The organism is Massilia sp. MS-15, from assembly GCF_020176695.1.
GTDB lineage: Bacteria > Pseudomonadota > Gammaproteobacteria > Burkholderiales > Burkholderiaceae_D > Telluria > Telluria hydrophila.
On record NZ_JAIWIA010000001.1, the window covers coordinates 1 to 55,636 of the forward strand.

General features: G+C 66.6%; 52 protein-coding genes (1 of these 52 cut by a window edge). 30 read left to right on the forward strand and 22 right to left on the reverse strand.

Going from position 1 to position 55,636, the window contains the following annotated elements:
- Positions 1–157 precede the first annotated feature (157 nt).
- From gltX to apbC, 4 genes are all read right to left on the reverse strand, one after another.
- Entirely contained in the window at positions 158–1,549 is a 1,392-nt protein-coding gene (gltX, locus tag LCI23_RS00005; protein ID WP_224942135.1) for a glutamate--tRNA ligase, read from the reverse strand.
- 83 nt (positions 1,550–1,632) lie between these two features.
- Positions 1,633–4,221: a diguanylate cyclase gene (locus LCI23_RS00010; RefSeq protein ID WP_224942137.1), complete on the reverse strand. Its 2,589-nt coding sequence runs from the start codon at positions 4,219–4,221 to the stop codon at positions 1,633–1,635.
- Positions 4,222–4,311: 90 nt separating this feature from the next.
- Positions 4,312–5,337 (reverse strand): RNA methyltransferase, encoded by a 1,026-nt coding sequence (locus tag LCI23_RS00015; RefSeq protein ID WP_224942139.1) that lies wholly within the window; start codon positions 5,335–5,337, stop codon positions 4,312–4,314.
- Between the two features lie 39 nt (positions 5,338–5,376).
- Positions 5,377–6,465, reverse strand: coding sequence for an iron-sulfur cluster carrier protein ApbC (apbC, locus tag LCI23_RS00020; RefSeq protein WP_224942141.1), 1,089 nt, complete (start codon positions 6,463–6,465; stop codon positions 5,377–5,379).
- Positions 6,466–6,639: 174 nt separating this feature from the next.
- Here apbC and metG point away from each other — a divergent pair, with 174 nt between their 5' ends.
- The 5 genes from metG to panC all read left to right on the forward strand — a co-directional run bounded on the left by metG (position 6,640) and on the right by panC (position 12,317).
- Complete coding sequence (metG, locus tag LCI23_RS00025) at positions 6,640–8,787, forward strand: methionine--tRNA ligase (RefSeq protein WP_224942150.1); 2,148 nt, start codon at positions 6,640–6,642, stop codon at positions 8,785–8,787.
- 166 nt (positions 8,788–8,953) lie between these two features.
- Positions 8,954–10,276, forward strand: a complete 1,323-nt coding sequence (locus LCI23_RS00030) for a hypothetical protein (protein WP_224942152.1) — start codon at positions 8,954–8,956, stop codon at positions 10,274–10,276.
- A 58-nt stretch (positions 10,277–10,334) separates the two neighbouring features.
- On the forward strand, positions 10,335–10,544 hold the full coding sequence (locus LCI23_RS00035) for a DUF3460 family protein (RefSeq protein ID WP_224942154.1): 210 nt from the start codon (positions 10,335–10,337) through the stop codon (positions 10,542–10,544).
- An 18-nt stretch (positions 10,545–10,562) separates the two neighbouring features.
- Positions 10,563–11,450: a ScpA family protein gene (locus tag LCI23_RS00040; RefSeq protein WP_224942156.1), complete on the forward strand. Its 888-nt coding sequence runs from the start codon at positions 10,563–10,565 to the stop codon at positions 11,448–11,450.
- Between the two features lie 27 nt (positions 11,451–11,477).
- Positions 11,478–12,317 (forward strand): pantoate--beta-alanine ligase, encoded by an 840-nt coding sequence (gene panC, locus LCI23_RS00045; protein ID WP_224942158.1) that lies wholly within the window; start codon positions 11,478–11,480, stop codon positions 12,315–12,317.
- Between the two features lie 168 nt (positions 12,318–12,485).
- Here panC and LCI23_RS00050 read toward each other — a convergent pair whose 3' ends face one another.
- From LCI23_RS00050 to flhD, 15 genes are all read right to left on the reverse strand, one after another.
- Positions 12,486–13,691, reverse strand: coding sequence for an EAL and HDOD domain-containing protein (locus LCI23_RS00050; RefSeq protein WP_224942166.1), 1,206 nt, complete (start codon positions 13,689–13,691; stop codon positions 12,486–12,488).
- A 47-nt stretch (positions 13,692–13,738) separates the two neighbouring features.
- Complete coding sequence (cheZ, locus tag LCI23_RS00055; RefSeq protein ID WP_224942168.1) at positions 13,739–14,401, reverse strand: protein phosphatase CheZ; 663 nt, start codon at positions 14,399–14,401, stop codon at positions 13,739–13,741.
- A 1-nt stretch (position 14,402) separates the two neighbouring features.
- Positions 14,403–14,801, reverse strand: a complete 399-nt coding sequence (cheY, locus tag LCI23_RS00060; RefSeq protein ID WP_005666673.1) for a chemotaxis response regulator CheY — start codon at positions 14,799–14,801, stop codon at positions 14,403–14,405.
- A 121-nt stretch (positions 14,802–14,922) separates the two neighbouring features.
- Entirely contained in the window at positions 14,923–15,984 is a 1,062-nt protein-coding gene (locus tag LCI23_RS00065; RefSeq protein WP_224942170.1) for a chemotaxis response regulator protein-glutamate methylesterase, read from the reverse strand.
- A gap of 32 nt (positions 15,985–16,016) precedes the next feature.
- Entirely contained in the window at positions 16,017–16,613 is a 597-nt protein-coding gene (gene cheD / locus LCI23_RS00070; RefSeq protein ID WP_224942180.1) for a chemoreceptor glutamine deamidase CheD, read from the reverse strand.
- A gap of 38 nt (positions 16,614–16,651) precedes the next feature.
- Positions 16,652–17,509 (reverse strand): CheR family methyltransferase, encoded by an 858-nt coding sequence (locus tag LCI23_RS00075; protein WP_224942183.1) that lies wholly within the window; start codon positions 17,507–17,509, stop codon positions 16,652–16,654.
- A 58-nt stretch (positions 17,510–17,567) separates the two neighbouring features.
- Positions 17,568–18,068 (reverse strand): chemotaxis protein CheW, encoded by a 501-nt coding sequence (locus LCI23_RS00080; protein ID WP_224942194.1) that lies wholly within the window; start codon positions 18,066–18,068, stop codon positions 17,568–17,570.
- Between the two features lie 36 nt (positions 18,069–18,104).
- Positions 18,105–20,288, reverse strand: coding sequence for a chemotaxis protein CheA (gene cheA, locus LCI23_RS00085; RefSeq protein WP_224942196.1), 2,184 nt, complete (start codon positions 20,286–20,288; stop codon positions 18,105–18,107).
- A gap of 36 nt (positions 20,289–20,324) precedes the next feature.
- Positions 20,325–20,690 carry a response regulator gene (locus LCI23_RS00090; RefSeq protein ID WP_224942198.1) on the reverse strand — a complete coding sequence of 122 codons (366 nt, stop codon included), beginning with the start codon at positions 20,688–20,690 and terminating at the stop codon, positions 20,325–20,327.
- Positions 20,691–20,770: 80 nt separating this feature from the next.
- Positions 20,771–21,319, reverse strand: a complete 549-nt coding sequence (locus tag LCI23_RS00095) for a chemotaxis protein (RefSeq protein ID WP_224942200.1) — start codon at positions 21,317–21,319, stop codon at positions 20,771–20,773.
- 19 nt (positions 21,320–21,338) lie between these two features.
- On the reverse strand, positions 21,339–22,295 hold the full coding sequence (gene motB / locus LCI23_RS00100) for a flagellar motor protein MotB (protein WP_224942202.1): 957 nt from the start codon (positions 22,293–22,295) through the stop codon (positions 21,339–21,341).
- Between the two features lie 43 nt (positions 22,296–22,338).
- A complete protein-coding gene (gene motA / locus LCI23_RS00105; RefSeq protein ID WP_224942204.1) occupies positions 22,339–23,193 on the reverse strand; it encodes a flagellar motor stator protein MotA in 855 nt (284 codons plus the stop codon).
- A 162-nt stretch (positions 23,194–23,355) separates the two neighbouring features.
- Positions 23,356–24,099 (reverse strand): class I SAM-dependent methyltransferase, encoded by a 744-nt coding sequence (locus LCI23_RS00110; RefSeq protein WP_224942213.1) that lies wholly within the window; start codon positions 24,097–24,099, stop codon positions 23,356–23,358.
- A gap of 8 nt (positions 24,100–24,107) precedes the next feature.
- Positions 24,108–24,692, reverse strand: coding sequence for a flagellar transcriptional regulator FlhC (flhC, locus tag LCI23_RS00115; protein ID WP_224942215.1), 585 nt, complete (start codon positions 24,690–24,692; stop codon positions 24,108–24,110).
- A gap of 64 nt (positions 24,693–24,756) precedes the next feature.
- On the reverse strand, positions 24,757–25,074 hold the full coding sequence (flhD, locus tag LCI23_RS00120) for a flagellar transcriptional regulator FlhD (protein ID WP_224942217.1): 318 nt from the start codon (positions 25,072–25,074) through the stop codon (positions 24,757–24,759).
- Between the two features lie 585 nt (positions 25,075–25,659).
- Here flhD and kynB point away from each other — a divergent pair.
- From kynB to LCI23_RS00155, 6 genes are all read left to right on the forward strand, one after another.
- Positions 25,660–26,319: an arylformamidase gene (kynB, locus tag LCI23_RS00125; RefSeq protein WP_224942219.1), complete on the forward strand. Its 660-nt coding sequence runs from the start codon at positions 25,660–25,662 to the stop codon at positions 26,317–26,319.
- A complete protein-coding gene (kynU, locus tag LCI23_RS00130; protein ID WP_224942221.1) occupies positions 26,316–27,587 on the forward strand; it encodes a kynureninase in 1,272 nt (423 codons plus the stop codon). The genes kynB and kynU overlap by 4 nt, the downstream gene beginning before the upstream one ends.
- Positions 27,588–27,605: 18 nt before the next feature.
- Positions 27,606–28,448 carry a tryptophan 2,3-dioxygenase gene (gene kynA / locus LCI23_RS00135; protein WP_224942223.1) on the forward strand — a complete coding sequence of 281 codons (843 nt, stop codon included), beginning with the start codon at positions 27,606–27,608 and terminating at the stop codon, positions 28,446–28,448.
- 48 nt (positions 28,449–28,496) lie between these two features.
- Positions 28,497–29,630, forward strand: coding sequence for an acyltransferase (locus tag LCI23_RS00140; protein WP_224942225.1), 1,134 nt, complete (start codon positions 28,497–28,499; stop codon positions 29,628–29,630).
- 253 nt (positions 29,631–29,883) lie between these two features.
- Positions 29,884–30,423: a GNAT family N-acetyltransferase gene (locus LCI23_RS00150; protein ID WP_224942229.1), complete on the forward strand. Its 540-nt coding sequence runs from the start codon at positions 29,884–29,886 to the stop codon at positions 30,421–30,423.
- A 210-nt stretch (positions 30,424–30,633) separates the two neighbouring features.
- Positions 30,634–31,032 carry a GFA family protein gene (locus tag LCI23_RS00155; RefSeq protein WP_224942231.1) on the forward strand — a complete coding sequence of 133 codons (399 nt, stop codon included), beginning with the start codon at positions 30,634–30,636 and terminating at the stop codon, positions 31,030–31,032.
- A 275-nt stretch (positions 31,033–31,307) separates the two neighbouring features.
- On the opposite strand, the gene htpG is transcribed toward LCI23_RS00155, so the two are convergent.
- The gene (htpG, locus tag LCI23_RS00160; protein ID WP_224942233.1) at positions 31,308–33,224 is read right to left on the reverse strand and encodes a molecular chaperone HtpG; all 1,917 of its coding nucleotides are present in this window, start codon (positions 33,222–33,224) and stop codon (positions 31,308–31,310) included.
- Positions 33,225–33,334: 110 nt separating this feature from the next.
- On the opposite strand from htpG, the gene LCI23_RS00165 reads away from it, so the two are divergent.
- The 4 genes from LCI23_RS00165 to LCI23_RS00180 all read left to right on the forward strand — a co-directional run bounded on the left by LCI23_RS00165 (position 33,335) and on the right by LCI23_RS00180 (position 37,366).
- Entirely contained in the window at positions 33,335–33,892 is a 558-nt protein-coding gene (locus LCI23_RS00165) for a TIGR01244 family sulfur transferase (RefSeq protein WP_224942235.1), read from the forward strand.
- Positions 33,893–33,982: 90 nt separating this feature from the next.
- Entirely contained in the window at positions 33,983–34,444 is a 462-nt protein-coding gene (locus LCI23_RS00170; RefSeq protein ID WP_224942237.1) for a RidA family protein, read from the forward strand.
- A 129-nt stretch (positions 34,445–34,573) separates the two neighbouring features.
- Complete coding sequence (locus LCI23_RS00175; RefSeq protein WP_224942239.1) at positions 34,574–35,767, forward strand: PLP-dependent aminotransferase family protein; 1,194 nt, start codon at positions 34,574–34,576, stop codon at positions 35,765–35,767.
- Positions 35,768–35,905: 138 nt separating this feature from the next.
- Positions 35,906–37,366 (forward strand): diguanylate cyclase, encoded by a 1,461-nt coding sequence (locus LCI23_RS00180; RefSeq protein ID WP_224942241.1) that lies wholly within the window; start codon positions 35,906–35,908, stop codon positions 37,364–37,366.
- Positions 37,367–37,379: 13 nt separating this feature from the next.
- Here LCI23_RS00180 and LCI23_RS00185 read toward each other — a convergent pair whose 3' ends face one another.
- Complete coding sequence (locus tag LCI23_RS00185; RefSeq protein WP_224942243.1) at positions 37,380–38,942, reverse strand: FGGY-family carbohydrate kinase; 1,563 nt, start codon at positions 38,940–38,942, stop codon at positions 37,380–37,382.
- A 183-nt stretch (positions 38,943–39,125) separates the two neighbouring features.
- On the opposite strand from LCI23_RS00185, the gene LCI23_RS00190 reads away from it, so the two are divergent.
- The 4 genes from LCI23_RS00190 to LCI23_RS00205 all read left to right on the forward strand — a co-directional run bounded on the left by LCI23_RS00190 (position 39,126) and on the right by LCI23_RS00205 (position 42,283).
- Entirely contained in the window at positions 39,126–39,776 is a 651-nt protein-coding gene (locus LCI23_RS00190; protein ID WP_224942245.1) for a Vat family streptogramin A O-acetyltransferase, read from the forward strand.
- A gap of 110 nt (positions 39,777–39,886) precedes the next feature.
- Positions 39,887–40,573 (forward strand): phospholipid-binding protein MlaC, encoded by a 687-nt coding sequence (locus LCI23_RS00195; RefSeq protein ID WP_224942247.1) that lies wholly within the window; start codon positions 39,887–39,889, stop codon positions 40,571–40,573.
- Positions 40,574–41,185: 612 nt separating this feature from the next.
- A complete protein-coding gene (locus tag LCI23_RS00200) occupies positions 41,186–42,067 on the forward strand; it encodes an SPFH domain-containing protein (RefSeq protein ID WP_224942249.1) in 882 nt (293 codons plus the stop codon).
- 9 nt (positions 42,068–42,076) lie between these two features.
- Positions 42,077–42,283 (forward strand): hypothetical protein, encoded by a 207-nt coding sequence (locus tag LCI23_RS00205; RefSeq protein WP_224942251.1) that lies wholly within the window; start codon positions 42,077–42,079, stop codon positions 42,281–42,283.
- Here the strand turns inward: LCI23_RS00205 and LCI23_RS00210 are convergent.
- Positions 42,280–44,121 carry an ABC transporter ATP-binding protein/permease gene (locus LCI23_RS00210; RefSeq protein WP_224942253.1) on the reverse strand — a complete coding sequence of 614 codons (1,842 nt, stop codon included), beginning with the start codon at positions 44,119–44,121 and terminating at the stop codon, positions 42,280–42,282. The genes LCI23_RS00205 and LCI23_RS00210 overlap by 4 nt on opposite strands.
- A 199-nt stretch (positions 44,122–44,320) precedes the next feature.
- Here LCI23_RS00210 and dapC point away from each other — a divergent pair, with 199 nt between their 5' ends.
- The 11 genes from dapC to LCI23_RS00265 form a co-directional block, all read left to right on the forward strand.
- A complete protein-coding gene (gene dapC, locus LCI23_RS00215; protein ID WP_224942255.1) occupies positions 44,321–45,532 on the forward strand; it encodes a succinyldiaminopimelate transaminase in 1,212 nt (403 codons plus the stop codon).
- 38 nt (positions 45,533–45,570) lie between these two features.
- Positions 45,571–46,395 carry a 2,3,4,5-tetrahydropyridine-2,6-dicarboxylate N-succinyltransferase gene (gene dapD, locus LCI23_RS00220; protein ID WP_224942257.1) on the forward strand — a complete coding sequence of 275 codons (825 nt, stop codon included), beginning with the start codon at positions 45,571–45,573 and terminating at the stop codon, positions 46,393–46,395.
- Positions 46,396–46,630: 235 nt separating this feature from the next.
- Entirely contained in the window at positions 46,631–47,017 is a 387-nt protein-coding gene (gene pyp / locus LCI23_RS00225) for a photoactive yellow protein (protein ID WP_224942260.1), read from the forward strand.
- 10 nt (positions 47,018–47,027) lie between these two features.
- Positions 47,028–48,254 (forward strand): hypothetical protein, encoded by a 1,227-nt coding sequence (locus tag LCI23_RS00230; protein ID WP_224942262.1) that lies wholly within the window; start codon positions 47,028–47,030, stop codon positions 48,252–48,254.
- Positions 48,251–49,177, forward strand: coding sequence for a MerR family transcriptional regulator (locus LCI23_RS00235; protein WP_224942264.1), 927 nt, complete (start codon positions 48,251–48,253; stop codon positions 49,175–49,177). Before LCI23_RS00230 ends, LCI23_RS00235 begins: the two co-directional genes overlap by 4 nt.
- Positions 49,178–49,232: 55 nt before the next feature.
- Entirely contained in the window at positions 49,233–50,381 is a 1,149-nt protein-coding gene (locus LCI23_RS00240; RefSeq protein WP_224942273.1) for a PilT/PilU family type 4a pilus ATPase, read from the forward strand.
- A 147-nt stretch (positions 50,382–50,528) separates the two neighbouring features.
- The gene (locus LCI23_RS00245; RefSeq protein WP_224942275.1) at positions 50,529–51,623 is read left to right on the forward strand and encodes a hypothetical protein; all 1,095 of its coding nucleotides are present in this window, start codon (positions 50,529–50,531) and stop codon (positions 51,621–51,623) included.
- 225 nt (positions 51,624–51,848) lie between these two features.
- Positions 51,849–52,223, forward strand: coding sequence for an ArsC family reductase (locus tag LCI23_RS00250; RefSeq protein ID WP_224942284.1), 375 nt, complete (start codon positions 51,849–51,851; stop codon positions 52,221–52,223).
- Positions 52,220–53,365, forward strand: a complete 1,146-nt coding sequence (gene dapE, locus LCI23_RS00255) for a succinyl-diaminopimelate desuccinylase (protein ID WP_224942286.1) — start codon at positions 52,220–52,222, stop codon at positions 53,363–53,365. The genes LCI23_RS00250 and dapE overlap by 4 nt, the downstream gene beginning before the upstream one ends.
- A gap of 27 nt (positions 53,366–53,392) precedes the next feature.
- Positions 53,393–54,283, forward strand: a complete 891-nt coding sequence (prmB, locus tag LCI23_RS00260; protein WP_224942294.1) for a 50S ribosomal protein L3 N(5)-glutamine methyltransferase — start codon at positions 53,393–53,395, stop codon at positions 54,281–54,283.
- A gap of 142 nt (positions 54,284–54,425) precedes the next feature.
- Positions 54,426–55,636, forward strand: partial view of an ATP-binding cassette domain-containing protein gene (locus tag LCI23_RS00265; protein ID WP_224942296.1) — the 5' portion only. 769 nt of this gene lie beyond the right edge of the window; 1,211 of the gene's 1,980 nt are visible here — the first part of the coding sequence; its start codon is at positions 54,426–54,428; its stop codon lies beyond the right edge, outside the window.

Below are 55,636 nucleotides of genomic sequence, written 5' to 3' on the forward strand. Positions count from 1 at the left end.
GCCGCCATGCGCTCAGTTCGAGCACATCAAGGCGCCTTTAGCCTTGGCTCCTGCTTCATGACCCCAGGGGACATTTCTACTTTGCAGAACAGGGGACATTTCTATTTAGCGTTGACAATACCTGTTTTGAGAAAATGCGCACTCCGCAAAAAAGAACTTACAGGGACGTTGCCATGCGCGCCAGGACGGTCTCGCGGCCAAACAATTCCAGCACCGCGTCGATGGCCGGGGTCTGCAGCTGGCCGGTCACGATCAGGCGCAGCGGCATGGCGATCTGCGGCATCTTGAGGCCATGGGCAGCCAGTACTTCCTTGAGCAGGGCGGCGATCGCGGCCTTGTTCCACTCGACCGTCTTGCAGCGCTCGGCAAAGGCGGCCAGCGCCGGGCGCACGGCGTCGGTCAGGTGCTGGGCCAGTAGCGCGGCATCGGGCCTGGGCGCGCGGTAGAACAGCATGGCGGTATCGGCCAGTTCGTTGATGGTATTGGTGCGGTCCTTCACCAGGGCGAACACGGTCGGCAGGGCCGGAGCGCCTTCGAACTGCGCGCCTTCGCGTTCGAGCACCGGGCGTGCCAGCGCAGCCAGGCGCTCGTTGTCGGCCTGCTTGATGTAGTGGTTGTTCAGCCAGGCCAGCTTCTCCGGGTTGAACTGGGCCGCCGACGCCGTCAGGTGATCGAGGTTGAACCACTCGGTGAACTGCTCCATCGAGAAGATCTCGTCATCGCCGTGGCTCCAGCCCAGGCGCGCCAGGTAGTTCAGCATCGCTTCCGGCAGGTAGCCCTGTTCCGGGTACTGCATCACGCTGACCGCGCCGTGGCGCTTGGACAGCTTCTGGCCATCGGCGCCCAGGATCATCGGCAGGTGGCCGTACTGCGGCAGCTCGGCGCCGAGCGCGCGCAGGATGTTGATCTGGCGCGGCGTGTTGTTCACGTGGTCGTCGCCGCGCAGCACGTGGGTGATCTTCATGTCCCAGTCGTCGACCGAGACGCAGAAGTTGTAGGTCGGGGTGCCGTCCGGGCGCGCGATGACCAGGTCGTCGAGTTCCTTGTTGGCGATGGTGATCGGGCCCTTGACCACGTCGTTCCAGGTCACTTCGCCATCCAGCGGGTTCCTGAAGCGCACCACGGGCTTCACGCCTTCCGGCCGAGGGGGCAGGGTCTTGCCCGGTTCCGGGCGCCAGGTGCCGTCGTAGCGCGGCTTTTCGCCGGCCGCCCGCATGCGCTCGCGCATCGCCTCGACTTCTTCCGGCGAGCAGTAGCACAGGTAGGCCGTGCCCTGCTCCAGCATCGAGGCGACCACCTCGCGATAGCGGTCCATGCGCTGCATCTGGTAGAACGGGCCTTCGTCGTGCGACAGGCCGAGCCACTGCATGCCGTCCAGGATCGCCTGCACGGCTTCCGGCGTCGAGCGTTCCAGATCGGTGTCTTCGATGCGCAGGATGAAGCTGCCGCCGAAGTGGCGGGCGTAGGCCCAGGAATACAGCGCGGTGCGGGCGCCGCCCAGGTGGAGGTAGCCGGTCGGGCTGGGAGCAAAGCGGGTGCGGACGGTCATGTCTGGATGCGGAAAAGGTAAAGGGCCTATTCTACCCCGCCACCGGGCGCCGCGGAACGCGCCAGGGAAGGCGCCGGCCCGCCTTAATGCAGCACCAGCGGCGCGATCCCCGCGTCCGCCCCCGTCCCCAGTTCGATCCCGCCCTGGCGCGCCAGCATGGCGGCCACCCCCGCTGGCGGCAGCGGCCGAGCGAACAGGTAGCCCTGGGCGACGTCGCAGCCCATCGCGCACAAATCGGCCAGCTGCTCGGGCGTCTCGACCGCCTCGGCGATCACGTTCAGGCCCAGCCGGTGCGCCATCGCCACGATCGCCTCGGCCAGCGCGTACGAGCGGCCATCCCTGGATCCGCCGTCCGCGCCTGCGCCCGCGCGCGCCGCCAGCCGGCGCACGAACAGGCCGTCCATCTTGAGAATGTCCACCGGTAGCTCGGACAGGTAGTTCAGGCTCGAGTAGCCGGTGCCGAAATCGTCGATCGATACCAGCACCCCGGCCTGGCGCAACTGGTTCATCAGCGCGCAGTTGGCGTCCAGGTCCTCGATCAGCATGCCCTCGGTGATCTCGAGGTCGAGGCAGCGCGCCGGCATGCCGGTCTCGCGCAGGATGGCGAGCACGCGCGCCAGCAAGGCCGGCTCCTTCAGCTGGCGCGCCGACAGGTTGACCGCGGTCTTGATTTCCGGGAGCCCGGCCGCGCGCCAGGCGCGGTTCTGCAGGCAGGCGGTGCGCAGCGCCCAGTCGCCGATCGGGACGATCATCCCGGTTTCCTCGGCCAGCGGGATGAAGCGTCCGGGCGCCACCAGGCCATATTCCGGATGCTGCCAGCGCAGCAGCGCCTCGACCCCGACCACGCGCCTGGTGGCCAGGTCGACCTGCGGCTGGTATTCGAGGAACAGCTGGCCCTGGGCCAGGGCGTCGCGCAGGCCGTTCTTGAGGGCCATGCGCTCGCTCTGTGGCTGGGCCCAGTCGCCCGAATACACCTGCACGCTGTTTTCGCCCATGCGCTTGGCGCTGCGCATGGCGCTGTCGGCACGCCGCAGCAGCGCATCGAGGTCGCAGTCGGCCGCCGGGTACAGGGCCACGCCCACCGCCAGCGTCACGAAGCACTCGCGCCCGCCGACCACCAGCGGCAGGCCGAAGCGGTCCAGGATCTTCTCGGCCACCGCCTGGGCGTCGGAAGCGAACACCAGGTCTTCCAGCAGCGCGATGAACTCGTCGCCGCTCCAGCGTCCCACGGAATCGGTGGCGCGCAGGCATTGGCGGATCGCCTGGCCCGCCTGGCTCAGCAGGGCGTCGCCCGCCTCGCAGCCGAGGGCATGGTTGATCTCCTTGAAGCCGTTGATATTGAGCAGCAGCAGGGCCACCAGGCGGCGGTTGCGGCTGGCGCGCCGCATGGCGTCGCGCAGGCGCTCGCGCAGCAGCTTGCGGCTGAGCAGGCCGGTGAGCTGGTCGCAGCCGGTGCCGCCTTCGGCGCCGGGGCGGCTGTCCGGCACCAGCGCCGGCAGCTGCTCGTCGGCCTCGTGGCATTGCACCCGGTTGCGGCCGAGCGCTTTGGCCAGGTAGAGCGCCTCGTCCGCGCGCGCGATGGTGTGCGCGCTCGGCTCCCCCGGACGGTAGGCGGCCACGCCGACCGACACGGTGAGGGTGATGAGCTCGGCGTCGCCCCCGCCGCCGCCCCCGGTGCCCGTCTCGGTCGCGCAGCGCAGGCCGGCGGTGGCGATCCGGACGCGCTCGGCCAGCACCAGCGCGTCCGGCACCGGGGTCTCGGGCAGCATCAGCAGGAACTCCTCGCCGCCATAGCGGCCGAACGCATCGCTGGCGCGGATCTCGCCCTTGACCGCCTGGGCGAAGCAGCGCAGCACCTGGTCGCCCGCACCATGTCCGTAGGTGTCGTTGATACGCTTGAAGAAGTCGATGTCGAACAGGCACAGGCAGAATGGCCGTGCACTGCGGTCGCTGCGTTCCTTTTCCCGCTCGACCAGGCCGAGCAGGAAACGGCGGTTGTGGCAGCCCGTGAGTTCGTCGCGGATCGCCAGTTCATGGATGGTCGCCATCGCGCTTTGCAGCCGGACGAAGCCCTCGGTCTTGGTCAGCTCGAACAGCAGCACGAAGCCCAGCACCACCACGAACAGGCCGAGGTCGCACGCCAGGTAGAGCAGCGGCATGTCCAGCATCGGCCCCTCCGGCAGGGGCGGCGCAAGGAGGCCGAAGGCAGGCAGGCCCCACAGCGCGGCCGCGGCGGCGCAGCTCATCGCCAGCCACGCCAGGGCGCAGGCTGGCCCGCCGAGGAACATCGCCACTACCGGCGCCGTCAACAGCCAGCTGGCGGTGGGCGAACGGATGCCGCCCAGGAACCAGCTGAGCCAGACCATGTTGAAGAACAGCGCGCTCAGGTAAAGGTCGCGCGCCAGCGCGATGCTGCCGCTCAGGCGCAGTACCGGAGGCGCCAGCAGCATCACCAGAGAAGCGGCGAGGATTTCGAGCGCCGCCAGTTCCTGGCCCAGCATCCAGTAGACCAGGGCGTAGGCCGGTCCGGCGATGGCCGCCAGCAGCGACGCATTGATGACGTTTTCGGCGCGCGCGAGCACGGCGACATCCTGCCGCAGGTCGGCCGGTATGAACCGGTGGGCGACGTCGAGGTAATATCCACGCCACCCTTTTGTGCTGCTGTCGCTCATCGGAATCCCATGCGCCACACACGAAGCTTCGAGTGTAGGGAAGAAATTTCCTCTGATCTTTAATTTCAAACAGGAGTTTCTCGAAAGCGTTCACCCCTGCCGCAGCGGGATGCGGCGCGCCGGCAGCGCCCGCGCGCGCAGCTGCCCGCAGCCGCCATCAACCTCCTGTCCGGCCGAATCGCGCAGCGTGGTCAAGACCCCGCGCGCCCTCAACCCGGCCGCGATGTCCCGCGCCCGTTCCCAGCTGGGACGGCGGTAGGCCAGTTCCGGCACCGTGTTATAAGGGATCATGTTGAGGATGGCGTATTTGCCGCGCAACAGTTCGACGATGCCGTCCAGCTCTTCCGGCCCATCGTTGACGCCTTCGAGCAGGGTCCACTGGTACTGGACCGGATAGCCGGACAGGCGCGCATAGCGCTCGCCATGTTCGGCCAGGTCGCGCGGTTCCAGTTGCGGCGCGCGCGGCAGCAACTCGGCGCGCAGCGCGGCGCGGGTACTGTGCAGCGACAGCGCCAGCGCCGGCCTGACCCGTGCCGCGGCCAGGCGCTCGAAGGCGCGCAGGTCGCCCACCGTCGAGAACACCAGGTTCTTGTGCGCGATGCCGGCCTCGGTGCCGAGCAGCTCGATCGCTTCCATCACGTTGTCGAGGTTATGCGAAGGCTCGCCCATGCCCATGAACACCACTTTCTTCACGGGGCGGCGGGCGCGCGCCAGCACCACCTGGGCCACGATCTCGCCGCTCGTCACCTGGCGCAGCAAGCCGTCGCGGCCGGTCATGCAGAAGCGGCAGCCGACCGCGCAGCCGACCTGGCTCGACACGCACACCCCGTCGCGCGGCAACAGCACGGTCTCGACCGTCTGGCCATCGCCCAGGGCGAGCAGGAGCCGCTCGGAACCGTCGTGCGCCGGATGGCAGGACACCAGCCGCACCAGCGCCGCCAGCTCCGCGTCCAGCGCCGGCAGCGCCGCGCGCACCGGTTTCGGCAGGAAGTCGGAAGCGGGACGGCGCCCGCGCTCGTGGGCCGCGCCCTGCACCCAGTCGCGCAGCACGCGCTCCTGGTGCAGCGGCAGCGCGCCGAGCGCCGCCAGGCGGGCGCGGATGGCGGAAATGCGCATTGCCTAGTGAAGCCGGAATTTGACCAACTGGTAAAAAACTCAGTCGTTCCTGACCACGATGCTCGGGAACTTGCTGCTCATGTCCTTCGCCTTCTCGGCCACCTTGACCGCCACCTTGCGCGCGATCGCCTTGTAGATGGTGGCCACCGGGCCTTCCGGATCGGCGACCACGGTCGGGCGGCCGGAATCGGTCTGCTCGCGGATCGACAGGTTCAGCGGCAGCTTGCCGAGGAAGTCGACGCCGAAGTCGCGGCACATCTTCTCGCCGCCGCCGGCCCCGAAGATCTCCTCGTGGTGGCCGCAATTGGAACAGATATGGGTGCTCATGTTCTCGACCACGCCGATGATCGGGATGCCGACCTTCTCGAACATCTTGAGGCCCTTGCGCGCGTCGAGCAGGGCGATGTCCTGCGGGGTGGTGACGATCACGGCGCCGGTGACCGGCACCTTCTGCGACAGGGTCAGCTGGATGTCGCCGGTGCCCGGGGGCATGTCGACGATCAGGTAATCGAGGTCGCGCCAGTTGGTCTGCTCGAGCAGCTGCTGCAGGGCGCCGGTGACCATCGGGCCGCGCCACACCATCGGCTCGTCCGGGTCGATCATGAAGCCGATCGACGACACCTGCACGCCATGGTTTTCCAGCGGCTCCATGGTCTTGCCGTCGCGGCTCTCGGGGCGACCATTGATCCCCAACATCATCGGCTGCGAAGGGCCGTAGATGTCGGCGTCCAGGATGCCGACGCTGGCGCCCTCGGCGCTCAGGGCCAGCGCCAGGTTGACTGCGGTGGTCGACTTGCCGACCCCGCCCTTGCCCGAGGCCACTGCAATGATGTTCTTCACGTTCGGCATCAGCTTCAGGCCGCGCTGGACCGCGTGCGACAGCACCTTGGTATACACCTTCGCGCTCACCTTGCCCACGCCCGGCAGCGTCCTTGCGCCGGCCTCGACGCGCTCGCGGATGCTGGCCAGCTGGCTGGCCGCCGGATAGCCCAGTTCCACGTCGAACGCGAGGTCGGCGCCCGAGATCTGGATATTCTTGATGGACCTGGAAGAAACGAAATCCTTCCCGGTATTCGGATCGATAACCGCCGACAGGACCGCCTTGACGTCGTTCTCAGTGATGCTCATGTAGTTCTCCATGGTGAGGGCCGCAGTGTAGCGCAAAATGCCACATTGTTCGTACTGCCCCCGCGGACAGGCGCGTGGCGCACCGGAAAGCGGCGGCGGCGCTTGCAGCGTCCTGCGCATGGGGGCCTTACGCTGTTAAAATGCATCTTTTCCCAAACTCATAGCGCTTCGACCATGACCCGCAAGCTGTTCGTCACCACCGCCCTGCCCTACGCCAACGCTGCCTTCCACATCGGCCACATGATGGAATACATCCAGGCCGACATCTGGGTCCGGTTCCAGCGCATGCAGCGCGACGCCGACGGCCAGCCGCGCCAGGTGCATTTCGTCTGCGCCGACGACACCCACGGCACCCCGATCATGATCGCGGCGGAAAAGGAAGGCATCACCCCGCAGGAATTCGTGGCCAAGATCGCCGCCGGCCGCCCGCAATACCTGGACGGTTTCCACATCGCCTTCGATAACTGGTATTCCACCGATTCGCCGGAAAACGTCGCGCTGTCGCAGGGCATCTACCGCAAGCTGCGCGACGCAGGCCTGATCGTCACCAGGACCGTGGACCGCTTCTACGATCCGGTCAAGGGCATGTTCCTGGCCGACCGCAACATCAAGGGCGAATGCCCGACCTGCCACGCCAAGGACCAGTACGGCGACAACTGCGAAGTCTGCGGCGCCGCCTACCAGCCGACCGAACTGGTCAACCCGTTCTCGGTCTTCACCGGCTCGACCCCGATCCTGAAGCCTTCGGAACAGTATTTCTTCAAGCTGTCCGACCCGCGCTGCTTCGCTTTTCTCAAGGAATGGCTGAACACCCCGGGCCGCCTGCAGCCGGAAATGGTGAACAAGGTCTCGGAATGGCTGGGCGAAACCGGCGAAAAGCTGGCCGACTGGGACATCTCGCGGGACGCGCCCTATTTCGGCATTCCGATTCCTGACGCGCCAGGCAAGTTTTTCTATGTGTGGCTGGACGCGCCGGTCGGCTACCTGGCTTCGCTGAAGAACTATTTTTCAAAGACGGGCATCGATTACGAGGCCTTCCTGAACGACCCGGCCGCCGAACAGGTCCACTTCATCGGCAAGGACATCGTGTCCTTCCACCTGCTGTTCTGGCCGGCGATGCTGAATTTCTCGCAGCACCCGATCATCGACAAGCTGAAGGTGGCGGTGCACGGCCACCTCACCGTCAACAATGAAAAGATGTCGAAGTCGCGCGGCACCGGCATCTCGCCGCTGCGCTACCTGGAACTGGGCATGAACCCGGAATGGCTGCGCTATTACCTGGCGTTCAAGTTGAATGCGAAAGTCGAAGACCTGGATTTCAACGGCGAGGATTTCGTCGCCCGCGTCAACAGCGACCTGATCGGCAAGTACATCAACATCGCCAGCCGCTGCGCGGGCTTCATCGCCAAGCGTTTCGACGGTAAGCTGGCCGACAGCCTGTCGGCATCGGCCAAGGCCTGGATCTGCAAGGCCCTGATGGTCGACGGCGCCGAGCGCCAGGTCAGCATCGCCGCCGCGTTCGAAGCGCGCGAATACGGCCGCGCGATGCGCGAGATCATGGAGATCGCCGACATCGTCAACCAGTACGTGGATGAGAACAAGCCCTGGCTGCTGGCCAAGGACGACAGCAAGCTGGCCGAACTGCACGACGTCTGCACCACCGCCCTGATCCTGTTCCGCCAGCTGTCGATCATGCTGTCGCCGGTGCTGCCGCAGGTGGCCGCGCGCGTGGCCGGGTTCCTCGGCGACGAAGCCCTGGCCTGGAGCGACACCCATGGCGCCGCCGTCTATGAAAGCATGCTGGGCCGCGCGATCGGCGCCTACAGCCACCTGATGCAGCGCGTCGATGCCAAGATGGTCGAGAACCTGTTCGACAAGCCGGCCGCCCCTGCCGTGGCCACGGCCCCGGCCGCCCCGGCCGCTTCGTCGGCAGCGCCTGCGGTCGATGCGCCGGCAGCCGAGGCCATCGAGGAACTGGCGCCGGAAATCTCGATCGACGACTTCCTGAAGGTCGACCTGCGGGTGGCCAGGATCGTCAATTGCGAACACGTCGAGGGCGCCGGCAAGCTGCTGCGCCTGACCCTGGACGTGGGCGAAGGCCGCTACCGCAATGTGTTCTCGGGCATCAAGTCGGCCTACCAGCCGGAACAACTGGTCGGCAAGCTGACCGTGATGGTGGCCAACCTGGCGCCGCGCAAGATGAAGTTCGGCGTCTCCGAAGGCATGGTGCTGTGCGCCTCCGCCGCGGACGAGAAGGCCAACCCGGGCCTGTACCTGCTCGATCCGATGCCGGGCGCAACGCCGGGCATGCGCATCCGCTGAGCCGGCAAAGCCCGTCCGTGGTGCCCTGGAGGCGCCGCCGCGGGCGGCCGCCGAAATCAATCCGGGGTCCTGTTGCAGCGTTATAATGGCGCGTTTCTCTGAACCTCGCGCCCCTACGGCCACGCCGGCAGGCCCTTTTCAGACTCACGACAAGGTAGATAACAAGATGACCGAATTCACCCCTCTCCGCCATATCCCGCAAGCCAACGTGTTCCGCAAGGGCGACGTCTTCGTCCTGTTCGGTGAACTGTTCGGCCGCGGCTATGTCAATGGCCTGATCGACGAGGCGCGCCAGGCCGGCATGACGATCGTCGGCATCACCGTCGGCCGCCGCGACGAGGGCGGCGCCCTGCGCGCGCTTACCGCCGAAGAGCTGCTTGAGGCGGAAGAGAAGCTCGGCGGCAGGATCATCAACCTGCCGCTGATGGCCGGTTTCGACATGGATGCGCCGGAGGGCGAGCAGAACCCGACCGAGATGCTGTCCGGGATCACCCTCAAGAGCTGGCAGGAAGACAAGCTGGACTGGGAAAAGATCGAGCGCTGCCGCGAGGCCGGCGTGCGCCGCTTCACCACCACGGCCGCGACCGTGATGGCGGAAATCGACAAGCTGGTGCCGGACGGCGCGAACGTGTTCTTCGCCCACACCATGGCCGGCGGCATCCCCAAGATCAAGGCCTTCCTGGCCATTGCCAACCGCATCTACAAGGGCCGCGGCGAACGCTTCATGTCCTCGCGCGCCCTGCTCGACAGCGACCTGGGCAAGCTGATCCTGATGAACTTCGACGAAGTCACGGCCAACACCCTGAAGTACCTGATCGATGCGTCCAGCGCGATCCGCGAGCGCGTGACGGGGGCCGGCGGCGAGGTGCGCTACACCGCCTACGGTTACCACGGCACAGAAATCCTGATCGGTGGCCAGTACGTGTGGCAGACCTATTCCAACTACACCCAGGGCTATGCCAAGATGCGCCTGGAATCGATCGCCGAGGCCGCCTGGAATGCGGGCGTGCATGCGACCGTGTTCAACTGCCCGGAAATCCGCACCAATTCCTCCGACATCTTCGTGGGCGTCGAACTGTCGCTGTTCCCCCTGCTCACCGCGCTGAAGAAGGAAGGCGGCGGCGCCTGGGCCGAGCAGCAGTGGCAGATCTGCCAGGACCTGCTGGGCGAAGGCGTGTCGCTGCAGTCGCTGCTCGACACCATCGAACGCTACAACAACGACGCCACCAGCGCCGAGTTCCGCAACTTCGCCGCCTGGCCGATGGACAACACCCCGGCCCTGGCCGAGGTCATGATCGGCACCTCGGAACAGGTCACCGCCCTGCACAAGGACCGCAAGGCCCTGATCACCGATCACCTGTCGAGCCTGGTGCTGGAAGGCGCCGGCCCCCTGATGTTCCATGGTGCTTCGGAAAAGATCGCGCCGGTACTGTGGCTCAGCCACGACATCATCGCGCGTCAGCTGAACGAACTGCACCGCCAGGCTTGACGCAGCCATGCCGGGACGGAAGAATCTGCCCCGGCCACTTTATTTCTCTCTAAAAACCATGTTCTTCAAGAAACAACATTCGCTGTACGAGTCCGAGCACACCAAGTTCATCAAGGAACTGAAAGCCAAGCACCCGGGCATGGACGCGCGCCAGGTCGAAGGCCGCGCCCTGCTGTGGGACAAGGCGCCGCTGTCGCTGGACGAGCAGGAGCGCATCCAGCAGTCGCGCCTGCGCCAGCAGGCCTACCCGTACCAGACCAAGGTCTGAGGCCGGGGAAGCGCTCCCATGCTGCCAGTGCAGGCCGCGCCCGGTGCGCCGGCCGATTCCGGGCTGGTGGCGGAGCACGATCCCGCGAGCCATGATGCCGGCCTGAACGCGGCCGCCGACGCGGCCGAGGCCAGCATCGCGCGCCTGTACGGCGAGCCCCTGCTGCGCCTGCCAAGCGACCTGTACATTCCGCCGGACGCGCTCGAGGTCTTCCTCGATGCCTTCGAAGGACCGCTCGACCTGCTGCTGTACCTGATCCGCAAGCAGAACTTCAACATCCTCGACATCCCGATGGCGCAGGTGACCCTGCAATACCTGGAGTACGTCGAGCAGATCCGCCAGCGCAACCTGGAACTGGCCGCCGAGTACCTGCTCATGGCGGCCATGCTGATCGAGATCAAGTCGAGGATGCTGCTGCCCAAGCGCCAGGATGACCTGGTCGAGGACGCCGGCGACCCGCGCGCGGAACTGGTGCGGCGCCTGCTCGACTACGAGCAGATCAAGGCGGCGGCGCTGGCGCTCGGCGCCCTGCCCCAGGAAGGCCGCGATTTCGTGCGCCCCCAGCTGTTCGTGGAACAGGGCCTGGCGCCCAGCCTGCCGGACGTCGATCCCTGGGACCTGCAGCGCGCCTGGCTCGAGGTGCTGCGCCGCGCCAAGCTGACCCAGCACCACCGGATCGGGCGCCAGGAACTGTCCGTGCGCGAGCACATGTCGGCCATCCTGCGCACGCTGCAGGCGCAGCGCTTCGTCGAATTTTCCGAACTCTTCGCCGGCCAGGGCACGGTGCCGATCGTGGTTGTACACTTTGTCGCCATGCTCGAACTGGCGAAGGAAACCCTGATCGAGATCACCCAGGCCGAACCGTTCGCCCCCATCTACGTGCGCCTGGCCTATTCGCCGGCCTGAGCCGTAACACTTACCGCTTCCGATACCATGAAAATCATTTCCTCCATCGACGAACTGCGCGACCAGCTGCGCGGCCAGCTGCGCACCGCCTTCGTGCCGACGATGGGCAACCTGCACGAAGGCCACCTGTCCCTGATGCGCCTGGCGCGCCGCCATGGCGACCCGGTGGTCGCCTCGATCTTCGTCAACCGCCTGCAGTTCGGCCCGAACGAGGACTTCGACAAATACCCGCGCACCTTCCAGGCCGACGTGGAAAAGCTGGAAAAGGAAGGCGTCTACGTGCTGTTCGCGCCGACCGAGAAGGACATGTACCCGGAGCCGCAGGAATACCGCGTGCGCCCGCCGGAAGGCCTGGGCAATACGCTGGAAGGCGAGTTCCGCCCCGGCTTCTTCGACGGCGTGTGCACCGTGGTGACCAAGCTGTTCTCCTGCGTCCAGCCGCGCGTGGCCGTGTTCGGCAAGAAGGATTACCAGCAGCTGATGATCGTGCGTAACATGGCGCGCCAGTTCGCGTTGCCCACCGAGATCATCGGCGCCGAGACCTTCCGCGCCGAGGACGGCCTGGCGCTGTCCTCGCGCAACGGCTACCTGTCGAGCCAGGAGCGGCAGGAAGCGCCGGTCCTGTACCAGCAGCTGAACGCGGTCGCCGAGGCGATGCGCGCCGGCAGCCGCGATCCGCTGGCGGTCGAACGCCAGGCCATGGACCACCTGGCCGCGCGTGGCTGGCAGCCGGACTATGTGTCGATCCGCAAGCGCATGGACCTGCAGGCGCCGAGCGCGGCGGAGCTGGAAGCGGGTGCGCCGCTGGTGGTGCTGGCCGCGGCCAAGCTGGGCAATACGCGCCTGATCGACAATCTGGAGATCTGAGGCGATCCCTGCGGCGGCGGGCCGCATCCGCCGCGGCAACGCGCAGGGTGGGCAGATTTCCTGCCCACGCGGTGATCGTTAGGTGATGAATATCCGCACGGGCAGCAGCACCGTGGTGTGGACGCGTGGGCGGGAGAACCCGCCCACCCTACGCAAGCGCGCGACGGCTCAGACGCCCACCGACTGGGCCCAGGACAGGGCCGACAGGTGGGCCATGTTCAGCTCCAGCGGACTGATCCCCAGCGACTCCGCCAGCGAGGCCACCAGCCGCGAGTTCAGCTCGCAGGCCTCGGCCAGCGCCAGGTAGGGGCCGTAGCGCCCTTCCCGCCCCAGCAGCGCCTTGACGACCTCGACCGGCAGCGGCACCGTGTCCAGCACTTCCTTCATCGGCAGGCCCAGCAGGCGGTCGAGCAGCGAGAACATGCCGGCCACGAACACCTGCTCGCCCTCGCCGCGCAGGCGCTGGGCGGCGAGCAGCTCGGCCAGGCGCGCGCGCACCACCGCGGTTTCCATCAGCACCGGCGAATAGCCGCTCTGGCTGGCCGTCGCCAGCAACAGCACCAGCCAGCGGTACAGGGGCGCGTAGCCCATCAGCGCGATCGCCTGGCGCAGCGACTGCACCTCGCGCGCCGCCCCGAAGCCGGCCGAATTAATGTAGCGCAGCAGCTTGTAGATCAGCGCCGGATCGCGCTTGAGCACGTTCTCCAGGCGCGGTACGTCCTCGTTGTTCTGCACCATCTGCATCAGCTGCAGGATCACCTGCTGCGACGCGTTCATGCCCTTGACCGGATTGCCTGGACGCGGCGTCAGGTGCAGCTTGCCGACAAAGGCGTCCAGGCCGAGCGCGGCGCAGGCGTCGAAATCGGCCCAGCTCGCCACCGGGCGGCCCACCATGCGCACCGCCGCGTGGCGCGCGGCGGCATAGCTGCGCGCCTGGGCCGCCACGTCCTGGCTGGCGAACTGCACTTCCAGGTAGGAGGCATACGGCGACAGATTGCGCCCCAGCAGCTTCGGATCGGCGCCGCGGATCGACACCCCGACCCCGCCCACGCGCACCGCCTGCACTGCCGTGCGCACGGCGGGATCAGTGAACGTGCGGATGTGCAGGGTAAGCACGGTGCGTTCCGGCGGCAGCGCGTGCAGGGCGTCGGTAGACAGCATTTCCGGCACCGCGTCCAGGAACAGGACCTTGTCGCGCAGCAGCCAGCCATGCTCGGGATGCTGGACATGTTCGGCCACGAAGGCCAGCAGCGCTTCCAGGTGGGCGCCGCCGGCCGGCTTGCCGTCATGGTGCTGCCACGACAGCTCATAGCCGATCACGCGCTGCGCGGGGTCGAGCAGCGGCTCACGGACAATGAAATTGGTATGGTGCATGGCGGCGCCGGGAAAAAGTCTGGAACAGGCGCACGGCCCGAAGGAGGTCAGAATCCGAGGCTGTCGAGCAGGTCGTCCACCTGGCCCTGGTCGGCCACCACTTCGCTCTTGCCTTCGGGATTGATCTGCGGGCCGTTGAGCAGGCCATTGTCCAGCTCACGCCGGATCTCGCTCGGCGCGAAATCGATCAGCACCTGCACCAGCTGCTGCTCGAGGTTCTGGGCGATGCCGGTGATGCGGCTGATCACCTGGCCAGTCAGGTCCTGGAAGTCCTGGGCCATCATGATGTCCATCAGCTGGGCGCGGGTTGCCGCGGCACCCTGGCGCGTCTCATCCAGCCCGGCCACGGTACGCTGCGCCAGCGCCCGCCAGTCGGTCTCGGCGACAGCAGCGCCACCCGCATCCTGGTCCAGCAGCGCCTGCCACGAAGCGGACAGCTCGCCTGCGCGGCGCTCGATCCCGTCCTGCACCGGGCCGGCGGCATCGGTAGCGTCCAGCACGCGCTTGGCAGCCTGTTCCGACAGGCGCGCCACGTAGTCGAGGCGGTCGCGCGCATCCGGGATGTCGCTGGCCGCCTTCTCGATCAGCTTGTCGAGTCCGAGGCCGCGCAGGCTGTCGTGCAACGCGCGCGTCATGTGCCCGATCCGGCTCAGCACTTCTTCGTGCGGCGCCCCCTCCCCGGCAAGCACGCCGTCCATCTGTTCCGACATCTCAGGCTCCGGCCTTGTCCAGTTTCTCGAAGATCTTGTTGAGCTTCTCGTCCAGGGTCGCGGCCGTGAACGGCTTGACCACGTAGCCGCTGGCGCCGGCCTGCGCAGCCGCGATGATGTTTTCCTTCTTCGCTTCGGCGGTGACCATCAGCACCGGCAGCTTGGCCAGCGCGGGGTCGGCACGGATGTTCTGCAGCATGGTCAGGCCGTCCATGTTCGGCATGTTCCAGTCCGAGACCACGAAATCGAAGGACTCGCTGCGCAACTTGGCCAGGGCCATCACGCCGTCTTCGGCTTCGTCGACATTGGCATAACCCAGTTCCTTCAACAGATTCCGGACGATGCGGCGCATCGTCGAGAAATCGTCAACCACCAGAAAACGCATCTTTGGATCTGCCATGAATTACTCCGTTTGAATCTTGTACTTTGGTTGAGTGGATGAGCACCGCATAAACAGGCTCAAGAATAGCATTTTTGTTGCTCTACGGCGATAAAATGGCGGCGATGGCACGCCATCCGGATCAAACACGCAACGCCCGGCTGCCCTGGGCCGCGAGATGTTCGAGCACCATCCGCGGCAGCTCGTTCAGGCTGCCGACCTCGTGCGCCGCCCCGAGGGCGATCGCCTCGCGCGGCATGCCGAACACGACGCAGCTGGCTTCGTCCTGGGCGAAATTGTGGGCGCCGGCCTGGCGCATCTCGAGCATGCCCGCCGCCCCGTCCTTGCCCATGCCGGTCAGGATAACACCGACCGCGTTCTTGCCCGCCGCCGCCGCCGCGCTGCGAAACAGCACGTCCACCGACGGCCGGTGCCGGTTGACCGGCGGGCTCTGCTCGATGCGGGTCATGTAGTTGGCGCCGGAGCGCGCCAGCAGCAGGTGCGAGTGGCCCGGCGCGATGTAGGCGTGGCCCGGCAGCACCCGTTCGTTGCCGCTTGACTCCACCACGCTGATGCGGCACAGAGAATCGAGGCGCTTGGCGAAGGAACTGGTGAAGCCTTCCGGCATGTGCTGGGTGATCAGGATGCCCGGGCAGTCCGACGGCATCTGCATCAGGAAACTGCGGATCGCCTCGGTGCCGCCGGTGGACGCGCCGATGATGATCAGCTTTTCCGACGAGATCAAGGGGCTGCGCAGGGCCGACAGCTGGGGCGCCGGCGGCGCCCCCGGCGTCATGCGCCGGATGCGGGCGCGGCTAGCGGCGCGGATCTTGTCGGTAATCAGTTCCGTGTATTCGCGCATGCCGGTCTGGATCGAGATCTTCGGCTTGGTGACGAAGTCCACCGCGCCCAGTTCCAGCGCGCGCATGGTGATCTCGGAGCCGCGCTCGGTCAGCGAGGACACCATCAGCACCGGCATCGGGCGCAGGCGCATCAGCTTTTCCAGGAAGTCGAGGCCGTCCATCCGCGGCATCTCGACGTCCAGGGTCAGCACGTCGGGGTTGTGGCGCTTGATCAGTTCGCGCGCGACCAGGGGGTCGGGCGCGGTCGCCACCACTTCCATGTCGGGCTGGGAGTTGACGATTTCGCTCATCACGCTGCGGATCAGCGCGGAGTCGTCGACGATCAGTACCTTGATTGTCATGGGTCGTCCCTTTCAGGTCATTCTTGTATTCTTCAGAACAGGTCGATGTCGCCGCCCACGGGCTCCACCCGCAGCCGCTTGGCGTAGTCGAGTTCGCGCTTGGCCAGCGTATCGTTCTGGGTCTGCATCAGCTTCTTCACCAGCACCTTGCCGGACTTGGGGAAGAAATACACCTTGCGCGGATAGATGTCGTTCAGGTCCGAGGCCAGCACGGGAATCCGCTCGGTCTTCAGGAAACTGGTGACGAAGGCCGCGTTGCGTTCGCCCACGTTCATGGCCGTGAAGCCGCGCAGCACGGCGCCGCCGCCGAACACCTTCGCCTCCAGGTGGTCGCGCCGGGCACCCGCCTTGAGCAGGTCGTTGATCAGGATCTCCATCGCGAAGCTGCCGTAGCGCATCGAGGCCGAGACCGGGCTGCCGCCGTCGCCGCCGCCATCGGGCAGCATGAAGTGGTTCATGCCGCCCAGGCCGGTCATCCGGTCGCGGATGCAGGCCGAGACGCAGGAGCCGAGCACGGTCACGATCAGCATGTCCTTGCCGGTGTAGTAGTACTCGCCCGGCAGGATCTTGGCGGCCTCGCAGTCGAAGGTGCGGTCGTAGTAGACGTTGGTGGCGAACTGGTTGTTCATGATCGGATCCGGTGCGGTGCGGTGCGGTGCGGTGCAGCTTAGCGGCGCAAGGCCTGGTCCAGCTCGTACACGGTCTTGCCGCGCAGGCGCAGCGCATCCGACACGTACAGGAAGTTTTCGGAATGCCCGGCGAACAGCAGGGCATGCGGCTTCATCAGGGGAACGAAGCGCGCCAGGATGCGGCGCTGGGTTTCCTTGTCGAAGTAGATCATGACATTGCGGCAGAAGATGGCATCGAACTGCCCTTCCAGCGGCCACTCGCCGGCCAGCAGGTTCAGCTGGCGGAAGCTGACCAGCTGGCGCAGTTCCGGGCGCACCCGCACCATGCCTTCGTTGGCGCCCTTGCCGCGCAAGAAGAAGCGCTTCAGGCGCGCCGCCTCCAGGCGCTCGACCCGTTCCAGCGGATAGACGCCGGCCGCGCCGGTGCCCAGCACATTGGTGTCGATGTCGGTGGCGACGATCTGCACCGGCGGCGCCAGCGTGCCGAAGGCTTCGCAGGCGGTCATCGCGATCGAATACGGTTCCTCGCCGGTGGACGCGGCCGAGCACCAGATGGTGAAGGGCCGGCCGTCGCGGCGCTGCAAGCCTGCCAGCAGCTCCGCCAGCAGCGGAAAATGGTGGGCTTCGCGGAAGAACGAGGTCAGGTTGGTGGTCAGCGCATTGGTGAAGGCTTCCCACTCGGCGCCCAGGCGCCCCGCCTCGAGGTCGTCGAGGTAGCGCGCGAAGGACTGGATGCCGGTGGCGCGCAGGCGCCGCGCCAGGCGGCTGTAGACCATCTCCTGCTTGCTGTCCGCGAGCGAAATGCCGGCGCGCTGGTGGATCAGCGCGCGCACGCGTTCGAAGTCACTGCGCGTGAAGTCGAATTCCTTCGCCGTATCGGTTCTTTGCTGCGGCACGTTCTGTCTCTTCCCTGGTGTTGCTCTCTGCGTTGCGCGTGCCGGCTGGCCTCGGGTATCAGGCGGCCAGCTTGTCCATCAGGCCCATCTCGCTGGAGGACATCAGCTTGTCGATGTCGACCAGGATCAGCATGCGCTCGTCCACGGTGCCCAGGCCGATCATGTAGTCCGAGTTGAAGGCGGTGCCCATCTCGGGGGCCGGCTTGATCTGGTCCGGGGTCAAGGTGGTCACGTCCGACACGCTGTCGACCACCATGCCCATGATGCGCCCGCCGATGTTCAGGATGATCACCACCGTGAACTGGTCGTACACCGGGGTGCCGAGCTTGAACTTGATGCGCATGTCCACCACCGGGATGATGATGCCGCGCAGGTTGATCACGCCCTTGATGAATTCGGGCGCGTTGGCGATGCGGGTCACGGCTTCGTAGCCGCGGATCTCCTGCACCTTCAGGATATCGATCCCGTACTCCTCGGAACCGAGGGTGAAGGCCAGGAATTCGCTGCCGGCGCCTTCCGCGGCGCCGTCCAGGGATTTGTTGTTCTGCACAGTCGACATGTTGATGTCCTCTTGGGTTGATATGGATTGGGACGCCTAGGAAACGACGGCATCGGCCAGCTGGCGCGAGGAACGCACCAGCGCGGCCACGTCCAGGATCAGGGCCACGCCGCCGTCGCCCAGGATGGTCGCGCCCGAGATGCCGGCCACCTTGCGGTAGTTGGCCTCCAGGTTCTTGACCACCACCTGCTGCTGGCCCACCAGTTCGTCCACGAACAGCGCGGCCTTCCTGCCTTCGGTCTCGAGGATCACCACGATGCCTTCGCTCGGCTCGGTGATGCGCGGCGCGATGTCGAACATCCGGTACAGCGGGATCAGGGGCAGGTATTCGCCGCGCACCTTCAGCACGCTGCCGCGGCCGGCGATCTCGCGGATGTCGGCGGGCTCCGGCTGGAGCGACTCGACCACGAAGGACAGCGGCAGGATGTAGACCTCGTCGCCGCTGCGGATCGACATGCCGTCCAGGATCGCAAGGGTCAGCGGCAGCGAGATCGAGATCGTGGTGCCGAAGCCGCGCGCCGAGCGGATCTCGACCGTGCCGCCCATCGAGGCGATGTTGCGCTTGACGACGTCCATGCCGACGCCGCGCCCGGAGACGTCGGTGACCTGCTCGGCGGTCGAGAAGCCGGGCGCGAAGATCAGCTGCCAGACTTCCTCGTCGCTCATGGCGTCGTGCACGGCCAGGCCGCTCTCCCGGGCCTTGGCCAGGATTCGCTCGCGGTTCAGGCCCGCGCCGTCGTCCGAGACCTCGATCACGATGTTGCCGCCCTGGTGGCCGGCCGACAGGAACAGGCGTCCCGCCTCCGACTTGCCGGCGGCCACGCGCGCGGCCGGCATCTCGACGCCGTGGTCGATCGAATTGCGCACCAGGTGGGTCAGCGGGTCGACGATGCGCTCGATCAGGCCCTTGTCCAGCTCCGTGGCGGCGCCGTTGGTGATGAAGTCCACCTTCTTGCCGAGCTTGCCGGCCAGGTCGCGCACCATGCGCGGGAAGCGCGAGAACACGAAGTCCATCGGCATCATGCGGATCGACATCACCGCTTCCTGCAGTTCGCGCGTGTTGCGCCCGAGCTGGCTGATGGAACCGAGCAGGCGCTCGTGCGCCATCGGATCGAGGCCGCCGCTTCTCTGCTCGAGCATGGCGTTGGTGATCACCAGTTCGCCGATCAGGTTGATCAGCTGGTCCACCTTCTCCACCGAGACCCGGATCGAGGACGACTCGGCATGCGCATCCTTGCGCGTCGCGGCCTTCTTCTCGGCCGCTTGCTCGTGCGCTTGCTCGGCCGCGTGCTGCTCGGCCTCGCCGTGTTCATGCACTTCCTTGGGCACGGCGGCCTGCGGAGCGGCCTCGGCGCCGATGCCGGCCAGCGCGCGGATCTGCTCGATCGGCTGGAAGAAGCCATAGCCGCGCTCGTCGTCCGACAGTTCTTCCTCTGCCGCCCCGGCCGGGTGCTCGTCGTCGAGATCGAAGAAACCGTAGCCCTGGGCATCCTCGATGCGCTTGCGTTCGGCGGCCTCGATGGCGCGCTGTTCCGGGCTCAGGGCCGGGGCCTCGAAGATCTTCAGGTCTTCCGGGTCCAGCACGAAGGAGCAGATCGCGATGATGTCGTCCAGGCTCTCATGGGTGGTGATCACGATCGCGCTGCGCCCACCTTCGAGCGGGGTAACCCGGGTGCGGCCCATCAGGCCGAGCTCGTCGACCAGGGCGCTGATGTCGCGCTGCTCCACCTGGGGCAGCTCGATCTTGTAGCGGTGCGCGTTCTCCAGCCTGTGGTGCTGGCGGTCCCCGGCCGTCAGGTAGGACGGGGCCACCACCGGCGCCTGCGGCACCAGGCCCTCGGCCAGGTCGTGCAGCACCATGCGCACGTTGGCCACGGCTTCCTGGTCGACGCTGGCGCCGTGGCGGTGGCCGTCGAGCTGCATCTTGAGGCAGTCCTTGGCGGCCAGGAAGGCGTCCACGTGGTTCGCGGTGAGCGCCATCTCGCCCTTGCGGATGCGGTCGAGCAGGGTCTCGAGCACGTGCGTCACTTCGCTCATGTCGGTCAGGCCGAAGGTCGAGGCCCCGCCCTTGACCGAGTGGGCGGTGCGGAACACCGCGTTCAAGTCTTCCGGATCGGGCGCGGCCACGTCGACGCCCAGCAGCAGCCGCTCCATTTCGGCGAGCAGCTCTTCCGCCTCGTCGAAGAAGACCTGGTAGAACTGGCTGATGTCGATCGTCATGATGAAAGTCCTTCGATTGCCCGCTGGGTCATGGCCTTAGCCGATGACCTTCTTGACCACCTCGATGAGGCGCTGCGGATCGAACGGCTTGACCAGCCAGCCGTTGGCGCCGGCCGCGCGGCCCTTGGCCTTCATCTCGTCGGACGACTCGGTGGTCAGCATCAGGATCGGGGTCTTGGCATAGGTCGGCAGCGTGCGCAGGGTCTTGATCAGGGACAGGCCGTCCATGCGCGGCATGTTCTGGTCGGTCAGGACCAGGTCCACGCTCTGCTGGCGCGCCTTGTCCAGGCCATCCTGCCCGTCCACGGCCTCGAGCACGTTGTAGCCCGCCGCCTTGAGGCTGAACGCCACCATCTGGCGCAGCGAACTTGAATCGTCGACCGCGAGTATCGTTTTTGCCATGTTCTGCTCCTGCTGTCTTGTCCGGAAGCTTCCGGTTGAATGTTAAGTGGCGAAGTATAGGGCCTGGACCGGGGCGCGGCTCAGAAAAGCTCGATGTCGCCGCTTTCCAGGTGGCGCTGCTCGACCGACTTGCGCAGCATGCCGCGCAGCTCGAGCGACTGGATCGCCAGCGCCATGCTGACCTTGCCCAGGCGCTCGACGATCTCCTCGCTGTCGGTTTCCGGCGCGATCTCGGCGCCATGCTCGCTGAGCGTGCCGAGGAAATCGCGCAGGCCGGCCACGCGGCGCAGCGTGCGGTCGATCAGCTGGCTGGTCATGTCCTGGAACTGCATGCTGGTGATGGCCGAGTTCACGTGCTGCCCGATCTCGCCCGACATGTCGGACAGGCGCGCGCTGTCTTCCTCGCTCGGGGCCTCGCCCGCCAGCAGGCGGTTGATCGCGTCCTGGCGCGTGCCGACCGCGGAATGGATGGCCAGGAAGCTGCTGGTCAGCTTGTCGATGGCTTCGTCCAGCAGCAGCGCGGTCTGCAGCAGGTCGGTCTCGACCTCGGTCAGGTGCCGGCGGCCATGCAGGGCCACGCCCGACAGCAGGCGCTTCACGTGCGATCCCAGTATCTTTTTTCTTTTCATTCGAGTCTCCAGTCCCGGGCTACTTGGCCAGCACGGCGTCCGGGCGCAGGCCGCCGGCGCCCGCCACCGCGCCCGCTGCCGCCGCCGGCTGCTGCGCCGGCACCTCGAGCGAGGCGGCGTCGCGCCGCACGGCGTCTTCGGTGCGCTTGTTCATCACGATGATGCTGATGCGCCGGTTGATCGGGTTGAACGGGTCGCTGCGGTCGAGCGGCGTGGCCGATGCCAGGCCCACCACGCGCAGCACCTTGTCGTCGCCCAGCCCGCCGCGCACCAGTTCGCGGCGCGAAGCGTTGGCGCGGTCGGCCGACAGCTCCCAGTTGCTGTAGCCGGCGTCGCTCGGGTACGGCGTCGAGTCGGTATGGCCGGACAGGCCGATCTTGTTCGGCACTTCGTTCAGTACCATGCCGATCACGTTCAGGATCTCGCGGGTGTAGGGCTGCAGCTCGGCGCGCGCCAGCGCGAACATCGGACGGTTCTGCTCGTCCACGATCTGGATCCGCAAGCCTTCGCTGGTGATGTCGAGCAGCAGCTGGTTCTTGTACTTCTTGAGCAGCGGGTTCACCTCGATCACCGCTTCCATCTTGGCCTTGAGCGATTCGAGGCGGTCGGCCTCGGCCTTGGCCACTTGCGCCTTGGCCGCTTCCAGGTTGTAGGTCTTCGAGGTCGGATCGACGTCGCCCTTCTTGACCTGGCCGTTGCGGCGGCTCAGGTCGGTGCCGCCGCCCTTGATCACGGACGAGGAGTCGCCGGCGCCGGAGCCGCCCGCCATCGCCACCTTGAGCGGGGTCTTGAAGTATTCGGAGATGCCTTCGAGGTCGCCCTTGGCGGTCGAGCCGAGCAGCCACATGAGCAGGAAGAAGGCCATCATCGCCGTCACGAAGTCGGCGTAGGCGATCTTCCAGGCGCCGCCATGGTGGCCGCCGGCCACCTTCTTGATGCGCTTGACGACGATGGGGCGCATGTTTTCGTCAGCCATGCTCCCCCCTTCCCTGCGCGTGATGTCGATGCGGCGTCACGGCTTATTTCTTCTTCTTGATATGCTCTTCGAGCTCGGCGAAGCTCGGGCGCTCGGTCGAGTACAGCACCTTGCGGCCGAATTCCACGGCCAGCGCCGGCGCGTAGCCATTCAGGCTGGCCAGCAGCGTGACCTTCACGCACTGGAACATCTTGGTCGATTCTTCCAGCTTCTGTTCCAGCACGCTCGCCAGCGGCGTCACGAACGCATAGGCCAGCAGGATGCCGAGGAAGGTGCCGACCAGGGCCTTGGCGATCAGGATGCCCAGCTCGGCCGGCGGCAGGCCCACCGATTCCATCGTGTGGACCACGCCCATCACCGCCGCCACGATGCCGAAGGCCGGCAGGCCGTCGCCGACCTTCGCGATCACGTGGGCCGGAATGGCGCCCTCGTGGTGGTGGGTCTCGATCTCGTTGTCCATCAGGTTCTCGATCTGCAGCGCGTCCATGTTGCCGGACACCATCAGGCGCAGGTAGTCGGTCATGAATTCGACGATGTGGTGGTCCGCCAGCACCGCCGGGTACTTCGAGAATAGGGGCGAGGCTTCCGGCGCCTCGATGTCGCCTTCGATCGACATCAGGCCTTCCTTGCGCACTTTCGACAGCACGTCGAACTGCAAGGCCATCAGCTCCATGTACATGTCCTTGGTGTACTGCGAACCCTTGAACACGCCCGGCAGCGCCTTCATGGTCGCCTTCACCGACTTCATCGTGTTGCCGACGAAGAAGGCGCCGAGCGCCGCGCCGCCGATCATCAGGAGTTCGATCGGCTGCCAGAGCGAAGCCAGGTGACCGCCGGCCAGGGCAAATCCACCGAACACGCAGGCGCAGACGATGAGGTAACCAAGAATGACTAACAAGAGAAATCCGCTCCAGAAAAGCCGGATCGACTCATCCGGCTGATGCACATAAAAATGCTAACAAAAGTGCCGGATAAAAAGTGATTCCAGGCAAAGTTGACGCAGGGAACCACTCTAGCGGGAGAACGGGCCATCGGCAAGCAAAAAGCCCGGTTTTGTCGCCTAAAAGTGCCAGATGTGCAGGGCGGGGCCGCCCTCTGTGGGATAGACGGTACGGTCGGGCGGACGATCGTCGATGATGAATTCGTAACTGACGAGCAGGGACCCCGGCCGCATCTCGCGCGCCGCCTTGCGCCACAGGGCCGGCATGGCGGCCGGCGACAGGTAGGCGAACACCAGGTCGTAGGCGCCGAAGTCGAGACTGTCGTAGTCGCCGCGCAGGAAGCGCGCCCGGCTGCCCGACAGGCGCGCACGCAGGCTGCTCAGCAGCCAGGGCAGCGGCGCCAGCTCGATGCCGCTGGCCGCGATATCCGGCCGGCGCCGCGCCAGGTCGAGCACCAGGCCGCCCAGGCCGCTGCCGATGTCGATCACGCGCAGGCCCGGCCGCTGCGGCAGCAGGCCCGCCAGCGCCGCGCGCACCGCGCGGCCCGACGGGTAGTACGGCACCTGCGTGCGGTAGGTGGACCAGTACAGCAGCAGCAGGAACAGGAAGGCGGCCAGGAAGGCCAGCGGCGGAATCGCCAGCTGGGCCGCGCCGTACAGCGCCAGCGGGAACAGCAGCTGGATCGGGCGCCACCAGCCGGCCAGGCCGCGCCACCAGCTGAGCACGGCGGCAAACAGGCCCTGGACCAGGGCGACGGCGGGATAGGACATCGGGATGCCGGCCGTGGCCAGCAGCCAGACGGCGGCCAGCATCAGCGGGATGGCAGCCAGCTGCAGCAGCAGCGCCGCGACGGCCGGCTTCATCGGCGCCGTCAGCTGCCCTGGCGGGCCGCGGCGCTGGCGGCCTCGCTGGCCTCCCTGGCGTCCTTGGCGTCCTTGGCCTTGCGCGTCTTGCCGGCGCGCGAAGGCATGTGGCACAGGCCGCACAGGTAGCCGGCATTCAGGTCGAGCGCATTGACGATGAACTTGCCCTGGCATTTGTTACATGGCGCAAGCACCAGCATGCCGCTCTGGAAGAAGCGCACCAGGGTCCAGGCGCGGGTGAGCGAGAGCAGCGGCTCCTCGCCCGGCTCGGGCGGCATCTGTTCGAGATAGAGTTGATAGGCCTTCATCACGGCATGGATGCCGCTGGCGCCGGCGTGTTCCACCAGGAAGTGGTGGATATTGATGAACAGCGAGGAATGGATGTTCGGCTGCCAGGTCAGGAACCAGTCGGTCGAGAAAGGCAGCATGCCCTTCGGGGGCGAGACCCCTTTCAGTTCCTTGTACAGCTTGAGCAGGCGCTCGCGCGACAGCGAGACTTCGGTTTCGAGCAGCTGGAGGCGCGCTCCCAGGTTGATCAGTTCGATCGCAAGCTGGATTTCCTGCGCTTCCGAAACGACGCTCTTCTTGCTCATGTGCTGCTCCCGCTCTCCGGCGCGACCCCGGCGAGGCCGCTTCTGCGGGAATTATACGATTTCTTTATGCAATCTCTTCAACCGGCTGGCCGGCCATCAGGATGGCGGCGTGCGACTGGGCCAGGCTGCGCTCCTTGGTGTGGCTGGTGAGCATCGACAGGATGGCGGTGTCGTCGAAGCGGAAGCGGGCCAGCATCATGTTGCCGCTGGCGAGCTTCAGGATCTGGGCATTGCTCATGCTTTCGATCAGTTCGGCGATGTCGGCCGAGATACCCAGACGGAAGATTGCGGTGACCTTGTCGGCGCGGATCATTTGCTGGGCCAGCATCAGGTAGCTCAGGTTTGCGTCGCGGATTTCAGCCATCATGTCGTTCATCGTCATTTCCATCTCTCCGTAAGTTGTTGCCGTTGAGATAGATTCTGACCGTGAGGCAACTTTAGTGGAATTGGACGAACTCTGTATTTTTGGTCCGGGAATGGCGGACAGGACCCGTAGGAGTTTGTCTGACAAACCCTTCTGGATCGCTCTGGCGCCCCTATGAAAACGGGGGCGGTGGGCGGTGCTGGAAACCACCCGGATTGTTGGCGTCCGACCCGGCTGCTGTCGTGCGCTTGCTACGATTTACGTCAAGCTTTCGGAGAACTTTAGGGTTTTCGCAAAATATTTTTCGATATTTCGCTGCCCTCTTCCCGAAGCTTCTTACTGCTTAACGGCGCCTGCGCCAGCAACTTGAGGGTATGTTGAAAATATTTTTTCAAAACCTGTACTCGGATGATTCCTTGCGCTTCTGAAACCGGTAACGGCAGGGACCACGGGAACTTTAGGCCTGCGATGAAAAATAATTGAAATATTTTTTGTCACCCTCAAAAGTTACCCGTATAGCAACAAAACCGGGCGCGGCTGCACGGAACTTGCTACACTGCCGCACTTGAAAATGCTTCAAGCCTCAACCAGTCAAAGGCGCCCATGGAATCATTACGCATCTGGGACATCAGTCCGACCATCCGCAGTGGCATCCCGGTGTGGCCGGGCGATACCCCCTTCGAGGCCGCGCCCACCTGGGAGATCCAGGACGGCTGCCCGGTCCGCGTCAGCCGCATGACGATGACGACCCACCTGGGCGCCCACACCGACGCGCCCAGCCACTACGACCCGGCCGGCAGCACCATCGACCAGGTCGACCTGCGTCCCTACCTCGGTCCCTGCCGCGTGATCCATTGCGTGGGCGCGGCGGCGGTCGAGCCGCGCCACCTGGAAGGCCGGCTCGATGGGGCGCCGGCGCGGGTGCTGCTGCGCACCTATGCCAGCGCCCCGCAGGACACCTGGGACCCGGCCTTTCCCGCCATCAGCCCGGCCGCGATCGCCCTGCTGGCGCGCCACGGCGTCCGGCTGGTGGGCACCGACGCCCCTTCGCTCGACCCGCAGGACTCCAAGACCCTGGACGCCCACCATGCGGTGCGCGCGGCCGGCATGGCCATCCTCGAGGGCATCGTGCTGGACGACATCCCCGAGGGCGACTACGAACTGCTCGCCCTGCCCCTGAAATTCGCCGGCATGGATGCCAGCCCGGTGCGCGCCATCCTGCGCCAGCTGCCGCCCGTTCCGCCCCTGAAGGAAAACGCATGACCACCACCAGCACCCTCACCCGCGCCGACTGCCTGGCGCGCGACGCCCGGGATCCGCTGCGCGCCCTGCGCGCGCGCTTCGAGCTGCCGCCCGGCGTCATCTACCTGGACGGGAATTCGCTCGGCGCCCGCCCCAGGGCCGCGCTGGCGCGCGCCCAGGAAGTGGTGGCGCAGGAATGGGGCCAGGACCTGATCAAGAGCTGGAACAGCGCCGGCTGGTTCGACCTGCCCAAGCGCCTCGGCGACCGCCTGGCGCCCCTGGTCGGCGCCCAGGCGGGCGAAGTGGTCGTCACCGACAGCACCTCGCTCAACCTGTTCAAGGCGCTCGCCGCCGCACTGCGGATCCAGGCCGCCAGCCCGGATCCGCAGACGGCCGCGCGCCGCACCATCGTCACCGAGCGCAGCAACTTCCCGACCGATATCTACATGGCCGAAGGCCTGGCCCAGTGGCTGGGGCGCGGCTACCGCGTGCGCCTGGTCGATGCGGTGGAGGAACTCGGGGACGCGGTGGACGCCGACTGCGCGGTGCTGATGCTCACCCATGTCAACTACCGCACCGGCTACCAGCACGACATGGCCGGCCTGACCCGCCACGCGCATGCGCGCGGCGCGCTCACGGTCTGGGACCTGGCGCATTCGGCCGGCGCGGTGCCGCTCGACCTGCACGGGGCCGAGGCCGACTTCGCGGTGGGCTGCACCTATAAATACCTGAACGGGGGCCCCGGCGCGCCGGCCTTCATCTGGGTGCCGCGCCGCCACCAGGCCGCCTTCGCGCACCCGCTCACGGGCTGGTGGAGCCACGCGCAGCCGTTCGCGATGGCGCATGGCTTCGCCGCCTGCGAGGGGATCGGCCGCGCAATGTGCGGTACCCAGCCGGTGGTCTCGCTGGCCCTGGTCGAATGCGGGCTGGAAGTGTTCGAGGAAACCAGCATGGACGCGATCCGCGCCAAGTCGCTGGCCCTGACCGACCTGTTCATCGAACTCGTCGAGTCGCACTGCGCCGGCCATCCACTCGGCCTGGTGACGCCGCGCGAGCACGCACGGCGCGGCAGCCAGGCCAGCTTCACCCACCCGCACGGCTACGCGGTGATGCAGGCCCTGATCGGGCGCGGGGTGATCGGCGACTACCGCGAACCGGCCATCATGCGCTTCGGCTTCACCCCGCTCTACACCAGCTTCGCCGATGTATGGGACGCGGTGGCGATCCTGAAGGACATCCTCGACAGCCAAGCCTACGACACCCGCGCCGAGCGCAGCGCCGTCACCTAGCCGAACGAACGGAACACCATGAACGACGACACCAAGGGCGCGCCGCAGTGGCACGGCGCCAAGCTGGACTTCAAGGAATCGATGAGCTACGGCGACTACCTGGGCCTGGACCAGATCCTGTCGGCCCAGCATCCGCTCTCGCCCAACCACAACGAAATGCTGTTCATCATCCAGCACCAGACCAGCGAACTGTGGATCAAGCTGATGCTGCACGAATTGCAGGCGGTGCGCGGCCATGTGCGCGAGGGCAAGCTGGCGCCGGCCTTCAAGATGCTGGCGCGGGTGGCGCGCATCATGGACCAGCTGGTGCACGCCTGGGACGTGCTGGCCACCATGACGCCGCCCGAGTACACCGCGATCCGCCCCTACCTGGGCGCGTCCTCGGGCTTCCAGTCCTTCCAGTACCGCCAGCTCGAATTCATCCTGGGGAACAAGAACCCGAACCTGCTGGCGGTGCACGAGAAGTCGCCCGCGGCGCACGCCATCCTGGAACGCGAGCTGCACGCGCCCTCGGTGTACGACGAGGCGGTGATGCTGCTGGCGCGCAGCGGCTTCGCGATCGCGCCCGAACGCCTGGGCCCGGACCGTACCGGCCCGACCCAGGCCGACGAGAGCGTCAAGGCGGCCTGGCTCGGCGTGTATGGCGATACCGAGCGCCACTGGGCCCTGTACGAACTGGCCGAGAAGCTGGTCGACCTGGAGACGGCCTTCCGCTTCTGGCGCTTCCGCCACGTGACGACGGTCGAGCGCATCATCGGCTTCAAGCAGGGTACCGGCGGCACCTCCGGCGCCAGCTACCTGCGCAAGATGCTCGACGTGGTGCTGTTCCCGGAACTGTTCGCGCTGCGCACCGCACTGTAGGGCCGCGGCGCGGTATGATCGCAGCGTCGCCACGCGCCGAAAGAGACCATGCCAGCGCCGCCACCACCGGCCCTCGGGAACGCGTTTTCCCTCTACCTCGACCTGACCCGCTTCGCCGCCGCGGTCATGGTCGTGCTGGCCCATGTCGAGTTCTTCGGCCTGATCGCGCCCCACGCCTGGGGTCCGCTCCCGGGCATGGGACGCGAGGCGGTGATCGTGTTCTTCGTCCTGTCCGGCTACGTGATCGCCGCCACGGTGGATGGACGCCAGCCTTCCGCGCGCGACTACGCGCTGGCGCGCCTGTCGCGCCTGTACTCGGTGGCAATGCCGGTGCTGCTGCTGGCCCTGGCCGGCGCGTTCGCCGTGCGCGCCCTGGACGGCCGCGGCGCGGAGAGCGGCTACGTGCTCGACCAGCTCTACCTCTACCTGCCCTTCCACCTGCTGTTCCTGGGCCAGCACTGGACCCTGTCCGAGACCCCGCCGCTGCTGCTGCCCTACTGGTCGCTGTGCTACGAAGCCTGGTACTACCTGCTGTTCGGGCTGGCCTGGTATCTGCGTGGCCGGCGCCGGCTGCTGCTGGTGGGGCTGGCACTGGCCTTCATGGGCTACAAGATGTGGCTGCTGCTGCCGGTATGGCTGGCCGGCGCCTGGCTGCAGCGTGCCTATCGTGCACCCTGGATGCGGCCGTGGCTTGCCCGCCTCGGCTGGCTGGCCAGCCTGCTGCTGTTCGCGGCCTGGGTCGGCCTCGGCGTGGAAGAAAGCCTGCGCGCAGCGGGTGGCGCCTGGTGGCCCTTCCCCGCGCTGCCGCTGGGCAGCGCCGACCGCTACCTGGCCGACTGGGTGCTGGCCCTGCTGGTCCTGGTGAATTTCGCCTGCGCGCGCGACGCCTGCTTCGGCGCGCTGGCACGCATCGCACGTCCGCTGCGGCTGCTGGCCGGGCACACCTTCACCCTCTACCTGTCGCATTCGGTGGTGATCGGCCTGTGGCTGGCCTTCTATCCGCACCGGCGTGGCGCCACCGGCGACCTGTTGCTGCTGGGCGCGACGATTGCCGCCACCACTTTCGCGCTCGGCGCGCTCACCGAAGGCCGGCGCGACCTGTACCGCGCCGCCTTTGCGCGCCTGCTGGCGCCAGGCGGCAGCGCCCGGCCGCCGACGCCGGCCGGCGGGCCGGGCACCTGAAGCGCCGCTTGCCGGCGCCCGAGCAGAATCCCTGAACGTTTCCCGATAGGAGGCAGCATATGCAGTGTGAGGGTTTGATCCAGGCGGGCCTGTGGTATTCCGGCCCCGATCACTGGCAGAGCCAGTGGCAGCGCCGTCGTCCGTCCTGGGCGCGGCCCGGCCACCGTGACTGGAACACTGAGTCAAGCCACGGTCCCTGGCCGGAAGGCGGAGCCATGCTGCAGGCCTTCTGCCGCCAGATCGGGCATGCCCCATGACGGTGCTGCACACCGCGCGCCTGCGCCTTGAACCGATGTGCCCCGCCCACTACGACGGGCTGCGCGTACTGAACGCCGACCCGCTGGTGCAGCGCTACATCGGCGGCCGGCCCGAGACGCCGGAAGAAACCACGGCCGTGATCGCGCGCGTGGAAGAGCGCTGGCGCCGCTTTGGCCATTCCTGGTGGAGCTTCATCGAACTGGACACGGGGGAACTGGTCGGCGCCGGCTGCATCCAGCACCTGGGGCATGATCCCGCCAACGAGCACGAGATCGGCTGGCGCCTGCGCCCCGACCGCTGGGGGCGCGGCTATGCGGGCGAAGCGGCGCGCCGCATGGCGGCCTTCGCCTTCGACAGCCTGCAGGCGCCTTCGCTGGCGGCGATCTGCCACCCGGAGAACACCGACTCGCGCCGGGTGATGCAGCGCCTCGGCATGCGCTACCGGGGCGAGGAGCAGTGGCACGGGCAGGCAGTCTCGGTGTACGCGATCGACGCACAGGATTTCGCCGCGGCGCGCGCGGCCGGCACTTCCTGAGCCCGGTTCCCGGAACGGAGCCTGGGCAGCACCTGCTCCACCGGCACCATGCCGCTGGCGTCGTCGCCGGACCAGGCGCGCTGCACCGCCTGCAGCGTGCCCACGACGCGCTCGGGGTGTACCAGCACCTGGCCGTCGGGCAGCGTTTCCGCCGCGGCGGCCCGGCTTGCGGTATCGTTGTGCCGCACATGTCTTTTACTCAGGAATACCATGAAGACCTACCATGGCAGCTGCCACTGCGGCAGCGTGCGTTTCGAAGCCGATATCGACATCAAGGCCGGCACCATCAAGTGCAACTGCACGATCTGCAGCAAGATGCGTTTCTGGGCGGCGCAGGTGCCATCCAGCGCGTTCCGCCTGCTGGCCGGGGGCGAGCGCCTGCGCGAATACCGCTTCCACACGCGCCAGGACGCGCATTATTTTTGCGGCGAATGCGGCATCAATACCTTCTCGACCGGCAGTTCGGCGGCGCTGGGGCCTTTCCATGCGGTGGTGCTGGCCAGCCTGGACGATTTGCCGGTGGAGGAACTGGTGGCGGCGCCGATGCGCTACCTGGATGGGAGGAACGACGAGTGGGTGCGTCCGCCAGCGGAGACGCGCCACCTGTGAAGGCCGTTGGGATCGATGTGCGCGCGGGCCTGCGGGCGGGAATTGAACGCGTGGGCGGCGCACGGGAAGCGGGCGACGCCAGATGCGCGATGGAGCCGCCCACCCAACGCACCCGGCCGTAGGGTGGGCGGCTCCACATTCGCCATTTGCCGGGCCGCACATGCAACGCCGCCCACGCGTTCAACCCACGCCAGCATCACGGCCACGCGCCCCGTGCCACGACCAGGACGAAAAAACCGGGGCACGGGCCCCGGTTCGCTTGACATTGCCAGCGCTTACTTCGCCGCCAGCAGCATCTCGTTCAGGCGCTTCACGAAACTGGCCGGGTCGCTCAGGCTGCCGCCCTCGGCCAGCATGGCCTGGTCGAACAGGATGTGCGACCAGTCGCCGAAGCGGCCGCCCTCCGCGTCCTCGTACTTGAGGCGCTGCACCAGCGGGTGGTTCGGGTTGATTTCCAGGATCGGCTTCGATTCCGGCGCGTTCTGGCCGGCCGCCTTCAGCATGCGCAGCAGGTTGCCCGACAATTCGTTCTCGTCCGCGACCAGGCAGGCCGGCGAATCGGTCAGGCGGAAAGTGACGCGCACGTCCTTGGCCTTGTCGCCAAGTGCGCCCTTCATCTTCTCGACCAGTTCCTTGTAGCCGGCTTCCGTCTCGGCGTGCTCCTTCTTCTCGGCTTCGTCTTCCAGCGCGCCCAGGTCGAGGCCGCCCTTGGCCACCGAGACCAGTTCCTTGCCCTCGAACTCGGACAGGAAGGACAGCATCCATTCGTCGACGCGGTCCGTCATCAAGAGCACTTCGACGCCCTTCTTGCGGAAGATCTCCAGGTGCGGGCTGTTCTTCGCGGCGGTGTAGCTGTCGGCGGTGACGTAGTAGATCTTGTCCTGGCCTTCCTTCATGCGGCCGACGTAGTCGCCGAAGGACACGGTCTGGGCGTCGGAATCATTGGCGCTCGAGGCGAAGCGCAGCAGCTTGGCGATGCGGTCCTTGTTGGCGGCGTCCTCGCCGATGCCTTCCTTCAGCACCTGGCCGAACTCCTTCCAGAAGCTCGCGTACTTGTCCTTGCCGGCCTGCTCTTCCGAGTTCGCCATCTCTTCCAGCATGCCCAGCACGCGCTTGGTCGAGCCTTCGCGGATCACCTTCACGTCGCGCGACTCCTGCAGGATCTCGCGCGAGACGTTCAGCGGCAGGTCTGCCGAATCGATCACGCCCTTGATGAAGCGCAGGTAGGTCGGCATCAGCTGCTCGGCGTCGTCCATGATGAACACGCGCTTCACGTACAGCTTGATGCCGGCGCGCTTGTTGCGGTCCCACAGGTCGAACGGGGCGTGGGCCGGCACGTACAGCAGCTGGGTGTATTCGCTACGGCCCTCGACCCGGTTGTGGGTGTGGGCCAGCGGGTCCTGGAAGTCGTGCGAGACGTGCTTGTAGAACTCGTTGTACTGTTCCTCGGTGATGTCCGATTTCGAGCGGGCCCACAGCGCGCTGGCCTGGTTCACGGTCTCGAGCTCGTCCTTCAGGACGGTGGCCTTCTTCTCTTCGTCCCACTCCTCCTTCTGCATCACGATCGGCAGCGAGATGTGGTCGGAGTACTTGCGGATGATGGATTTCAGCTTCCAGGACGAGAGCAGCTCTTCCTCGCCAGCGCGCAGGTGCAGGATCACGTCGGTGCCGCGGCCGGCCTTCTCGATCTGCTCGAGGCTGTAGTCGCCCTCACCGGTCGATTCCCAGCGCACGCCCTCGGAGGCGAAGGCGCCGGCGCGGCGGGTATTGACGATGACGCGGTCGGCCACGATGAAGGCCGAGTAGAAGCCCACGCCGAACTGGCCGATCAGGGCCGCGTCCTGCTGCTGGTCGCCCGACAGCTTGCTGAAGAATTCCTTGGTGCCCGACTTGGCGATGGTGCCCAGGTGCGAGATGACTTCCTCGCGGCTCATGCCGATGCCGTTGTCGGAAATGGTGATGGTGCGCGCTTCCTTGTCGAAGCTGACCCGGATCTTCAGTTCGTGGTCGTTGCCGTACAGGGCGTCGTTGTTGATCGCCTCGAAGCGCAGCTTGTCGGCCGCGTCGGAGGCGTTCGAGATCAGTTCACGCAGGAAGATCTCCTTGTTCGAGTACAAGGAGTGGATCATCAGTTGCAGCAGCTGTTTTACTTCTGCCTGGAAGCCAAGGGTTTCTTTTTCGGCGACTGCCATTTTATTTCCTCATGGGTGGATTGGTTGCTAGACTGCTGCGAGATTGGGATGAGTACGGATAATTCAAGAGTTTTATCTCTTGGAAATTTTCTAACGTTTGGAGTGTAAAAATGAAATTTTCTTTCATCACTTTTCTGTTCGCCAGCAGCCTGCTCGGCGCCAGTGTCCCGGCCGCCGCCGCTCCTGCCACTCCCGCCGCAGCCGCAGCCGCAGCCGTGCGCAGCGCCGAGATCACGCCCGGCATCGCCGTCGCCGGCCAGCTGCGCGAAGCCGACCTGGCCCAGCTGAAGGCGCAGGGCTATACCGCCGTCGTCGCCCTGCGCCCGGACGGCGAAGGCCCGGACCAGCCTTCCTCGAGCACCATGGCGGCCGCCGCCGCGGACCAGGGCCTGGGCTTCACCTACATCCCGGTGCGTCCCGGCGCGATTCCCGACGAGGCGGTCGAGCGCCTGGGGGCGGCGCTGGCGGGCAGTCCCGGCAAGCTGATGATCTATTGCCGCAGCGGCAGCCGCGCGGCGCGCACCTGGGGCCTGGCCGAGGCTTCCCGTCCGGGCGGACGCGATGCCGGCGCGATCCTGGCGGCGATCCGCGCCGCCGGCCAGTCGGGCGAAGACCTGCATGACGCGCTGGCGCAGCGCATCGCCAGCCGCCCGGCGCCGTCCCGCTGAAGCGGCCGGCAGGCGGGAACACGCAAGGATGGGCAGGGCGGCGGGCAAGTCGTACAATACCGGTTTCATCCACTGCAACCTGGAACTAGCATGTCCGTCTACGACAAACTGAAGGAACTCAACATCACCCTGGCCGCGCCGGCCACCCCGGCCGCCGCCTACGTCATGTACGTACAGACCGGCAACCTGGTCTTCCTGTCGGGTCACATCGCCAAGAACGCCGACGGTTCGCCGACCGCCGGCATCCTGGGCAAGGACAAGACCACCGCCGACGGCCAGCAAGCCGCGCGCTCGGTCGCCATCGACCTGATGGGCACCCTGCAGGAAGCCGTTGGCGGCGACCTGAACCGCGTCAAGCGCATCGTCAAGGTGATGAGCCTGGTCGCCTCGACCCCGGACTTCAACGAGCAGCACCTGGTCACCAACGGCTGCTCGGAGCTGATCGGCGACGTGTTCGGCGAAGCCGGCAAGCATGCCCGCTCGGCCTTCGGCGTCGCCTCGCTGCCGCGCGGCACCTGCGTCGAGATCGAACTGATCGCCGAAGTCGCGTAAAACCCGGCAATACCGCGCAATACCGCTTGCGGGCTGGGCCTACCCGGCCCGGTCCTTCCCTGAAGCAGCCTACCGGCGTGCTTTATAATGGCCCGGCACTACCCGTGCGGCCCTTCCTGTGAGACCAGTATGAAAATCGACAATCCCCATCCCATCCAGTGGCAGTTCTCGGAGCGCGCCCAGCAGCTGCAAAGCTCGTTCATCCGCGAAATCCTGAAGATTACCCAGCGTCCGGAGATCATCTCCTTCGCCGGCGGCCTGCCTTCGCCAGCCACCTTCCCGGTCGAGCGCATGAAAGAAGCGTACGACAAGGTCCTGAGCGAGACCGGCAAGGTCGCGCTGCAGTATGGCCCGACCGACGGCTACGCCCCGCTGCGGGAATGGATCGCCAATTCGCTGTCCACGGAAGGCAGCCGCATCCTGCCGGAACAGATCCTGATGACTTCCGGCTCGCAGCAGGCTCTCGACCTGCTGGGCAAGGTGCTGATCGACGAAGGCAGCCGGGTGCTGGTCGAGACCCCGAGCTACCTGGGCGCCCTGCAGGCCTTCTCGGTCTACCGTCCTGAATTCAAGTCGGTCGAGACCGACGAACACGGCCTGGTGCCGTCCTCGATCGAAGGCGTGGCGCAAGGCGCGCGCCTGCTGTACGCGCTGCCGAATTTCCAGAACCCGACCGGCCGCACGCTGTCGCTCGAGCGCCGCCAGGAGCTGGTGGAGACCTGCGCCCGCCTCGGCCTGCCACTGATCGAGGACGACCCCTACGGCACCCTGTCCTACCGCGGCGAGCCAATGCCGAAGATGGTCGCGATGAATCCGGACGGCGTCATCTACATGGGTTCCTTCTCGAAGGTGCTGACCCCGGGCATCCGCCTCGGCTACGTGTGCGCCCCGCTGCCGCTGGTGCGCCGCCTCGAGCTGGCCAAGCAGGCGGCCGACCTGCACACCGCCCAGCTGACCCAGATGGTGGTGTACGAGGTGGTGAAGGATGGCTTCCTGGACCAGCACATCCCGACCATCCGCAAGCTGTACGGCGACCAGTGCCAGGTGATGCTGGACGCGATGCAGGAACACTTCCCGGCCAGCGTTACCTGGACCAGGCCGGAAGGCGGCATGTTCATCTGGGTGACGCTGCCGAAGAGCATCGACGCCATGAAGCTGCTGGACCAGTCGCTGGCCGCGCGCGTGGCCTTCGTGCCGGGCGCGCCCTTCTATGCCAACGAACCGGAAACCAACACCCTGCGCCTGTCCTTCGTGACCGTGCCGCCGGAACGCATCCGCGAAGGCATCGCCATCCTCGGCAAGCTGATCAAGGACATGCTGTAAGTCTGCGCGCGGGGCATCGCTCCGATATTTGTAGCATTCGTGGATAATCGGCAACAGAAGTTGCCGCAGGCATCGGTGATGGAGGTATGATCACCGACAGTCACCTTCGGCCTGAACCCGGTTTTATCCAGCTACAGTATGAAGTACCCCGCTCCAGGGCTCACGGCTGCCGCCGAGCCCCCCGCCGCATACCAGTCCGCGCGCCTTTCCGCACATTCCGCCGCCGACGCCGCGACCCCGCCCCAGGCGGCGGTCCTGGTCGTCGACGACGCGCCTGCCAGCCTGGGACTGCTGCACGACATGCTGCGTGGCCAGGGCTACCGTACCTTCGTCGCGATCTCCGGCGAGCGTGCGCTCGACCTGGCGCAGCGGGTCCAGCCCGACCTGATCCTGCTCGATGTCGTCCTGCCCGGCCTGGACGGCCTGCAGACCTGCCGCCGCCTGAAGGACAACCCGGCCACCGCCGACATCCCGGTGATCTTCGTCAGCGCCTGCGCCGACACCGGCGACATCGTGGCCGGCTTCGACGCGGGCGCCGCCGACTATATCGCCAAGCCGCTGCGTCCGCTCGAAGTCTGCGCGCGGGTGCGCGCCCAGCTCAAGGCCCGCTCGGCGAGCCGCTCCGATACCCAGCAGGCGCGCCGCCTGAGCATGATCGTCGAAGGGATGGACGAAGGCCTGCTGCTGCTCGGCCCGGATGGCCGCATCCAGTACGCCAACCCGGCCGCCGAGCGCTGCCTGGGCTACCGCGAGGCCGAACTGGCGGGCCGCCCGCTGGCCGCCCTGCTGGCCGGCACCGCCGCCGCCGACTACACGGCCTATTTCAGCAGGCATGCGCCGCAGGCCCACTGTGACAGTGGCAGTGGCAGTGGCAGCGGCAGTGGCGAGGCGCGCTGCCGCGGCACCCGCGAGGTACTGCTCCAGCAGCCCGACGGCGGCCTGCGCGCGATGGACCTGAGCCTGTCGGCGATGGCCTCGGGCGAGCAGCTCCACGTCGCCCTGCTGCACGACATCACCCATCACAAGCAGTCAGAGACCGCGCTGCAGCGCGCGGCCCTGGCCGACCCGCTGACCGGCATCGCCAACCGGCGCCAGTTCGACACCTGCCTCGAGCGCGAATGGCAGCGCGCGGTGCGCAGCGCGCGTCCGCTGTCGCTGCTGGTGCTGGACGTGGACCACTTCAAGCTGTACAACGACCTGCTCGGCCACGCCGCCGGCGACCAGTGCCTGCAGGCCGTGGCCAGCACCCTGCAGGCGCACGCCCTGCGCGCCACCGACCTGGCGGCGCGCTACGGCGGCGAGGAATTCGTGCTGCTGCTGCCAGACACGCCGCATGCCGGCGCGGCCAGGGTGGCCGAATCGATCCGCGCCGACATCGAGCGCCTGCGCGTGCCCAATCCACGCTCGCCCACTTCAGACTTCGTCACCGTCAGCGTGGGCGCGGCCAGCTTCGTGCCCAGCCTGTTCGACGACATCCGCTCGCTGTTCCTGGCCGCCGACCGCGCCATGTACGACGCCAAGGCGGCCGGGCGCAACCGGGTGCTGGCGGTCGAGGGCGGGTATACCTGGGAAACCCTGCAGCGCATGCTGGCGCGCTGAGCGCGCTTTTGCCTCACATGCGCTGCGGATAGCCGGTGATGCGCGCGATGTCGCGGTACATCGGCCGCAGCCGGCGGTACATCTTCAGGTACACCTCGCGGTACAGGCGCTCGTACACGGCCTGGCTCGCCGCATCGGGTTCGAACACCCGTCCGACCCGGGTCATGGCGCGCAGCGCCGCATCGAAGTCCGGATGCAGGCCAAGTCCCACCGCGGCATCGATCGCCGCGCCCAGGCCCGAGGTCTCGTACACGTGCGGCCGCGCGGTGGGCAGGCCGAAGATGTCGGCGGTGATCTGCATCGCCACGTCGCTCTGGGAGCCGCCGCCCGACACGCGCAGATCGGTGATGCGCGCGCCGCCGCGCCGTTCGATGCGCTCCTTCCCTTCGCGCAGCGCATAGGCCAGGCCTTCCAGGATCGCGCGGTATACGTGGGCCCGGGTATGCACGTCGCCGAAGCCGATGATCGCGCCCTTGGCCTCGCGTCCCGGCACCCGGATGCCGGGCGTCCAGTAGGGCTGCAGCATCAGGCCCATCGCGCCGGGCGGCACCGCCCGCGCCAGCTCGTCGAACAGGCGCTCGGGCGCCACGTCTTCCAGCAGGGCGCGCGCCTGCTCATGGTGGCCGAACTGCTCCTTGAACCAGTTGACCATCCAGTAGCCCCGGAACACCTGCACTTCCACGCTGTAGGCGCCGGGCAGCGCCGCCGGATAGGGCGGCACGAAGGGCGTCGCCTCCAGGTAACGGGTGGTGGTGGCGTTGATGGTGGCCGTGGTGCCGTAGCTCAGGCAGCCGACATGGGGCGCGGCGCAGCCGGCGCCGAGCACCTCGCAGGCCTTGTCGGCTGCCGCCGCCAGCAGCGGCAGTCCCTGCGGAATGCCGGTGTCCTGCGCCGCCGCGGCGCCAATCTCGCCCAGCCGCGCACCCGGCTCGGCCAGCTCGGGCAGCATGTGCGGCTCCACGGCCAGCGCCTGCCACTTCCAGTCGCGCCGCCCGGCCCAGCGCCGGCGCCGGTAGTCGAACGGCAGGTAGGCCACCTGCGAGCCGGACGAGTCGGCGAAACGCCCGCACAGGCGCCAGTTCAGGTAGCCCGACAGCAGCAGGAACTTGTCGGTGGCGCGCCAGACCTCCGGCTGGTGGGCGCGGATCCAGTTGATCTCGGCCTCGCCGCGGAAGTAGTTCACCGTGCCGTCCACCCGCGCCAGCTTGAAGGCGGCGCGCCACAGCGCGCCGACCGGCGGCACCTCGTCGGTGCGGCGCTGGTCGAGCCAGGTAATGGCGGGACGCAGCGGCCGGCCCGCGCGGTCGAGGTTGATGACGGTGCCGCGCTGGGTGGTCACGGCCACGCCGGCGATGCGCGCCCGGTCGGCGCCGGGCTCGGCCCACAGGCGCCGGCAGGCCAGGCACAGGGTGCGCCAGAAGCCTTCCGGGTCGTGCTCGGCCCAGCCGGGATGGGGACTGGTGTAGTCCTGCAGCGGCACCTGCGCCTTGGCCACCAGCTCGCCGCGCAGGTCGAACAGCAGCGCCCGCACACTTTGCGTGCCGTTGTCGATGGCGAGGATCAGCGGATCATGCATGGGCGCTCCCGGCCGGGATGCCGTGCTGCTCGCCCACAGGGCAAGTTGGCTTCGAATACCACGGCAGCTTGCCTGGAACGTCTAACAACATCTTGTTTGTCGTGATAGCAATATCGTACACTGGACCATTCTAACCGTCTGCCATCGTCCCAGGAAAAGACATTTAGATATTGGAGAAGACAAATGCATGGCCCAAGCCCTGACACGACTTACCCCATGGAAGGCTTTCCGCAAATTTGTTTCCTGAAAAATGTCATCACACGTCCACACATTGAAGTCGGCGATTTCACGTACTACGACGATCCGGACGGGTGCGCAAATTTCGAAAAAAACGTGCTGTATCATTTTCCTTTTATTGGAGATCGGCTAAGAATCGGTAAATTCTGTGCGATCGCACGCGGTGTCAAATTCATCATGAATGGTGCCAATCACCAGATGAGCGGTATCTCGACCTACCCATTCTTCATTTTCGGCAACGGCTGGGAGCTTGCGCGCCCGTCCGCAGATGAGCTACCGTACAAGGGCGATACGGTCATCGGCAACGATGTTTGGATCGGCTACGACACGCTGATCATGCCAGGTGTAACTGTCGGAGACGGCGCGATCATTGCAGCGCGCTCAGTGGTAACAGCCGATGTCCCCGCCTACGCGATCGTTGGCGGAAACCCGGCACAGATGGTGCGATCACGGTTCGACCCGGATAGTGTACGGAGACTGCAATCAGTCGCCTGGTGGGATCGTCCGATAACGTGGATCAGCAGACATCTCAACCAGATTCGAGCGGGAGATGTTGATGCGCTCGAGAACGCGGCGGCTGTTGATTCGTCGAAATAAGCATGCCAGGTGAACCGGCTTTTTGCGGGGATTATTCCCCCTCCCGAAGTGCCGGGGAATGTAATAAGATTGTGTGACATACCCCACCCTTCTACCCGGGAGGTACACAAATGCGGCTCGTCATGGTACGCAGCGTTGCGCTAGCCCTGTCGTTTGCAGTGTCGGGATTTACCTACGGGACCGAGATCACCCCGCGAGCGGGCCGGCTGGCGCTTCAAGACTTTCAAGCGACCACCCTGAGTGCCATGCGCGAGACCGAGCGAGTCGGGTTCAACGCATATAGTGATCGCCTGTCGCCGACCCTTCGGAAATACGTGGCCGTCAGCGCGATGTCGGCCGTTATGTTAGGCGACGACTGGCAAACGCTCACCCCGGCCCAACAGACCGAATTTTCAGATCTTTTCGGCCAGATATTTTTACTGACGCTACGCGATGCCTTTCGGTCGACTGGTGTCTCCAGCATGGGGCAGATGGAAACCTTTGCCGGTGATATCTTCCAACCCACGGGTACTAAATCAATTGCGCTTTGTGAATCGCTAAAACTTGATAGGTGCGACAGCCTTGTGGTAGTGAGCAACAAAGTAGGGGATACAAGTCCATCCGGTGGTGTTCTGAAGCTCGGATATCAGTTGATGCCTACCGCTGATGGATGGGTCATCGTTGACGTGAGCATCAACGGCTTATCTGTACTTACCTCCTATGCGTCTCAGAACAGACGAATCCTCAAGAATCAGGGCGCCGACCGGCTGCTGAGCGAGATGAGATCACTGCTCCAGCGCATCCAGAGTAGAAAATAGCTTGTGGTAAGCATCGAATGATGCCCATTCCTTCCAGCGAGCGGACAGTTTCCGATGCGCGTCGCTTTCCTGCAACTACCGCTCATGTCTCCGAGGCACTAACAACAGGTTTGTTAACTTCCTGTGCTACTGGGTCTGTGGATAAGCCGCCACCCTATGTGACGAGAATCGGGACGCGACGCACTTGCTGACAGCAGCGCGTGAAAGCAGAAATAAGCCTGCACGTACCTGCTGATAACTTCAGGCATTCGATGGCGATTCTGGGCACTGAGAGCATGTTTGCAGCGATCGGAGCGTACGCCCGTTCTTTGACACTGCAAGGCCTGTTTGGAGCCTTATCCGTACTGGCCCTGCTGAAAGTGCCCAAATGGGACTGCAAGGCCTGGAACGCTTCTTTACATTCCCGAACAGGCTTGATCCCTACAACTCAGCTCCCCGTCCTTCGTTTTGAGTGTTTACGCGCGATGGGTCGATAGCGGACGCACGCAGGTTTGGCTTGAACGCCAAGCTGATGGCTGTTGTTGCGGGTGAACTGCTTATTACTTGACAATCAGTTCAAGTGATCCTAAAGTGATATCACTTTAATGTCACCCACCAGCGAAGGAAACGACCATGCATGCAGCCCCCTCCCGCCGCGAAAAGGCATTCTCTTCCGCAAACGGCTACCTGGCAGCCGGCGCAGGCATCGTCCTGCTGGCGGCCGCGGCCTGGCTGCTCAATGGCGGCGGCCCGTTCGCCTTCCTGGCCAGCGTGGCGCTGGGCCTGGCCGGGGTACTGTGCTTTACCGGCCTGTTCATGCTGCAGCCGAACGAGAGCGCGATCCTGACCCTGTTCGGCAAGTACATCGGCACCGACCGCGGCGAGGGCCTGCGCTGGGCTTTCCCGCTCTACGTGAAGCGCCGCCTGTCGCTGCGCGCCCGTAACTTCAATGTCCCGACCATCAAGGTCAACGACAAGCGCGGCAACCCGGTGGAGATCAGCGCGGCGGTGGTCTGGCGCGTGCGTGACACGGCCCAGGCGGTGTTCGAGGTCGACGATTTCGAGCGCTACGTCGCGATCCAGGCCGAGGCCGCGCTGCGCCACCTCGCCTCGCAGTACGCCTACGACGAGGGCGAAGACCTGCACCAGGACGAGACCACGCTGCGCGCCGGCATGGACGTGGTGGCCGATGCGCTGCAGCGCGAACTGCAGGCGCGCTTCGAAGCTGCAGGCGTGGAGGTGCTGGACGCCAAGCTGACCCACCTGGCCTATGCCGCCGAGATCGCCCAGGTGATGCTGCGCCGCCAGCAGGCCGAAGCCATCATCAGCGCCCGCGCCAAGATCGTGCATGGCGCGGTGAGCATGGTGGAATCGGCGCTGAAGGGCCTGTCCGAGCGCGGCATCGTCGAGCTGGACGACGAGCGCAAGGCGGCGATGGTCAGCAACCTGCTCGTGGTACTGTGCTCGGACAAGGAAACCCAGCCGATCGTGAACACGGGCACCCTCTACAACTGACCGTACAGCATGGCAAGTCCAGGCAAAAAAGCGTATCCGCTGCGGATCGACCCCGCCCTGTGGGATGAACTGCAGCGGCTTGCCGCGCGCGACCTGCGCAGCGTGAATGCGCAGATCGAGTTCCTGCTGCGCGAAGGACTGGCGCGGCGCGGCATCCGCCAGCCCGAGGCGAGGAACGCGAACGGAGACGAAGACAGCGAAGGCGGGTCGGCCTAAGCCGCAATATCGGCCGGCCGGCCCGCGCTGCCGCGCACCCTGCCCGCCGCGCCATCGAAGGCATAGGCGCCGGCTTCCATCGATTCCCAGCGCCCTTCCCCCATCAGGTGCAGGACGTGGGTATGGTGGCGCAGCACGGCCGCGCGGTGGGCGATGCTGACCAGGGTCGCGCCGCTGTCGCGAAGGCGCGCATACAACGCCGCTTCGCTGCCGCTGTCGAGCGCACTGGTCGCCTCGTCCAGCACCACGATGGCCGGCCCGTGCACCAGCACCCGGGCGAAGGCCAGGCGCTGCTGCTCGCCCACCGAGAGCAGTTTTTCCCAGTCCTGCACGGCCTCCAGCCCGCCCACGCGTTCGGCCAGGCGCGGCAGCTGCACCTGGTCCAGGATCTCCAGCAGGGCCGCGTCGTCCAGCGGCGAGTCCGGGCTCGGATAGGCAAGCTGGCTGCGCAGGGTGCCAGCCTGCAGGTAGGGTTGCTGGGGCAGGAAGAAGAACTGGTCCAGCGCTGGACGGTGGATGGTACCGCTGCCATGACACCACAGGCCGGCGATGGCGCGCAGCAGCGAACTCTTGCCGCAGCCGCTTTCGCCCGTGATCAGGAGCGCGTCGCCAGGCCGCAAGGCCAGGCTCAGCTCCCGCACCAGGACCCGGTCCGACTGCGGCGGGTGCAGGGTCAGCCGGTCGAGGCGCAGGTGCGCGGCGGGCAGGGTCTGGATGCGCGGCGCCTTCGCCGCGGTCGCAGCCGCGCCCGGGACCCCACCCGCATCCGGCAGCACCAGCCGCGCCAGCGCCTGCAGGCGCTCGATGCCTGCCACGAAGCGGCTCAGGCTCTCGAAATTGTCGACGATCACACCCACCGCGCCCAGCACGGCGGTGAACGCGCCCGCGGCCTGCACCGCCCGCCCCACTTCCATCTCGCCCGCCAGCACGCGCTCGGCCAGGATCATGCCCGGCAATACCAGGGTCAGCTGGCTGAAGCCGCGCTGGAACACGTTCAGCGCGCACTGCTTGCGGATCAGGCGAGCGAAATTGCGGAATACCCCATCGAAACTGGCGTCGATGCGGGCCCGCTCCTGGGATTCGCCCCGGTAGAAGGCGATCGATTCGGCGTTCTCGCGCAGGCGCATCAGGTTGAAGCGGAAATCCGCCTCGCGCCGCAACTGCCAGAAGTTCAGCCGGATCAGCGGATTGCCGAACAGGTAGAGGGCGCCGACGGTTCCCGCCAGCGCATACACGACCAGCACGCCCACCAGAAGCTGCGAGATCGACCACAGCACGGCGCTGAAGGCCACCAGCTGCATCAGCGCACCGATGAAGACCAGCAGGAAGTGGATCGAGCGGCCGGTGAAACTGTTGATGTCTTCGCTGATGCGCTGGTCCGGGTTGTCGATCGCGCCGTCGGCGCCGAGGGAATAGTAGGTGCGTTCACGCAGGTAGCCGTCGAGGAAGCGCCCGGTGAGCCAGCGCCGCCACTGGTTGGCGAACAGGTCGCGCATGAAGTAGTACAGCGCATAGACGGGGACGGCGAAGGCCAGCACCAGCAGGCAGGCGCGCACCGCCTGCCAGAAACGGCCGCCCTCGCGCCCGGCCAGGGCCGAGGTCATTTCGCCGGCCTGCTCATTCAGCAGCACCGCGAGCCGGGTCTCGACCAGCATCAGCGCCAGCAGCAGCACCAGCAGGGTCCAGGCCTGGCCTTTCTGCTCGCCCAGCCAGTAGGGCCGGGCGACGGCGAGGAACTGCTTCCAGGCGGCCAGCGACAGCGGGGCGCCGCGCCGCGGCCCTTCCGCCGCGGAAACAGGAGGCGCGGCGGCGGGGCGGGCGGAATCGGGCGTTTTCATGTTTCGGACCAGGGCGTAAGGCAGGCTTCCAGCATACGGGCGGGCGGGCGCGCGTTCCGTGCAAAAGCGGACATAGCGCGGCCCCGGCAATGCGCTGCGGCGCTGCGCAGGGGCACGCAGGACTGGGCAGCGGCGGAACGCGCCATCCTGGTGGGGCTATAATTGTCCGAATCTCCACATTGCAGCCGCCGGTACCGACGTGAATCCCCATCTCGCCCAGCTCCATCCCTACCCGTTCGAACAATTGCGCCAGCTGTTCAGCGGCGTCACGCCGAATCCCGCCTACTCCCCGATCAGCCTGGGCATCGGCGAACCGAAGCATCCGACACCGGCCTTCATCGAGAAGGCCCTGATGCATGCGATGGCGGGGCTGTCGGCCTATCCGAGCACCCATGGCGGCGAAGCGCTGCGCGCGGCGATCGCCGGCTGGCTGGAGCGCCGCTACGGCATTCCGGCGCTCGACCCGGCCACCATGGTGTTGCCGGTCAATGGCTCGCGCGAGGCGCTGTTCGCCTTCGCCCAGTGCGTGGTGGACGGCGCGCGCGGCGACGCACTGGTGATGAGCCCGAATCCTTTCTACCAGATCTACGAGGGCGCGGCCCTGCTGTGCGGCGCCACGCCGTATTACGTGAATTCCGAGCCGGGGCGCAACTTCGCGCCCGACTACGGCAGCGTGCCGGCCGCGGTGTGGGAGCGCGTGCAACTGCTATACGTGTGCTCCCCGGGCAACCCGACCGGCGCCGTGCTCGGCCTGGACGACTGGCGCCAGCTGTTCGCGCTGTCCGACCAGTATGGCTTCGCGATCGCGGCCGACGAATGCTATTCCGAGATCTATGCCGGTTCGGTGCCGCCGCTGGGCGCGCTGGAGGCGGCGCATGCGCTGGGCCGCAGCGGCGGCGCGCATCCCTACCCGAGGCTGGTGGTGTTCTCGAGCCTGTCGAAACGCTCGAACGTGCCCGGCATGCGCTCGGGCTTCGTGGCGGGCGACCCGCGCCTGCTGAAGCAGTTCCTGCTCTACCGTACCTACAGCGGCGGCGCCATGTCGCCGCCGGTGCAGGCGGCGTCCTGCGCGGCCTGGAACGACGAGCAGCACGTGCTGGACAACCGCGCGCTGTACCGCGAAAAGTTCCGCCTCATCACCCCGCTCCTGAAACGCGTGATGGACGTCGAGCTGCCGGACGCCGGCTTCTACCTGTGGGCCGACGTGCGCCGCACCGGCCTGTCCGACCTCGAATTCACGCGCCGCCTGTATGCCGAATATAATGTGACGGTTTTGCCGGGCAGCTTCCTTGCGCGCGAGGCGCACGGCCTGAATCCCGGCCGCAACCGCATCCGCATGGCCCTCGTGGCCAGCGTCGACGAAGGACTCGAGGCGGCCAACCGCATCGTCGCGTTCTGCCAGGGCCTTTGACCGGCAGCGCCACCGAACCACCCAACCACCGAACCATCATGAGCCAACAACTCCAGAACATCATCGACACCGCGTGGGAACAGCGCGCGGAAATCAGCCCAGCCAGCGCCAGCGCGGAAGTGCGCGACGCCGTCGCCCACGTGCTCGCCGGCCTCGACAACGGCAGCCTGCGCGTGGCGCAGAAGGACAGCGGCAGCTGGGTCGTCAACCAGTGGATCAAGAAGGCCGTGCTGCTGTCCTTCCGTCTCGAGAACAACGTGCCGGTCGCCGCTGGCGACATGCAGTTCTACGACAAGGTGCCGACCAAGTTCGCCGACTATACGCCGGAAGACTTCGCCAAGGGCGGCTTTCGCGTGGTGCCGCCGGCGGTTGCCCGCCGCGGCAGCTTCATCGGCAGGAACGTGGTCCTGATGCCGTCCTATGTCAACATCGGCGCCTACGTCGACGAAGGCGCGATGGTCGATACCTGGGCCACCGTCGGCTCCTGCGCCCAGATCGGCAAGAACGTGCACCTGTCGGGCGGTGTCGGCATCGGCGGCGTTCTGGAACCGATGCAGGCGAATCCGACCATCATCGAGGACAACTGCTTCATCGGCGCCCGCTCGGAAATCGTGGAAGGCGTGATCGTCGAGGAGAACTCGGTGATCTCGATGGGCGTGTACATCGGCCAGTCGACCAGGATCTACGACCGCGCCACCGGCGAGATCAGCTACGGCCGGGTACCGAGCGGCTCGGTCGTGGTCTCGGGCAGCTTGCCCTCAAGCGATGGCAAGTACAGCCTGTACTGCGCCGTGATCGTCAAGCGCGTGGACGCCCAGACCCGCGCCAAGACCGGCATCAACGAACTGCTGCGCGGCGAGTGATCCGCGCGGGCGCCACGTGCGCCCGGCCTGTCCCGGGCGGGGGCCAGCGCGGCTCCCGCCGTTCCGCTTTCCCGGCCCGCGGCCTCCCGCCGCGCCGCGCCTTCCTTGTCCCGCTTTCGTCCTGGACAAATGCCACCACTGGATGCCATGCCGCTTGTTGTATTTCCATAGTGCAATGTATATTTCGCTTTGTCCTGGACAAACACCGACAAACGACCATTCACCAAAGGGCAGCATGAGTAACCTGAACATCATCGCATTCGGCAAAGACGACATCGAGAACAAGCTGACGGACATGTCGGCGACGCAGATCGACCAGCTCGCCTTTGGCGCCATCCAGCTCGACGCCCAGGGTACCATCCTGCGCTACAACGAGGCGGAAGCCCAGATCACCGGACGCCAGGCCAGCGCCGTCATCGGCAGCAATTTCTTCCGTGACGTGGCGCCATGCACGAACACCTCGCGCTTCAAGGGCGTGTTCGATGCCGGCGTGCGCACCGGCACCCTGAATACCATGTTCGAATACGTGTTCGACTACAAGATGACGCCGACCAAGGTGAAGATCCACATGAAGAAGGCGATCAGCGACGGGACCTACTGGATCTTCGTCAAGCGCCTGTAAGCCGATGTCGATGCCCCTGCCGCACCCCGCCCCCTGGTGGACCCAGCGTCCCGCGCTGCTGCGCTACATCGCCGACCTGGTGGCCGGCGAACTGGCCACCCTGCGCCACGATCCATCCATCGAGCCTGGCGCGTGGACCGGCAGCCTGTCGCTGCAGCAGGACCTGGGCCTCGATTCGCTCGAGCTGCTGCACGTGGCCGGCGTGCTGGCCACGGCGCTGGGCATGCAGCACAGCGGGGTCGAGGACTACCTGCTGGCGCGCCGCAGCCTGGGCGAGTGGGCCGACCTGGCCGCCACCGCCCTGGCCCACTGGGACCAGGAAATCGTGTTCAGCACCTCGGGCAGCAGCGGCCAGCCGAAGCGCTGCGTCCACGAACTGGCGTGCCTGGAGCAGGAGGCGGCTGCCCTGGCCTCCCTGTTCCCTAGACGGCGCCGCCTGCTGGTGGCCGTGCCCAGCCACCATATCTACGGCTTCCTGTTTTCCCATCTGCTGCCGCGCCACCTGGGCCTGGGACCGGACGACGTGCTGAGCGTGCGCGCACGCCTGCCCGGCCAGCTGGCCCGCCACACCCAGCCCGGCGACCTGGTGATCGGCCACCCGCTGTTGTGGGAGGCGGCCAGCGCCGCGTGCGCGCCGTTCGCGCCAGACGTGTTCGGGGTCAGCTCGACCGCGCCCTGCCCCGCTGCGGTGGCCGAGGCGACCGAGGCGGCCGGGCTGGCAGCCCTGTTCCAGGTCTATGGCAGCTCCGAGACGGGCGGCCTGGGCTGGCGCCGTACGGCGCGCGAAGACTACCGCCTGTTCCCTTACCTGGCGCGCGGCGCCGGCCAGCGCGGCCTGTTGCGCGCCCTGCCGGGCGGCGCCACCATCAGCCTGCAGGCCCAGGACGCGCTGGACTGGCGCGGCGCGCGCAGTTTTGCCGTGGGCGCGCGCTGCGACGGCGCGCTGCAGGTCGGCGGCGTCAACGTCTTTCCGGAACGGGTGCGCGAGGTGCTGTGCGCCCATCCCGGCGTGGCAGACGCCGCGGTGCGCCTCATGCGCCCGGACGAAGGCCTGCGCCTGAAGGCCTTCATCGTGCCGCACGCCGGCCATGGCGAAGCACGCGAGGACTTCGCGCGCGAACTGCGCGCCTGGGTCGATGCGCGCCTGGCGGTGGCCGAGCGTCCCAAGGCCTTCACCTTCGGCAGCGCGCTGCCGCGCAGCGCCATGGGCAAGGCGGCCGACTGGAGCATCGCATGACGCAGCCAGGCGCGCCGGCCACGCTGGGCATCGACGCGGTGGAGCGCGAGACCCGGCTGTCGAAGGACGTGCTGCGCGCCTGGGAAAAGCGCTACGGTTTTCCGCTGCCGGTGCGCGACGCGCTGGGGCAGCGCGCCTATCCGCTCGAGCAGGTCGAGCGCCTGCGACTGATGAAGCGCCTGCTGGACCAGGGCCTGCGTCCCGGACGCCTGGCCGGCTTGCAGCATGCGCAACTGGCGCAGCTCGTCCGGCAGGCGCCGCGCGCCGCGGCGGCGTGCGCCGGTACGGAAGCGCAGGCCCTGGTCGAGGCGCTGCTGGCGGGCGTCGGGCGCGACCCGGTCGCCCTGCGCGACGCCCTGCGCCAGCAGCTGGCGCGCCTGGGCGTGGAGCGCTTCGTGGAACAGGTGGCGGCCCCGCTCACCACGGCCGTGGGTGCGCGCTGGGCGGAAGGCGGTCTCGACATCTTCGAGGAACACCTGTACACCGAGACCATGGCCGGCATCCTGCGCCACGCGCGGGCTGCCCTGCCCGAGGCCGCCGGTGCGCCGCGCATCCTTCTCACCAGCCTGCCGGGCGAAGCGCACGGCCTGGGCCTGGGCATGATCGAGATCCTGCTGGCGCTGGACGGCGCCAGCTGCATCGCCCTCGGTACCGGAACGCCGCCCGCCAGCATCGTGCGCGCGGTCGAGCGCCAGGGCGCCGACATCGTCGCCCTGTCCTTTTCGGCCGCCTACCCGAAGCGCCAGGTGGGCGCGGCCGTGCTGGGCCTGCGCCGGCTGCTGCCGGAGCCGGTACAGCTGTGGGCGGGCGGGGCCGGCGTGGCCGCGCTGGGCGCCATCGAAGGCGTGCGCCTGCTGCCAACGCTCGCCAGCGGACGGGCCGCCCTGGTGGCGTGGCGCGCCGGCGGCGGCCAGCCTGGGTAGATCTTCCTGCGGTAGAATGAATTCGAATACATTACCGCAACGCAAGAGGCCCGACATGATGATGGAACGCCTGTTCCAGTTGATGAAAGAGAAGAACGCTTCGGACATGTTCTTCGCGGCGAATTCGCCTGTGCACATCAAGATCAATGGAAGCCTGATTCCGATCAACCAGAACCGGCTGGAGCCGGAAAACATCCGCGTCCTGTTATCGGAAGTCGTCTCGCCCGAGCAGATGGTCGAACTCGAGCGCGACAACGAGCTGAACATGGGCGTGTCGATGCCCAACCTGGGGCGCTTCCGCCTGTCGGCCTTCCGCCAGCGCGGCTCGATCTCGGCCGTGTTCCGCTTCGTGCCGGCGAACATCCCGCCGATTGGCGAACTGGGCCTGCCACCGGTGCTGCTTGATCTGATCATGGAAAAGCGCGGCCTGCTGCTGGTGGTGGGCGCCACCGGTTCCGGCAAGTCGACCACGATCGCCTCGATGCTGGACCACCGCAACGCCCAGCGCAGCGGCCACATCCTGACGCTGGAAGACCCGATCGAATACCTGTTCAAGAACAAGAAGTCGATCGTCAACCAGCGCGAGATCGGCAGCGACGCCACCAGTTTCGCCACCGCCTTGCGCAATTCGATGCGCCAGGCGCCCGACTGCATCCTGATCGGCGAGATCAGGGACAAGGAAGCGATGGCGGCGGCGCTGGCGTATGCCCAGTCCGGCCACCTGGTGCTGGCGACCCTGCACGCCAACAACAGCTACAACGCGCTGAACCGCATCATCAGCTTCTATCCGATCGAGAACCGCGCTGCCCTGCTGCAGGATCTATCGTCCGCCGTGAAGGCGATCGTCTCGCAGCGCCTGGTCAAGTCCGCCGCCGGCGGCCAGCGCCAGGCCGCGGTCGAGGTGATGCTCAACACCCGCTACATCGCCGACCTGATCGAAAAGGGCGAGATCGGCCAGATCAAGGAAGCGATGGACAAGAGCCTGTCGCCGGGCTCGCAGTCCTTCGAGACGGCGCTACTTCAGCTGGTCAAGGATGGCATGGTGACCCAGGATGAGGCACTGGCGAATGCCGATTCGGCGACCAACCTGTTGTGGATGCTCAACAATGGGCCGGATAGCGCGCAGCCGCCCGCCCAGGCGCCGCAGGCGGGTAGCGAGGTCGCGGCCACTTCATTCACCGAGTTTACGCTCAGCAACAACTGAATGGGCCGCCCTGCAAAGCGGAGCAGACGCGGAAAGTTGCTCATAGTAATGTTTCCACAAGCAAGTGAATATTTGCGAATTAACAATTTTCAATAAATAAATAGCAATAGCATTGATGCGTCACTCACTACTCATGAGGAGCGCTTCATGCACCCTGTCTACCGATTCTCGTTCACCCTGCTGACCCTCTTCGCGGGCGCCATCGACTGCGCCCAGGCCGGGCCGCAGTATGTCATGTCCTTGCTCGGGGCCGACGACTTCGTCATTCCCATGGCCATCAACAATCGCGGCCAGGTGGTCGGCACCATGGGCCCGCTGTTGGGACAGCGGCAGTTCTTCCTGTCGGACGGGGGCGTGGCAAGCACGCTCGACGATGTGCGAGCGGGGACAAACCGGATCGACATCAATGATGCCGGCGTGATGCTCTACAACCACGCCCTGCACTACACCAATGGGTCCACCGCCGGGCTTCCCATGACGGGATTCGCACTCAACAATCATGCCGACGTGGCTGGCGAAATCCACAGGCTGGGTCAGCTGAGCCTGGCGGCAGTCTATCGCCCGAATGGAACGCTGAGCGTGGCAGGCATCGCAGGCCGCTGGAATTCGGGCTATGACATCAACGACGACGGCGTGGTGGTCGGCGCCGCCCATGGCATCAACCTGAAAACGGATCCGCCGGGGTTTCCCGCCTTCCGGGCGGCACGCTACGCGAACGGCCAGGCGCAGATCCTGGAGCCCTACGGGCACGGCTACGGCTTTGCCAACGCGGTGAACAAGGCCGGCTATGCCGTCGGCGTGACGGGTGGGCATGCCGCGCTATGGAGGCCGGACGGAACCCTGATCGACCTGGGCGCCATCCTGGAACAACGCTATGGTCCCGAGCAGTACAGCATTGCCTACGGGATCAATAGTTTTGGCGAAGTGGTCGGTTCCTTCGGCGACGCCCAAGGCTTCCTGTACAGCAATGGCGTCATGTACGACCTGGAACCGCTGGTCCTGAACGATGACGGACTTGACTACATGGCCTACGGCATCAACGACCGTCACCAGATCATCGCGGCCTCCGCCGTCGGCGATGGCGTCATCCTGAACCTGGCCGGCCCGGCTGTGGCGCAGCCGGTGCCGGAGCCGGCCAGCCACCTCGTGTTTCCAACATGCCTGGCCGCTCTCTGCTTCCTGAGGCGCAGGAAGACGCGGTGCGCTCCGACCGGCAGGCTGGCGCCGGTGGCACCCGGCTGACACCCCGCACGCGCCAGTACGCGCTGCGCCATCCGCCGGTCCTTCCTCCTACCGGCGCTTCCCTGCCCTCTCCCGTCGGACGCAGTCGCCGCCTGCGCCCGTGGCGCAAACCCCGCGGCCCTCAAGGGCGGGGCCTCCATGTTATTCTCTCGCCTGCACCGGGCTCCGCGCGGTGCCATGCCCCGCGGGCTCCCGCCGATCGAACAAACCCCAGCATCCGACTTGATGAATACGATTACCCTGTACGGCATTCCCAACTGCGACACCGTCAAGAAAGCCCGCACCTGGCTCAGCGAGCACGGCCACGATTTCCACTTCCACGACTTCAAGAAGCAGGGCTTGAGCCGCGCGCTGGTGGCTGGCTGGCTCGAACAGCTCGACTGGGAAACCCTGGTCAACCGCAAGGGCACTACCTGGCGCAACTTGCCGGACGAGCGCAAGGCGCAGGTCAAGGACAAGGCCAGCGCCCTCGACCTGATGCTGGAAAGCCCGTCCGTCATCAAGCGCCCGGTACTGGCCGGCGTGGGCCCGGTCTCGGTCGGCTTCGCGCCCGATGCCTACGCGGCCAGGTTCGCGGCCCGGCCGGGTGAAGCGGCATGAAAGCCTCGCGCACCCTGCTGCTCACCGAAGAGCTGATCGCCCTCGATTCGGTCACCCCGCACGACAGGGGCTGCCAGCAGCGCCTCATCGCGCTGCTGGCGCCGCTGGGCTTCGCCTGCGAGACCATCGCATCGAACGGCGTCACCAACCTGTGGGCGCGCAAGGGCACGACCTCGCCGGTGTTCGTGTTCGCCGGCCACACCGACGTCGTGCCTTCCGGGCCGGAGCACCAGTGGGCATCAAGCCCGTTCACGCCGACCCGGCGCGACGGCAAGCTGTACGGCCGCGGCGCTTCCGACATGAAGACCTCGATCGCGGCCATGGTCGTGGCCTGCGAGGAGTTCATCGCGGCACATCCCGACCATAAGGGCTCGATCGCCTTCCTGATCACCAGCGACGAGGAAGGCCCGGCGGTGGACGGCACCGCCGTCGTCTGCGAGCGGCTGGAAGAACGCGGCGAGACCCTCGACTACTGCCTGGTGGGCGAGCCCACGTCGAGCCACGTGCTGGGCGACACCATCAAGAACGGGCGCCGCGGCTCGCTCTCGGGCCACCTGGTGATCAAGGGCATCCAGGGACACATCGCCTATCCGCACCTGGCGCGCAACCCGATCCACCAGGCCGCGCCGGCGCTGGCGGAGCTGGCCGCCGAGGTCTGGGACGAGGGCAATGAATACTATGCGCCCACCAGCTGGCAGGTCTCGAACATCCAGGGAGGAACCGGCGCCAACAACGTGATCCCGGGCCAGCTGGCGCTCGACTTCAACTTCCGCTTCTCCACCGCCAGCACCGCCGATGGCCTGGAAGCGCGCGTGCACGCCATCCTCGACCGCCATGGGCTCGACTACGCGCTGGAATGGACCTTGTCCGGGCAGCCCTTCCTGACACCGAAAGGCACATTGTCGGATGCCGTGTGCAGCGCGATCTTCGACGAACTGGGCGTGCCGACCGAACTGTCGACCAGCGGCGGGACCTCGGACGGCCGCTTCATCGCCCGCATTTGCCCGCAGGTGATAGAATTCGGGCCTCCGAACGCCAGCATCCACAAGATCGACGAACACATCGAGCTGCGCTACATCGACCCCCTCAAGAACATCTACCGCCGCACGCTGGAACAGCTGCTGGCGCCGCAGCAACGGTAGAACCAGAACAACCCTCGGGAGAAGGCCATGACCAACACCACTTTCAGCACGCCGCGCGACCTGCTGCGCTATGCGATCACCCGCTTCAACGGCGCGAAACTGTTCTTCGGCCACGGCAGCGCCGAAGCCTTCGACGAAGCGGCCTACCTGGTCCTGCACACCCTGAAGCTCCCCCTCGACCGGCTCGACCCCTTCCTCGACGCGCGCCTGCTGCCGGAAGAAGTGATCCAGGTGATGGAAACCATCGAGCGCCGCGTCAGCGAGCGCGTGCCGGCCGCCTACATCACCAAGGAGGCCTGGCTGGGAGAATACCGCTTCTACGTGGACGAACGGGTGCTGGTGCCGCGCTCCTTCATCGCCGAGCTGATTCCGCAGACCTTCAGCCCCTGGGTGCAGGATCCGGAAGCCGTCGGGAACGTGCTGGAACTGTGCACCGGCAGCGGCTGCCTGGCGATCATGATGGCCGACGCCTTCCCGAATGCCGTGATCGACGCGGTGGACATCTCGAAGGATGCGCTGGCCGTGGCCGAGCACAACATCCGTGAATACAAGCTCGAAGGCCGGGTCAACCCGATCGAGTCCGACCTGTACGAGCATGTGCCCTTCAAGAAGTACGACCTGATCGTCACCAATCCGCCCTACGTGAACAGCGTCTCGATGGGCAAGCTGCCGCCGGAATACCTGCGCGAGCCGCAGATCGCGCTGGCCGGCGGCGAGGATGGCATGGACCTGGTGCGCAAGATCGTCGAAGGCGCGGCCGAGCGCCTGAGCCCGGAAGGTATCCTGGTGGTCGAGATCGGCAACGAGGTCGAGTATGCCGAAGCGGCCTTCGGCCACCTGGGGCTCACCTGGCTGAGCACCAGCGCGGGTGACGATGCCGTATTCCTGCTGACCGCCGAACAGCTGCAGGCCCAGTAAGCCAGTTTGTTTCAACGATTTTCGTAGGGTGGGCAGCTTCCCTGCCCACGCGCTCAACGATCGCATGCACTACCACAGTGCACCTGACAGTTGAACGCGTGGGCGGGAGACCGCCTACCCTACATGACACCATAAGTTTGCAATGATCCGCTTCCAGAACGTCAGCCTGATGCGCGGCACCAAGCCGCTGCTAGAAAGCGCCGACCTTACCCTCAACCCGGGCGACAAGATCGGCCTGATCGGCGCCAACGGCGCCGGCAAATCCAGCCTGTTCGCCATGCTGCGCGGCGAGCTGCACCCGGACCAGGGCGCCATCGACTTCCCCGCCAAGTGGCGCATGGCCTACGTGGCCCAGGAGACCCCGGCCCTGGACCGCCCGGCGCTGGAATACGCGATCGACGGTGACGTCAACCTGCGCCGCCTGCAGGCCGAACTCGACGAGCTGGAAGCGCATCCGGACGTGGGCGACCACGGCATGCGCCTCGGTGAACTGCACAGCGCGCTGCTTGATGCCGACGCCTATACCGTGCAGTCGCGCGCCGAACAGCTGCTGCTCGGCCTGGGCTTCTCGCTGGAGCAGATGGGGCGGCCGGTGGCAAGCTTCTCGGGCGGCTGGCGCATGCGCCTGAACCTGGCGCAGGCCCTGATGTGCCCTTCCGACCTGCTGCTGCTGGACGAGCCGACCAACCACCTGGACCTGGACGCGATCATCTGGCTGGAAGACTGGCTCAAGCGCTACCCGGGCACCCTGATCATCATCTCGCACGACCGCGACTTCCTGGATGAAATCGTGAACGTCATCGTGCACATCGACGAGCGCAAGCTGAAGCGCTATTCGGGCAACTATTCCGGCTTCGAGCGCCAGCGCGCAGCAAGCCTGGTGCTGGCGGCCGCCGCTTTTGAAAAGCAGCAGCGCACCCGCGCCCACCTGCAGTCTTTTGTGGACCGCTTCAAGGCCAAGGCCACCAAGGCGCGCCAGGCCCAGAGCCGCATGAAGGCGCTGGCCAAGATGGAAGAACTGGCGCCGCTGCGCGCCGCCGCCGAATTCTCGTTCGAGTTCCGCGAGCCGCTGTCCGCCCCGAACCCGCTGCTGGTGCTGGAAGACGTCGACGCCGGCTACCCGGTGCTGGACGCGCACGGCGACAAGGTCGGCGGCAAGCCGATCGTCAGGCGCGTGAACTTCTCGCTGCAGATCGGCCAGCGCATCGGCCTGCTGGGCGTGAACGGCGCCGGCAAATCGACCATCATCAAGACCATCGCCGGCGAACTGATGCCCCTGGAGGGCAAGGCGACCCTGGGCAAGGGCCTGTCGATCGGCTACTTCGCCCAGCACCAGGTCGAGATGCTGCGCCA

What these genes read in the sequence shown, in the direction of transcription:
- gltX (WP_224942135.1), bottom strand. Translation starts at nt 1,549, where the DNA reads ATGACCGTCCGCACCCGCTTTGCTCCCAGCCCGACCGGCTACCTCCAC.
- LCI23_RS00010 (WP_224942137.1), bottom strand. Translation starts at nt 4,221, where the DNA reads ATGAGCGACAGCAGCACAAAAGGGTGGCGTGGATATTACCTCGACGTC.
- LCI23_RS00015 (WP_224942139.1), bottom strand. Translation starts at nt 5,337, where the DNA reads ATGCGCATTTCCGCCATCCGCGCCCGCCTGGCGGCGCTCGGCGCGCTG.
- apbC (WP_224942141.1), bottom strand. Translation starts at nt 6,465, where the DNA reads ATGAGCATCACTGAGAACGACGTCAAGGCGGTCCTGTCGGCGGTTATC.
- metG (WP_224942150.1), top strand. Translation starts at nt 6,640, where the DNA reads ATGACCCGCAAGCTGTTCGTCACCACCGCCCTGCCCTACGCCAACGCT.
- LCI23_RS00030 (WP_224942152.1), top strand. Translation starts at nt 8,954, where the DNA reads ATGACCGAATTCACCCCTCTCCGCCATATCCCGCAAGCCAACGTGTTC.
- LCI23_RS00035 (WP_224942154.1), top strand. Translation starts at nt 10,335, where the DNA reads ATGTTCTTCAAGAAACAACATTCGCTGTACGAGTCCGAGCACACCAAG.
- LCI23_RS00040 (WP_224942156.1), top strand. Translation starts at nt 10,563, where the DNA reads ATGCTGCCAGTGCAGGCCGCGCCCGGTGCGCCGGCCGATTCCGGGCTG.
- panC (WP_224942158.1), top strand. Translation starts at nt 11,478, where the DNA reads ATGAAAATCATTTCCTCCATCGACGAACTGCGCGACCAGCTGCGCGGC.
- LCI23_RS00050 (WP_224942166.1), bottom strand. Translation starts at nt 13,691, where the DNA reads ATGCACCATACCAATTTCATTGTCCGTGAGCCGCTGCTCGACCCCGCG.
- cheZ (WP_224942168.1), bottom strand. Translation starts at nt 14,401, where the DNA reads ATGTCGGAACAGATGGACGGCGTGCTTGCCGGGGAGGGGGCGCCGCAC.
- cheY (WP_005666673.1), bottom strand. Translation starts at nt 14,801, where the DNA reads ATGGCAGATCCAAAGATGCGTTTTCTGGTGGTTGACGATTTCTCGACG.
- LCI23_RS00065 (WP_224942170.1), bottom strand. Translation starts at nt 15,984, where the DNA reads ATGACAATCAAGGTACTGATCGTCGACGACTCCGCGCTGATCCGCAGC.
- cheD (WP_224942180.1), bottom strand. Translation starts at nt 16,613, where the DNA reads ATGAACAACCAGTTCGCCACCAACGTCTACTACGACCGCACCTTCGAC.
- LCI23_RS00080 (WP_224942194.1), bottom strand. Translation starts at nt 18,068, where the DNA reads ATGTCGACTGTGCAGAACAACAAATCCCTGGACGGCGCCGCGGAAGGC.
- cheA (WP_224942196.1), bottom strand. Translation starts at nt 20,288, where the DNA reads ATGACGATCGACATCAGCCAGTTCTACCAGGTCTTCTTCGACGAGGCG.
- LCI23_RS00090 (WP_224942198.1), bottom strand. Translation starts at nt 20,690, where the DNA reads ATGGCAAAAACGATACTCGCGGTCGACGATTCAAGTTCGCTGCGCCAG.
- LCI23_RS00095 (WP_224942200.1), bottom strand. Translation starts at nt 21,319, where the DNA reads ATGAAAAGAAAAAAGATACTGGGATCGCACGTGAAGCGCCTGCTGTCG.
- motB (WP_224942202.1), bottom strand. Translation starts at nt 22,295, where the DNA reads ATGGCTGACGAAAACATGCGCCCCATCGTCGTCAAGCGCATCAAGAAG.
- LCI23_RS00110 (WP_224942213.1), bottom strand. Translation starts at nt 24,099, where the DNA reads ATGAAGCCGGCCGTCGCGGCGCTGCTGCTGCAGCTGGCTGCCATCCCG.
- flhC (WP_224942215.1), bottom strand. Translation starts at nt 24,692, where the DNA reads ATGAGCAAGAAGAGCGTCGTTTCGGAAGCGCAGGAAATCCAGCTTGCG.
- flhD (WP_224942217.1), bottom strand. Translation starts at nt 25,074, where the DNA reads ATGACGATGAACGACATGATGGCTGAAATCCGCGACGCAAACCTGAGC.
- kynB (WP_224942219.1), top strand. Translation starts at nt 25,660, where the DNA reads ATGGAATCATTACGCATCTGGGACATCAGTCCGACCATCCGCAGTGGC.
- kynU (WP_224942221.1), top strand. Translation starts at nt 26,316, where the DNA reads ATGACCACCACCAGCACCCTCACCCGCGCCGACTGCCTGGCGCGCGAC.
- kynA (WP_224942223.1), top strand. Translation starts at nt 27,606, where the DNA reads ATGAACGACGACACCAAGGGCGCGCCGCAGTGGCACGGCGCCAAGCTG.
- LCI23_RS00140 (WP_224942225.1), top strand. Translation starts at nt 28,497, where the DNA reads ATGCCAGCGCCGCCACCACCGGCCCTCGGGAACGCGTTTTCCCTCTAC.
- LCI23_RS00150 (WP_224942229.1), top strand. Translation starts at nt 29,884, where the DNA reads ATGACGGTGCTGCACACCGCGCGCCTGCGCCTTGAACCGATGTGCCCC.
- LCI23_RS00155 (WP_224942231.1), top strand. Translation starts at nt 30,634, where the DNA reads ATGAAGACCTACCATGGCAGCTGCCACTGCGGCAGCGTGCGTTTCGAA.
- htpG (WP_224942233.1), bottom strand. Translation starts at nt 33,224, where the DNA reads ATGGCAGTCGCCGAAAAAGAAACCCTTGGCTTCCAGGCAGAAGTAAAA.
- LCI23_RS00165 (WP_224942235.1), top strand. Translation starts at nt 33,335, where the DNA reads ATGAAATTTTCTTTCATCACTTTTCTGTTCGCCAGCAGCCTGCTCGGC.
- LCI23_RS00170 (WP_224942237.1), top strand. Translation starts at nt 33,983, where the DNA reads ATGTCCGTCTACGACAAACTGAAGGAACTCAACATCACCCTGGCCGCG.
- LCI23_RS00175 (WP_224942239.1), top strand. Translation starts at nt 34,574, where the DNA reads ATGAAAATCGACAATCCCCATCCCATCCAGTGGCAGTTCTCGGAGCGC.
- LCI23_RS00180 (WP_224942241.1), top strand. Translation starts at nt 35,906, where the DNA reads ATGAAGTACCCCGCTCCAGGGCTCACGGCTGCCGCCGAGCCCCCCGCC.
- LCI23_RS00185 (WP_224942243.1), bottom strand. Translation starts at nt 38,942, where the DNA reads ATGCATGATCCGCTGATCCTCGCCATCGACAACGGCACGCAAAGTGTG.
- LCI23_RS00190 (WP_224942245.1), top strand. Translation starts at nt 39,126, where the DNA reads ATGCATGGCCCAAGCCCTGACACGACTTACCCCATGGAAGGCTTTCCG.
- LCI23_RS00195 (WP_224942247.1), top strand. Translation starts at nt 39,887, where the DNA reads ATGCGGCTCGTCATGGTACGCAGCGTTGCGCTAGCCCTGTCGTTTGCA.
- LCI23_RS00200 (WP_224942249.1), top strand. Translation starts at nt 41,186, where the DNA reads ATGCATGCAGCCCCCTCCCGCCGCGAAAAGGCATTCTCTTCCGCAAAC.
- LCI23_RS00205 (WP_224942251.1), top strand. Translation starts at nt 42,077, where the DNA reads ATGGCAAGTCCAGGCAAAAAAGCGTATCCGCTGCGGATCGACCCCGCC.
- LCI23_RS00210 (WP_224942253.1), bottom strand. Translation starts at nt 44,121, where the DNA reads ATGAAAACGCCCGATTCCGCCCGCCCCGCCGCCGCGCCTCCTGTTTCC.
- dapD (WP_224942257.1), top strand. Translation starts at nt 45,571, where the DNA reads ATGAGCCAACAACTCCAGAACATCATCGACACCGCGTGGGAACAGCGC.
- pyp (WP_224942260.1), top strand. Translation starts at nt 46,631, where the DNA reads ATGAGTAACCTGAACATCATCGCATTCGGCAAAGACGACATCGAGAAC.
- LCI23_RS00230 (WP_224942262.1), top strand. Translation starts at nt 47,028, where the DNA reads ATGCCCCTGCCGCACCCCGCCCCCTGGTGGACCCAGCGTCCCGCGCTG.
- LCI23_RS00235 (WP_224942264.1), top strand. Translation starts at nt 48,251, where the DNA reads ATGACGCAGCCAGGCGCGCCGGCCACGCTGGGCATCGACGCGGTGGAG.
- LCI23_RS00240 (WP_224942273.1), top strand. Translation starts at nt 49,233, where the DNA reads ATGATGATGGAACGCCTGTTCCAGTTGATGAAAGAGAAGAACGCTTCG.
- LCI23_RS00245 (WP_224942275.1), top strand. Translation starts at nt 50,529, where the DNA reads ATGCACCCTGTCTACCGATTCTCGTTCACCCTGCTGACCCTCTTCGCG.
- LCI23_RS00250 (WP_224942284.1), top strand. Translation starts at nt 51,849, where the DNA reads ATGAATACGATTACCCTGTACGGCATTCCCAACTGCGACACCGTCAAG.
- dapE (WP_224942286.1), top strand. Translation starts at nt 52,220, where the DNA reads ATGAAAGCCTCGCGCACCCTGCTGCTCACCGAAGAGCTGATCGCCCTC.
- prmB (WP_224942294.1), top strand. Translation starts at nt 53,393, where the DNA reads ATGACCAACACCACTTTCAGCACGCCGCGCGACCTGCTGCGCTATGCG.